This window comes from Aquabacterium sp. (assembly GCF_035476535.1).
Lineage (GTDB): Bacteria > Pseudomonadota > Gammaproteobacteria > Burkholderiales > Burkholderiaceae_C > Pseudaquabacterium.
Map to the genome: position 1 here is coordinate 1 of NZ_DATILJ010000011.1, position 49,969 is coordinate 49,969.

At 67.8% G+C, this 49,969-nt stretch carries 39 protein-coding genes, 2 pseudogenes and 1 riboswitch; of the genes and pseudogenes, 24 read left to right on the forward strand and 17 right to left on the reverse strand.

Annotated elements, in window-relative coordinates:
- Positions 1 to 246: 246 nt before the first annotated feature.
- A pseudogene (locus tag VLK61_RS00835) lies at positions 247 to 497 on the forward strand (carbohydrate ABC transporter permease); the annotation flags it as partial.
- 67 nt (positions 498 to 564) lie between these two features.
- Here the strand turns inward: VLK61_RS00835 and VLK61_RS00840 are convergent.
- The 3 genes from VLK61_RS00840 to VLK61_RS00850 form a co-directional block, all read right to left on the reverse strand.
- The gene (locus VLK61_RS00840; RefSeq protein ID WP_325417307.1) at positions 565 to 2,784 is read right to left on the reverse strand and encodes a putative bifunctional diguanylate cyclase/phosphodiesterase; all 2,220 of its coding nucleotides are present in this window, start codon (positions 2,782 to 2,784) and stop codon (positions 565 to 567) included.
- 164 nt (positions 2,785 to 2,948) lie between these two features.
- On the reverse strand, positions 2,949 to 4,679 hold the full coding sequence (locus VLK61_RS00845) for a cation acetate symporter (RefSeq protein WP_325417309.1): 1,731 nt from the start codon (positions 4,677 to 4,679) through the stop codon (positions 2,949 to 2,951).
- The gene (locus VLK61_RS00850; RefSeq protein ID WP_325417311.1) at positions 4,676 to 4,984 is read right to left on the reverse strand and encodes a DUF485 domain-containing protein; all 309 of its coding nucleotides are present in this window, start codon (positions 4,982 to 4,984) and stop codon (positions 4,676 to 4,678) included. Before VLK61_RS00850 ends, VLK61_RS00845 begins: the two co-directional genes overlap by 4 nt.
- Before the next feature lie 136 nt (positions 4,985 to 5,120).
- Between VLK61_RS00850 and VLK61_RS00855 the strand changes: the two genes are divergently transcribed.
- From VLK61_RS00855 to VLK61_RS00870, 4 genes are all read left to right on the forward strand, one after another.
- A complete protein-coding gene (locus VLK61_RS00855; protein ID WP_325417313.1) occupies positions 5,121 to 6,941 on the forward strand; it encodes a DUF294 nucleotidyltransferase-like domain-containing protein in 1,821 nt (606 codons plus the stop codon).
- Entirely contained in the window at positions 6,938 to 7,576 is a 639-nt protein-coding gene (locus tag VLK61_RS00860) for a 3'-5' exonuclease (RefSeq protein WP_325417315.1), read from the forward strand. The genes VLK61_RS00855 and VLK61_RS00860 overlap by 4 nt, the downstream gene beginning before the upstream one ends.
- Positions 7,577 to 7,701: 125 nt before the next feature.
- Complete coding sequence (locus VLK61_RS00865; protein ID WP_325417317.1) at positions 7,702 to 8,454, forward strand: hypothetical protein; 753 nt, start codon at positions 7,702 to 7,704, stop codon at positions 8,452 to 8,454.
- A 19-nt stretch (positions 8,455 to 8,473) separates the two neighbouring features.
- Positions 8,474 to 9,277: a hypothetical protein gene (locus tag VLK61_RS00870; RefSeq protein ID WP_325417319.1), complete on the forward strand. Its 804-nt coding sequence runs from the start codon at positions 8,474 to 8,476 to the stop codon at positions 9,275 to 9,277.
- On the opposite strand, the gene VLK61_RS00875 is transcribed toward VLK61_RS00870, so the two are convergent.
- Positions 9,274 to 10,569: a D-amino acid dehydrogenase gene (locus tag VLK61_RS00875; protein ID WP_325417321.1), complete on the reverse strand. Its 1,296-nt coding sequence runs from the start codon at positions 10,567 to 10,569 to the stop codon at positions 9,274 to 9,276. The genes VLK61_RS00870 and VLK61_RS00875 overlap by 4 nt on opposite strands.
- Positions 10,570 to 10,792: 223 nt before the next feature.
- Positions 10,793 to 10,879, reverse strand: a riboswitch (glycine riboswitch).
- A 12-nt stretch (positions 10,880 to 10,891) separates the two neighbouring features.
- The gene (locus tag VLK61_RS00880; RefSeq protein WP_325417323.1) at positions 10,892 to 11,101 is read right to left on the reverse strand and encodes a dodecin; all 210 of its coding nucleotides are present in this window, start codon (positions 11,099 to 11,101) and stop codon (positions 10,892 to 10,894) included.
- Between the two features lie 209 nt (positions 11,102 to 11,310).
- Here VLK61_RS00880 and VLK61_RS00885 point away from each other — a divergent pair, with 209 nt between their 5' ends.
- From VLK61_RS00885 to VLK61_RS00895, 3 genes are all read left to right on the forward strand, one after another.
- Complete coding sequence (locus tag VLK61_RS00885; RefSeq protein WP_325417325.1) at positions 11,311 to 14,853, forward strand: EAL domain-containing protein; 3,543 nt, start codon at positions 11,311 to 11,313, stop codon at positions 14,851 to 14,853.
- 65 nt (positions 14,854 to 14,918) lie between these two features.
- The gene (locus tag VLK61_RS00890) at positions 14,919 to 16,991 is read left to right on the forward strand and encodes an amidohydrolase family protein (RefSeq protein ID WP_325417327.1); all 2,073 of its coding nucleotides are present in this window, start codon (positions 14,919 to 14,921) and stop codon (positions 16,989 to 16,991) included.
- A gap of 82 nt (positions 16,992 to 17,073) precedes the next feature.
- Entirely contained in the window at positions 17,074 to 20,832 is a 3,759-nt protein-coding gene (locus VLK61_RS00895) for a hypothetical protein (RefSeq protein ID WP_325417329.1), read from the forward strand.
- On the opposite strand, the gene VLK61_RS00900 is transcribed toward VLK61_RS00895, so the two are convergent.
- From VLK61_RS00900 to VLK61_RS00945, 10 genes are all read right to left on the reverse strand, one after another.
- Entirely contained in the window at positions 20,787 to 23,762 is a 2,976-nt protein-coding gene (locus VLK61_RS00900) for an ATP-binding protein (RefSeq protein ID WP_325417331.1), read from the reverse strand. The genes VLK61_RS00895 and VLK61_RS00900 overlap by 46 nt on opposite strands.
- 185 nt (positions 23,763 to 23,947) lie before the next feature.
- A complete protein-coding gene (locus VLK61_RS00905) occupies positions 23,948 to 25,381 on the reverse strand; it encodes an FAD-binding oxidoreductase (RefSeq protein WP_325417333.1) in 1,434 nt (477 codons plus the stop codon).
- An 83-nt stretch (positions 25,382 to 25,464) separates the two neighbouring features.
- Positions 25,465 to 26,235 (reverse strand): FadR/GntR family transcriptional regulator, encoded by a 771-nt coding sequence (locus tag VLK61_RS00910; protein ID WP_325417335.1) that lies wholly within the window; start codon positions 26,233 to 26,235, stop codon positions 25,465 to 25,467.
- An 8-nt stretch (positions 26,236 to 26,243) separates the two neighbouring features.
- Entirely contained in the window at positions 26,244 to 26,627 is a 384-nt protein-coding gene (locus tag VLK61_RS00915; protein WP_325417337.1) for a hypothetical protein, read from the reverse strand.
- Complete coding sequence (locus tag VLK61_RS00920; protein WP_325417339.1) at positions 26,624 to 27,136, reverse strand: gluconokinase; 513 nt, start codon at positions 27,134 to 27,136, stop codon at positions 26,624 to 26,626. The genes VLK61_RS00915 and VLK61_RS00920 overlap by 4 nt, the downstream gene beginning before the upstream one ends.
- 1 nt (position 27,137) lies before the next feature.
- Positions 27,138 to 28,217 carry an ABC transporter ATP-binding protein gene (locus VLK61_RS00925; RefSeq protein ID WP_325417341.1) on the reverse strand — a complete coding sequence of 360 codons (1,080 nt, stop codon included), beginning with the start codon at positions 28,215 to 28,217 and terminating at the stop codon, positions 27,138 to 27,140.
- A 12-nt stretch (positions 28,218 to 28,229) separates the two neighbouring features.
- Positions 28,230 to 29,084: a carbohydrate ABC transporter permease gene (locus VLK61_RS00930; RefSeq protein WP_325417343.1), complete on the reverse strand. Its 855-nt coding sequence runs from the start codon at positions 29,082 to 29,084 to the stop codon at positions 28,230 to 28,232.
- A complete protein-coding gene (locus tag VLK61_RS00935) occupies positions 29,081 to 29,866 on the reverse strand; it encodes a carbohydrate ABC transporter permease (protein WP_414636735.1) in 786 nt (261 codons plus the stop codon). Before VLK61_RS00935 ends, VLK61_RS00930 begins: the two co-directional genes overlap by 4 nt.
- Positions 29,867 to 30,028: 162 nt before the next feature.
- The gene (locus tag VLK61_RS00940) at positions 30,029 to 31,405 is read right to left on the reverse strand and encodes an ABC transporter substrate-binding protein (protein ID WP_325417347.1); all 1,377 of its coding nucleotides are present in this window, start codon (positions 31,403 to 31,405) and stop codon (positions 30,029 to 30,031) included.
- Between the two features lie 107 nt (positions 31,406 to 31,512).
- The gene (locus VLK61_RS00945; RefSeq protein WP_325417349.1) at positions 31,513 to 32,466 is read right to left on the reverse strand and encodes a 2-hydroxyacid dehydrogenase; all 954 of its coding nucleotides are present in this window, start codon (positions 32,464 to 32,466) and stop codon (positions 31,513 to 31,515) included.
- A gap of 93 nt (positions 32,467 to 32,559) precedes the next feature.
- Between VLK61_RS00945 and VLK61_RS00950 the strand changes: the two genes are divergently transcribed.
- From VLK61_RS00950 to VLK61_RS00995, 10 genes are all read left to right on the forward strand, one after another.
- Complete coding sequence (locus VLK61_RS00950) at positions 32,560 to 34,296, forward strand: IlvD/Edd family dehydratase (RefSeq protein WP_325417351.1); 1,737 nt, start codon at positions 32,560 to 32,562, stop codon at positions 34,294 to 34,296.
- 24 nt (positions 34,297 to 34,320) lie between these two features.
- Entirely contained in the window at positions 34,321 to 35,079 is a 759-nt protein-coding gene (locus VLK61_RS00955) for an SDR family oxidoreductase (RefSeq protein ID WP_325417353.1), read from the forward strand.
- 59 nt (positions 35,080 to 35,138) lie between these two features.
- Entirely contained in the window at positions 35,139 to 35,894 is a 756-nt protein-coding gene (locus tag VLK61_RS00960) for an SDR family oxidoreductase (RefSeq protein WP_325417355.1), read from the forward strand.
- Between the two features lie 139 nt (positions 35,895 to 36,033).
- The gene (locus tag VLK61_RS00965) at positions 36,034 to 36,900 is read left to right on the forward strand and encodes a fumarylacetoacetate hydrolase family protein (RefSeq protein ID WP_325417357.1); all 867 of its coding nucleotides are present in this window, start codon (positions 36,034 to 36,036) and stop codon (positions 36,898 to 36,900) included.
- Positions 36,901 to 36,987: 87 nt separating this feature from the next.
- A complete protein-coding gene (locus tag VLK61_RS00970) occupies positions 36,988 to 37,506 on the forward strand; it encodes a hypothetical protein (protein WP_325417359.1) in 519 nt (172 codons plus the stop codon).
- 105 nt (positions 37,507 to 37,611) lie between these two features.
- Entirely contained in the window at positions 37,612 to 39,138 is a 1,527-nt protein-coding gene (locus tag VLK61_RS00975) for a UxaA family hydrolase (protein ID WP_325417361.1), read from the forward strand.
- 34 nt (positions 39,139 to 39,172) lie between these two features.
- Positions 39,173 to 39,946 (forward strand): transporter substrate-binding domain-containing protein, encoded by a 774-nt coding sequence (locus VLK61_RS00980; protein ID WP_325417363.1) that lies wholly within the window; start codon positions 39,173 to 39,175, stop codon positions 39,944 to 39,946.
- A 108-nt stretch (positions 39,947 to 40,054) separates the two neighbouring features.
- A complete protein-coding gene (locus VLK61_RS00985) occupies positions 40,055 to 40,309 on the forward strand; it encodes a DUF1272 domain-containing protein (RefSeq protein ID WP_325417365.1) in 255 nt (84 codons plus the stop codon).
- A gap of 7 nt (positions 40,310 to 40,316) precedes the next feature.
- Positions 40,317 to 40,793 (forward strand): hypothetical protein, encoded by a 477-nt coding sequence (locus VLK61_RS00990; protein WP_325417367.1) that lies wholly within the window; start codon positions 40,317 to 40,319, stop codon positions 40,791 to 40,793.
- A 51-nt stretch (positions 40,794 to 40,844) separates the two neighbouring features.
- The gene (locus VLK61_RS00995) at positions 40,845 to 41,471 is read left to right on the forward strand and encodes a LysE family translocator (RefSeq protein WP_325417368.1); all 627 of its coding nucleotides are present in this window, start codon (positions 40,845 to 40,847) and stop codon (positions 41,469 to 41,471) included.
- Positions 41,472 to 41,504: 33 nt separating this feature from the next.
- Here the strand turns inward: VLK61_RS00995 and VLK61_RS01000 are convergent, their stop codons facing one another.
- Positions 41,505 to 42,443, reverse strand: coding sequence for a LysR family transcriptional regulator (locus VLK61_RS01000; protein WP_325417378.1), 939 nt, complete (start codon positions 42,441 to 42,443; stop codon positions 41,505 to 41,507).
- A gap of 65 nt (positions 42,444 to 42,508) precedes the next feature.
- Here VLK61_RS01000 and VLK61_RS01005 point away from each other — a divergent pair, with 65 nt between their 5' ends.
- The 6 genes from VLK61_RS01005 to VLK61_RS01030 all read left to right on the forward strand — a co-directional run bounded on the left by VLK61_RS01005 (position 42,509) and on the right by VLK61_RS01030 (position 49,783).
- Positions 42,509 to 43,447 carry a LysR family transcriptional regulator gene (locus tag VLK61_RS01005; RefSeq protein ID WP_325417369.1) on the forward strand — a complete coding sequence of 313 codons (939 nt, stop codon included), beginning with the start codon at positions 42,509 to 42,511 and terminating at the stop codon, positions 43,445 to 43,447.
- Between the two features lie 235 nt (positions 43,448 to 43,682).
- Positions 43,683 to 44,222 carry a formate dehydrogenase subunit gamma gene (locus VLK61_RS01010; RefSeq protein WP_325417370.1) on the forward strand — a complete coding sequence of 180 codons (540 nt, stop codon included), beginning with the start codon at positions 43,683 to 43,685 and terminating at the stop codon, positions 44,220 to 44,222.
- Complete coding sequence (locus tag VLK61_RS01015) at positions 44,219 to 45,805, forward strand: formate dehydrogenase beta subunit (RefSeq protein WP_325417372.1); 1,587 nt, start codon at positions 44,219 to 44,221, stop codon at positions 45,803 to 45,805. The genes VLK61_RS01010 and VLK61_RS01015 overlap by 4 nt, the downstream gene beginning before the upstream one ends.
- Positions 45,806 to 45,817: 12 nt before the next feature.
- Positions 45,818 to 48,691, forward strand: a complete 2,874-nt coding sequence (gene fdhF / locus VLK61_RS01020) for a formate dehydrogenase subunit alpha (protein WP_325417374.1) — start codon at positions 45,818 to 45,820, stop codon at positions 48,689 to 48,691.
- A 20-nt stretch (positions 48,692 to 48,711) separates the two neighbouring features.
- Complete coding sequence (gene fdhD, locus VLK61_RS01025; RefSeq protein ID WP_325417380.1) at positions 48,712 to 49,569, forward strand: formate dehydrogenase accessory sulfurtransferase FdhD; 858 nt, start codon at positions 48,712 to 48,714, stop codon at positions 49,567 to 49,569.
- The gene (locus VLK61_RS01030) at positions 49,559 to 49,783 is read left to right on the forward strand and encodes a formate dehydrogenase subunit delta (protein WP_325417376.1); all 225 of its coding nucleotides are present in this window, start codon (positions 49,559 to 49,561) and stop codon (positions 49,781 to 49,783) included. The genes fdhD and VLK61_RS01030 overlap by 11 nt, the downstream gene beginning before the upstream one ends.
- Here VLK61_RS01030 and VLK61_RS01035 read toward each other — a convergent pair.
- Positions 49,784 to 49,969 (reverse strand): annotated as a pseudogene (locus VLK61_RS01035) (branched-chain amino acid ABC transporter substrate-binding protein); the annotation flags it as partial. It abuts the gene before it with no gap.

The following is a 49,969-nucleotide window of genomic DNA, read 5'->3' on the forward strand; positions in this document are numbered from 1 at the left end:
GGCCTTCTTTGGTTACTTTCTTCGGCCAGGAAGAAAGTGACCCGCCTGCCGGGGCGGAATCCCGGCGCAGTGCAACGAAGAATCACCGGCAAAGGCAAGACAGTCCAAACGTCCGCTTCCAGCAACCACCAAAGACCGCAACGGGCCGATTGCCGTCGTAGTCAAGCGCCAATCAGTTCATAGGTCATGGGCAGCGCGAAGAACGGTAGAGCAACGCACATGAAAGACGACACCGATGCCGGCGGCATGGGCGACCTGGAAACGACGCAGCGCAAGCTGGTCTTGTGTACCTGCCGCTTGGCATCTTCCTGTTCGTGCTGCTGTTCCCGTTTTACTGGATGGGCATCACCTCGTTCAAGCCGAATGCGGAGTTGCTGTCGCGCGAAGGCAATCCGTTCTGGGTCATCAACCCGACGCTGGCGCATTTCCACAAGCTGCTGTTCGAGACGGCGTACCCGGAATGGCTGTGGAACACCGTGATCGTCTCGGTCACCGCCAGGGTGTTCTCGTTCTTCGTCGAGCACTGCGTCTCGGGCCTGACTGGCTCGGTCAAGGAGTGAGGCTTCAGTCCACCGGCACCAGCGCATCCAGCAGCAGATCGCAGGCCGGCGCCTGCGCGGGGGCGCCGAGCAAGGCGACGACCTGCGACGCCGGCATCGGCCGTGCGAAGAGGAAACCTTGCACTCGGTCGCATTTCAGCGTGGCCAGGAACTGCAATTGCTCGTCGTTCTCGACGCCTTCGGCGACGGTCGCGACACCGAGCGACTGCGCCATCGCAATGATGGCGCGGATGATCGCCGACGTGTCGGCGTTGCGGCCGATGTCGGCGGTGAAGGACTTGTCGATCTTGATCGCGTCGATCGGAAACTGCCGCAGGTGGCTGAGGCTGGAATAGCCGGTGCCGAAATCGTCCAGCGCGAGGCCGACGCCCAGGTCGTGCAACTGCCGCAGCGTGGCCAACGCGCCCTCGGCGTCCTGCATCAGCGCGGTCTCGGTCAACTCCAGTTCGAGCCGGTCCGCCGGCACGGCCGTTTCCAGCAGCGCCTGCGCCACCAGCAGCGGAATGTCGTGGCCGTCGAACTGGCGCGCCGACAGGTTGATCGCCATCACCAGCTCGGTGTGGCCTGCCGTGCGCCAGGCCTGCAGCTGTCGGCAAGCGGTTTGCAGCACCCATTCGCTGATCGGCGCGATCAGGCCCAGGTCTTCGGCCAGCGGAATGAAACGGTCGGGGCTGACCAGGCCCCATTCGGGATGCGGCCAGCGGATCAGCGCCTCGACGGCGAGCACGCGGCCGGTGGCGGTGGCTAGCTGCGGCTGGTAGTGCAACTCGAACTGCTGCGTCTCCACCGCGCGCCGCAAGGCGGCCTGCAGCTCGACGCGCTCGCGGGCCTGGGCGCCCATGTCGGGCGTGTAGCGCTGGAAACCGTTGCGGCCCAGCTCCTTCGTGCGCAGCATGGCCTCGCTGGCCTGCTGCAACAGGCTGTCGCCGTCGTCGCTGTCGTCCGGGAAGGTGCTGACGCCGACGCTGGCCGTCACGTCGACCGCCTGGCCGCCGATGCGCAGCGGCAGCGCCAGCGTGCGCACGATCTCCTCGGCAACCTGGCTGGCCCGCTCGGCGCGGTCCAGGTCGACCAGCAGCACGACGAACTCGTCGCCGCCGAGGCGGGCCACCGTGTCGCCCTCGCGCACGATGTCCTGCAGCCGCGCCGCCACCGCGCGCAGCAGCCGGTCGCCGGCGGCCTGGCCCAGGCTGTCGTTGATGTACTTGAAGCCGTCGATGTCGATGACCAGCACGGCCAGCGGATGTCCGGTGCGCCGCGCCTGGGCCAGCGCCTGCGCCATGCGGTCGTTCAGCAGCGTGCGGTTCGGCAGGCCGGTCAGCAGGTCCTGGTGCGCCATGTGGCGGATGCGCTGCTCGGCGCGCTGGCGCTCGATGGCCAGGCCGGCCAGGCGCGCCACCGCTTCGATGCAGTGCAGTTCGTTCGCCTGCGGGTTGCGCGGGCGGTCGGCATACATCGCGAAGGTGCCCAGCACCGTGCCCTTGTGCGACAGGATGGGCATCGACCAGCAAGCCCGCAGGCCGTGCTTGGCGGCCAGCGCCTGGCCGGCCAGCCAGCTGGGCTCCAGCGCGATGTCCTCGACGAAGACCGCGCCGTGACGCTGAACCGCCGCGCCGCAGGAACCGAAGTTGGCGATGGCGTGCAAGCCGTCGATGGCCTTGACGAAGTGCTCCGGCAGGCGTGCCGTGGCGCCGTGCCGCAGGTGCAGGCCATCCAGCAGCAGGATGGCGCCGGTGAGGCCTTCCAACTGGGCCTCGGCCCAGCGCACCAGGCGGTCGAGCACGCGCGGCAGCGGCGCCCGCGTCGCGATCAATTCGAGGATATCGCCTTGTTCATGCAGGGCATGCCGGGCCGACGCCAACTCCGAGTTGCGCTGCGCCAGCCGTGCGCTGTCGATTGCCAGGCACTGCAGCGAACGGGCCATTTCGGCCACTTCGTCGCTGCCCGGGATCAGGGTTTCCAGCGACGGGGCCGCCCCGGTGGCCGCCTGATCCCGCAAGTGACAGCTCAGGGCCTGCAGCCGATGCAGCAGGCGATGACCGATGACGAACGCCAGCGCCGCCCAGGCGGCAGCCAGGCCGGTGGCCACCAGCAGGCGGGAGTGCAGCGCCGCGACGCCGATGCCCAGTGCCAACAAGGCGAGCAGCGCCAGGCCCAGCACAAGGCGGCCCCGCAAGGACCACGGCAGGCTCCACCAGCGGCCGCGCACGCTATCGAAGGTCATCCACATGTCGAAGGCAGGAGTCAGTGGCCATGCGGGGCACGCGCCTCGCCTGGATCAGCTCAATGGCTCTTCGGCAGATCGGGGAACAACTTGAGTAGGCCTTGCCGCAGCACTTGTTCCCCTCGCCTTTCGTCAAGGCGCTCCATCCGCGCCCGTGGGTCGCCTCAATGCCCGGACGCACCTGAAGCGCCGATGCCGGTTTCCGAACGCACCTGCTGCGCCACGAACCCAGCGCGGTCCTGCGCCGCGCGCGGGCTCTTGTCGAGGATCGAGAACAGCCAGATGCCGACGAAGCCAATGGTCATCGAGAACAGCGCCGGCGACGCGTAGGGGAACAGTGCCGAGCCCTTCGGAAAACCGAGCGTCACTTCCCACACCGCCGGCGACACCAGCGTCAGCAGCACCGACGAGGCCAGGCCGAGGAAGCCGCCGATCACCGTGCCGCGCGTGGTGCAGTCCTTCCACAGCACCGACATCAGCAGCACCGGGAAGTTGGCCGAGGCCGCGATCGCAAAGGCCAGGCTGACCATGAAGGCGATGTTCTGCTTCTCGAAGGCAATGCCCAGCGCCACGGCAACGATGCCCAGACCGACGGTGGTGATGCGCGACACCTTCAACTCCGCCGCGCTGTCGGCCTTGCCTTTCTTGATCACCGTCGAATACAGGTCGTGCGAGACGGCCGATGCGCCGGACAGCGTGAGCCCGGCGACGACGGCCAGGATGGTCGCAAACGCCACCGCCGAGATGAAGCCCAGGAAGACGTTGCCTCCCACCGCGTTGGCCAGGTGGATCGCCGCCATGTTGCCGCCGCCGAGCAGGCCGCCCTTGGCGTCGAGGAACTCCGGGTTGGTCAGCACGTAGGTGATGGCACCGAAGCCGATGATGAAGGTCAGGATGTAGAAGTAGGCGATCCAGGTCGTGGCCCACAGCACCGATTTACGCGCCTCCTTGGCGTTAGGCACGGTGAAGAATCGCATCAGGATGTGCGGCAGACCGGCGGTGCCGAACATCAGCGCCATGCCGAAGCTGATGGCCGAGATCGGGTCCTTGATGAAGCCACCCGGGCCCATGATCGAGAAGCCCTGCGCAGCGGCCTCCGCCGGCGGCTTGCCGGCCGCTGCGGCGATGCCGGTCTTGACCTCCACCGCCTTGGCAAACATCGCCTCCGGGCTGAAGCCGAAGTTGTAGAGCACCATGAAGGCCATGAACGACGCACCGGCCAGCAGCAGGCAGGCCTTGATGATCTGCACCCAGGTGGTGGCGGTCATGCCGCCGAACAGCACGTAGACCATCATCAGCGCACCGACGATGACCACCGCGATCCAGTACTCCAGCCCGAACAGCAGCTTGATCAGCTGCCCGGCGCCGACCATCTGCGCGATCAGGTAGAAGGCCACGACGACCAGCGTGCCCGAGGCCGCGAACACCCGCACCGGCGTCTGCGAGAAGCGGAACGCGGCCACGTCGGCGAAGGTGAACTTGCCCAGGTTGCGCAGGCGCTCGGCCAGCAGAAAGGTCACCACCGGCCAGCCGACCAGGAAGCCGATGGAATAGATCAGCCCGTCGAAGCCGCCGATCATCACCGCCGCCGAGATGCCCAGGAACGACGCCGCCGACATGTAGTCGCCGGCAATCGCCAGGCCGTTCTGGAAGCCGGTGATGCCGCCGCCCGCGGTGTAGAAGTCGGCCGCCGATTTGGTCTTGGCCGCCGCCCACTTGGTGATGAACAGCGTGCCGACGACGAACACCGCGAACATGCTGATCGCCGTCCAGTTGGTAGCCTGCTTCTCCGCCTGGCCCAGGTCTGCGCCGGCGGCAAACGCCTCGCTGGCACAGGCCAGTAGCGCCAGTAGCGCGCTCAGGCCCAGCGCCTTCAATGTGATGGCGCGGCTCATGTCAGCGCCCGCTTGGCGATCTGTTCGGTCAAGCTGTCGTACTCGCTGTTCGCGCGCCGCACATAGATGCCGGTGATCACCACCGTGAAGACGATGACGGCCAGGCCGATCGGCATGCCAATGGTCGTGACGCCTTCGCCCAGCCGCGTGGCCAGCAGCGGTTTGTAGAAGGCCACCAGCAGGATGAAGCCGTAGTACACCAGCATCATCGCCAGCGTCAGCCACCAGCCGAAGCGCGTGCGCTTGGTCTTCAACTCCTGGTACTTCGGGTCGCTGAGGATGCGGGAGGTCAGGTCGGGTTCCATGGTCGGCTCCTTTGGGCGAGCGGGCTGCTGGCGCCTGTTGAAGGTAGCTTGCACAGGCGTCGACCAGCTTGATGCCGATCAACCGCGCCGTCGGTGTGCCAGCGCACATGTCGCCGCCGCTGATCCATGATGCGATATGCCCAACGCCTTCGACTTCTCGGCGTCGCCCTTCGATTGTCTCGACGACGACGAGCAGCGCCTGGTGCGCGACGCCGTCGACATCGCCTACTTCCGCGAGGGCGAGACGCTGCTGGCACCGGGCATCGAGCCGGCGCACCTGTTCATCGTCATCAAGGGCCATGTCCTGCAGGTCGATGCCGACGAGACGGTTGCCACCTATGGCCCGAAGGACTGCTTCGATGGCCGCTCGCTGGTGGCCGGGCGCGCCAGCAGCCGCTTCGTCGCCGCCGAAGAGGTGCTGGCCTACGCGCTGGCGAAATCCGCGGTCCATGCGCTGATCGCCCGCAACGCCACTTTCGGCGCGCTGCTGTTCTCCGACCTGTCGAACAAGCTCGGTGCGCTGGCGCAGCGCCACAGCGAACGCGAGATGCATGCGCTGACGATGTCGCCGGTGTCCGCGGCCTTCCTGCGCCCGGCGCATGTGGTCGATGGCGACACCCACATCGTCGCCGTCGCCACGCTGATGCAGGCCCAGCGCACCACCAGCGTGCTGGTGCGCGATGGCGCGCGGCTGGGCATCTTCACCAACACCGGGCTGCAGCGCGCCGTGGTCGACGGCCGGCCGCTGAATACGCTGCCGGTGCGCGACCTGGCGAGCTTCGCGCTGGTCTCGATCGCGCCCGACGCGCCGCTGTTCGACGCGCTGGCGCTGATGATTCAGCACCAGGTGCACCGGCTGGTCGTCGCCGACGGCGAGCACATCAGCGGGCTGCTCGAACAACTCGACTTGCTGAGTTTCCTGTCGAACCACTCCTACCTGATCACGGTGCAGATCGTGCAAGCGCGCGACCTCGAGGCGCTGTGTGCGCAGGCGCTGAAGATCACCCGCTTCGTCGCACTGCTGTACCGTGGCGGCACACGCATCGCCCAGATCGGCAAGTTGGTGCAGGCGCTGAATGCCAAGCTGTTCGAACGCACCTGGCAACTGGTGGCGCCGCCTGCGTTGCTGGCCGACAGCTGCCTTTTTGTCATGGGCAGCGAAGGGCGCGGCGAACAACTGCTGAAGACCGATCAGGACAATGGCTTGATCCTGCGCGATGGCGCGGCGATCAGCGACGCGGATGTCGCCGCGGCGTGCCAGCGCTTCTCGGCCGCGCTGCGCGACTTCGGCTACCCGGATTGCCCGGGCGGCATCATGGTCAGCAACCCGGCCTGGCGGCGCAGCGCCAGCGACTTCGCCAGCACCGTGCGCAGCTGGCTGTTGCGGCCCGAGCCGCAGGGCCTGATGGCGCTGGCGATCTTCATCGATGCACACGCCGTGGCCGGCGATGCCGCACTGCTGGCCGGCGTGCGCAGCGAGGTGGATCAGCTCATCAGCACCGACGACGCACTGCTCGGCCGCTTTGCCGCGGCGATCGACTCGTTCCCCGATGTCTCGGGCGGCTGGTGGAACCGGCTGCTGCTGGTCGGCGAGCAGGACAAGCAGACGCTGGACTTGAAGAAGGCCGGCATCTTCCCGATCGTGCACGGCGTGCGCAGCCTGGCGCTGCGCGAGCATGTGCAGGCCACCGGTACCGCGTCGCGGCTCGACGCCTTGGTTGCCAGCGGCCGCCTGAGCGCCGAATTGGCGACCGACCTGGCCGACAGCCTGCAGTTCCTGATGGGATTGAAGCTGAAAGCCGGCCTGGCTGAAATGGACCTGTCAGGCACGGTGAGCGGCGGCGTGCGCACCGACCGGCTCAGCAGCCTGGAGCGCGACCTGCTGAAGGACGCGCTGGCGGTGGTCAAGCGCTTCAAGGACCTGGTGCGCCACCAGTTTCATCTGGAGTCAGGATGAAGCTGCCCGGCTGGCAAGCCTTGCGCCGCGGCTGGCTGCTGTACCACCTGGCCGAACCGCACTTCGCCTTCATGTACGACGATCCGCCTGACCAGGAGTGGGTGGCACTGGACTGCGAGACCACCGGGCTGGATGTGCGCCGCGACCAGATCATCTCGATCGGCGCGGTGCGCATCGTCGGCAACCGCCTGCTGACCAGCCAGCGGCTGGAACTGCTGGTGCGGCCCGAACGTGCGTTGAAGGTCGACAGCATGCGCGTGCACCGGCTGCGCGAACAGGATGTCGCGCAGGGGCTGGACCCCGCGCCGGCGATGCGCCAGCTGCTCGACTTCATCGGCAGCCGGCCGCTCGTCGGCTACTACCTCGAATTTGACGTGGCCATGCTCAACCGCGAGATCTGGCCGCTGCTGGGCGTGCGCCTGCCGCAGCGCAAGATCGAAGTCTCTGCCATGTACTACGACTTCAAGAACCGCCAGCTGCCGGCCCACCAGCGCGGCGGCGCGATCGACCTGCGCTTCGCGACGATGATGAACGAGCTCGCGCTGCCGCTGCGCGAGGCCCACGATGCGCTGAACGATGCGGTGATGGCGGGGCTGGCGTTCTTGAAGTTGCGACGGCTGCTGGCCGGTGCCTGAACTGCGCGTTACCGGGTTCACCGACGGCCCTGGTACAAATGACCGATGCCCCCTGTGATGCCATCTGTCCGTCACGCCATCGCCCAGGCGCTGTTGGGCGAGACTTGTTCCGAGCTCGGCTGGGCATGAACACCGACACGGGCACCGCGCACGGCGGCGCTGCACTCGCGCCGCATGCCCACCGCATGACGCTGTGGGGCGCGCCCGATGCGGCCCGTTTTCCCCCCTTGTGCCCGAACTGCGGCAAGGCTGCAGCGAACAGCCTGCGCCTGGCGAAGGCCTTTCGCCGCGCGTCCGGGTCGGATACACCTGACAGCACCGTCGTGCTCTCGGTGACCGTGCCGTTCTGCGACGCCTGCATCGCGCGCCATCGCGCCGAGGTGCGATCGCCCGGCCTGGCATCGACGCTGCTGTCGAGTTTCAGCAGCGGCGACATGTTCGGTGCCGTGGGCTGCGCGGCGGCGGCGGTTTTCACCGGCTACCACGCGCTGGACGAGTTGCTGCAGGGCCGCTGGTCGCACTTCGGCGTGTTCGCTGGCCTCACGGCGCTGTTCGGCCTGATCGCGCGCTTTCAGGGCAGGCAGGCCTGGCACGACACCGAACACGCCAGGATCCCGGCACCGACCCGCGTGGCCCAGGCCTTCGACTACGGCGACAACGCGCCCGCGCCTTTCGAATCGCCGAAGTACGATTGCACGATGCGCGACGAACGGTTTGCCGCCGCCTTCAAGGCGCTGAACCGCGAGCGTGAGTTTGTGACCGGCAGCCCCGCGGCCCTGGCCGACACGCACCAGGCCCATCGGCAGACCTGGATCATCGGCATCGTGGTGGCCGCGCTCGCCTTGTATTTTCTTGTTCGCGACCATCTGAAGTCGTGAGCGTGACGCCGTGAGCGCGATGACGCACGACAAGATCGCCCGGGCCGTTCGGCTGCTGGCCGGTGCCAGCGCGCTGCTGTGGGCCGCCCTGGGGCTGGGCTGGTACACGGGCAGCCGCTGGGCCGTGGTGCTGTGGCCCTGGCCCGAAGTGCCGATGAGCTTCGTGCTGCTGGCATCGATGGCCGCGTTCATCGCCGTGGTCTGGGCCACGGTCGCGTGGAGCGGCGAGCTGGCGGCGCTCAGCGGCGCAGGGCTGAACATCGTCGTCGCCGGTGTGGGCCTCGGCGCGCACCTGGGGTTGCAGCGTCTCATCGGGCCGGCGCTGGTGATGTGGGGCGGCGCGGTGGTGGGTGCGTGGCTGTTGGCCTGGGCGCGCCGGCAGCCGATCCGCGATGCGCGCCTGACCCCCACCGCGGTGCGCTTCGGTTTTGTCGCCTTCACGCTGGCACTGGGCTTTGCCGGCGGTGCGCTGGTGCTTCAGCAGCAGGTGTTTCCGTGGCAGCTCCACCCCGCGAGCCTGCGGCTGATCGGTGCGCTGTTTCTCGGTGCGGCCGCTTACTTTGCGTATGCGGCTGCGCAGACCCGCTGGGTTCATGCGGCGCCGCCGCTGTGGGCCTTTCTGGCCTACGACGGCGTGCTGTGCGTGCCCTACCTACGACTGCTGGGTGGCGGGGCCGCCGCTGTCGACGACTACTATGGCGACGCGGCGGCCGTCAACATGACCAGCCTGTCGGTCTACCTGGCCGTGATCGGCAGCAGCGCGGCGCTGGCGCTGTACTGCCTGTTCTTCCACCCCGCCACGCGGCTGCTGAGACGACGCTAGGCGGGCTGCAGCGAAGCGCCACCGGAGCGCATCGCCTGGGTGCCGGTGAACGCAAAGTCAAGGGCCGGCACGCGGCCGCTCACGATGTCGGCTATCGCCCGGCCGGAGCCCGCCGCATGCGTCCAGCCCAGCGTGCCATGGCCGGTGTTCAGGAACAGGTTGTGGATCTTCGAGCGGCCGATGTATGGCACGTTCGACGGTGTCGCCGGTCGCAGCCCGGTCCAGTAGCGTGCATCGCGGCCATCACTCATCTCGGGGAACAGCTGCTGCACGCGGCGCACGATGGCCTCGCAGCGCAGCAGGTTCAGGCTGGTGTCGTAGCCGTTCAGCTCGGCCGTGCCGGCGATGCGCAATCGGTTGCCCAGGCGTGAGAAGACCAGCTTGTATTCGTCGTCGGTCAGCGACACCTGAAAGGCTTTGGCGGGGTCGAGCACCGGCAGCGTCACCGAGTAGCCCTTGGCCGGGTAGATGTTCAGCGAGAGGCCCAGCTCCCGCGCGAAGCCGGCGCTGAACGAGCCCAGGCACAGCACGAAGCGATCGGCCTTCAGCTCGCGGACGATGCCCTCGCTGCTGGCGATGCGCACGGCGGACAGTGTGTCGGCCTGCCGGGCCACACCGACGATGCGCGTGTCGTACAGGAAGACCACACCCGCTTCGGCGCAGCGCTGCGCGAGCTGCTGCGTGAACTGGTGCGCGTCGCCCGATTCGTCGCTGGGCGTCATGCTGCCGCCGACGATGCGGTCGCGGCATTGCGCCAGCGCCGGCTCGATCTGCACGCACTCGTCGGCGGTCTTCATGTCCAGCTCGCAACCGAACTCGCGCATCACGCGCGCCGGGGCCTGCGCGGCGTCGAATTCGGCCTGGCTGGTGTAGAAGTGAAGAATGCCCTGGCTGCGCTGGTCGTATTGCAACTGCGCGTCCTGGCGCAGCTGCTGCAGCGTGGCCCGGCTGTAGAGACCGAGGCTGACGATCTGGCGGATGTTGTGGCGCGTGCGCGCCGGCGTGCAGTTGCGCAGGAAGCCCAGGCCCCACAGCCATTGCCGCAGGTCGGGCCGCAGGCGGAACAGCAGCGGCGAGTCTTCCTGGCCCAGCCACTTCAGCACCTTCAGCGGCGCGCCCGGGTTGGCCCAGGGTTCGGCGTGCGAGACCGAGATCTGGCCGCCGTTGGCAAAACTGGTTTCCAGCCCGGCGGCGGGCTGGCGGTCGACAACGGTGACCTCATGGCCGGCCTGGCGCAGGAACCAGGCGGTGGTGATGCCGGTGACGCCGGCGCCGAGTACAAGGATCTTCATGCAGGACCTCTGGAGGGGTTCGTGGGCAACGAACGAGAGGTCCAGGCCACCGCCGCAGGAACTTGCAGGCAAGCGGGCACGAGACGATGGGCCAAGCCCTCTCGCGCCGCTCCCGCTGTCCTTGGTACCTGAGAGATTCAGCGCCTGTCGCGTGACAGGGGCCTTGCTCCTTCGGCGGAAGCCCCCCGAGTCAACGCGGTGCTTCGCTCTCCAGTGTCGGCAAATGTCGGAACCAGTACGGGGCCTGAGCGTGTATGGGAGGTTGCGCCTTCGGCGGCATGCGGGGCATGCGCTCTCCTGGATCCGGCGTGCAGTGTAGCGCCTACTCCTCCAGGCGGAAGGCCACCTTCAGCGTCACCTGGTAGTGCGCCACCTTGCCGTCGACCAGGTGGCCGCGGGTTTCCAGCACTTCGAACCAGTCCAGGTGGCGCAGCGACTTGGACGCCATTTCCACTGCGTTGCGGATCGCATCGTCGGTGCCGGTGGTCGAGGACCCCACCAGCTCCACCATCTTGTAAACATGGTCGGCCATGACAACTCCTTGTTTGTTGGGCTTAGAGTTCCTGCTTGTTGTCGGTGCCGACCTGGAAGCGGCCGGTCGACGCTGCATGGTCCCTCGATCGTTGCCGCGCCGCAAGCTGGGCCTTGGGCAGCGCGACTCAAGCCGTTCACAAGCGGGCCGATATGCCAAGGGAGACACTCGCATGCGGCCCCCCCATCGATTCGATTGAGCAGTAGTACATGACCCGCCCGCGCGCCGCCCCAGAGCAGCGCCTGCCCCCGCTGCTGCGCGAAGCGACAACCGCAGCGCCCGCTGCTGCGCCATTCGACGCACTGGCCGCATTGCGCGACAGCGAGGCGCGCTTTCGCAGTCTTTGCGAGCTGTCGTCCGACTGGTACTGGGAACAGGACAGCGAATTCCGCTTCACCTCGCGCACCGGAGGCCAGCCGCAGCATGCGGTGCTGCTCTCTGACGCGGACAACGGCAAGACGCGCTGGGAGCTGCCGACGCTGGGGGTCAGCGAAGCCCAGTGGGCTGCCCATCGGGCCACGCTGGCGGCGCATCTGCCTTTTCGTGACTTCGTCTACCAGCGGCGCGGCGAGCAGGGGCAGATCGTGCACATCAGCGTCAGCGGCCACCCGGTGTTCGATGAGCAGGGCCGTTTCCAGGGTTATCGCGGTACCGGCAAGGACATCACCGAAGCCCGCCGCGGCGAGCAGTTGCTCGGCCTGGAGCATGCCGTGGCCCGCTGCCTGGCCGCTGCCGACGATGCATCGGCCGCGCTGCGTGCGGTGATCCAGGCCGTCTGCGAGACCGAGCGCTGGGAGCATGGCGCCTACTGGCGCGTCGACGCATCAGCCAAGGTGATGCGGCTGGACGAAGCCTGGCATGTGCCCAGCGACGACCTGGCGCAGTACACCGAAGGCGCGCGCGGCATCGAATGCGCGCCGGGCGTTGGCCTGGTGGGCACCGTGTGGCAGTCGGGCGAGCCGCTGTGGGTGGCCGATTTCGGCCTGGACCCGCGCGTGTTCCAGAAAGCGCTGGCGCGCCGCATCAGCCTGCGCGGCATGTTCCTCTTCGCCGTCACGTCGGAGGGCAGCACCCTGGGCGTGTTCGCCTTCTTCAGCCGCGTCGTGCGCGAGCCCGATCAGCGCCTGCTGGCCGCCGCGCGGGTCATCGGCAGCCAGGTCGGGCAGTTCCTGCACCGCAAGCACCGCGAAGAAGCGCTGCGCGACAGCGAAGCGCGCTTTCGCGGCCTGTGCGAGTTGTCGTCCGACTGGTACTGGGAGCAGGACGCCGAGTTGCGCTTCACCGTGATGTCCGGCGGTTTCCTGAACAAGGGCAACTTCCGCATCGACAAGGCCTTGGGCAAGCGCCGCTGGGAGCTGCCGGTGGTGGCCAGCGACGCCGATTGGGCCGCGCACCGGGCCACGCTCGAAGCCCGCCAGCCGTTCACCGACTTCGAGTACCGCGTCGTCACCGAAGACGGCAGCATCCGACACTACAGCGCGCGCGGCGAGCCGCTGTTCGACGCCCAGGGCGTCTTCCTGGGCTACCGCGGCGTGGCCAACGACATCACCAAGCGCAAGCAGCACGAGCAGGAACTGCAGCGCTTCCGTGCCGCGATGGACACCTCGGTCGATGCGATCTTCCTGGTTGAGCAGGCCAGCATGCGCTTCATCGACGTCAACACCACCGCCTGCGACATGCTGGGCTACAGCCGGCAAGAGCTGCTGGCGATGCACGCGCAGGACGTGGCCACGCTGTCGCGCGAAGCGCTGCAGCAGGGTTACGCCGCGCTGATCGAAGACGATGCCAGCGCCTTCGGCCAGTCGCAGGCGGCGATGCGCTGCCGCGATGGCAGCTGGCTGCCGGTGGAAGTGTCGCGCTGTGCCATTCGCTCGGACGACGGCTGGATCATCGTCGGCATCGCGCGGGACATCCGCGCCCGGCTGGCTGCCGACGAGACGATACGCCGGCATGCCATGCAGCAAAGCCTGATCGCGGCGTTCGGCCAGCGGGCGCTGGCCAATGTCGACCTCGACGAGCTGCTGAGCCAGGCCGCCGAGGTGGCGGCGCAGGGCCTGGCGGCAGGTTTCAGCCTGGTGCTGCAGCGCGCCTGCGACGGCCGCTCGCTGCTGCTGCGCGCCGGCGTCGGCTGGCAGCCGCAGGCTCTCGGCAGCACCGTTGCCGAAGCAGGTTGCGCGGGCCTGCCGGCGCTGATCGACTCGCTGACAGTCGACGACTGGGCCGCTGTCGCCGCATCCGGGTCGGCACCGCCCTGGCTCGCCGCGCAGGCCATCCGCAGCAGCGTCTGCGTGCCGATTCCCGGCGTCAACGGGCCCTATGGCGCGCTGGGCGCTTGCGCCACCGCACCTGGTGCCTTCACGCCCGACAGCCTGCACTTCCTGAACAGCCTGGCCAACACGCTGGCCACCGCGATCGACCGCAAGGCGGCCGAGCAGCGCCTGAGCTACCTGGCGCAGTTCGATGCGCTGACCGGCCTGGCCAACCGCAACCTGTTCCTCGACCGCTTCGCGCAGACGCTGAAGCAGGCGCAGCGCAACGGCTGGCTGGTCGGCGTGCTGTTCATCGACCTCGACCGCTTCAAGCTGGTCAACGACACGCTGGGCCACGGCAGCGGCGACCAGTTGCTGATCATGGTCGCCGCGCGGCTGCAGGAATGCCTGCGCGCCGACGATGCGGCAGGGCGGCTGGGCGGTGACGAGTTCGCCTTCGTGCTGTCCAAGCTGGCGCGGCCCGACGACGCGGCCCTGGTGGCGCAGAAGGTGGTGGCGGCGCTGGCGCGGCCGTTCATGCTGCAAGGCCGCGAAATCTACGTCTCGGCCAGCCTGGGCATCGCGGTCTTTCCGACCGACGGCGACGACGCCGACACCTTGCTGCGCAACGCCGACACCGCGATGTACCGCGCCAAGCAAGTGGGCCGCAACACCTACCAGTTTTACCTGCCGGAGATGAACGCGCGCGCGCTGGAACGCCTGCAGCTGCAAACGGAGTTGCGCGGCGCGCTGGAGCGGCGCGAGTTCCTGCTGCACTTCCAGCCCAAGGCCGAGCTGGCCGGCGGCCGCATCAGCGGTTTCGAAGCGCTGCTGCGCTGGCAGCATCCGGTGCGTGGCCTGGTGCCCCCGCTGGAGTTCATCCACATCCTCGAGGAAACCGGGCTGATCATTCCGGTCGGCGAGTGGGTGCTGCGCACGGTGTGCGGCCAGCTCGCGTCCTGGCGCGACAGCGGCGTGGCGCTGCGACCGGTGGCCATCAACCTGTCGGCGCGCCAGTTCCAGCAATGCGACCTGGACACCACCATCGCCGCGATCCTGGCCGAGACCGGCATCGACCCCGGCCTGCTGGAGCTCGAGCTCACCGAGTCGATGCTGATGAGCGACCCCGACGAAGCGGCGCGCATGCTCAACACCATGCGCAGCCATGGCGTGCGGCTGTCGGTCGACGACTTCGGCACCGGCTATTCGAGCCTGGCCTACCTGAAACGCTTTCCGCTGGATGCGCTGAAGATCGACCGCGCCTTCATCCGCGACGTGAGCACGAACGCCGACGATGCCACGATCGCGCTGGCCATCATCAGCCTGGCCCACAGCCTGAAGCTGAAAGTGGTGGCCGAAGGTGTCGAGACCGCGGAACAACTGGCCTTCCTGCGCGCCCACGGCTGCGACGAGATGCAGGGCTACTACTTCGCGAGGCCGATGTGCCTGGCCGACTGCACGCGGGCGCTGGTCGAAGACCGGCGGCTGTCGGCCGCAGCCTGAGCCGCCTGCGCCATCCGCTGCGGCCGGCCCGGATCGCGCTGCCGGTGCATGCCATCATCGCGGCCATGAACACCGCTCACCTCACACTTCGTGCGTTGTTGGCCGCTGCGGCGGCGTCGGCGCTGATGCTGGCGCTGCCGGCGCATGCCGACAGCGAGACGCGCTTCACCATCACGATCCAGACGCAGGTCGGCGGCCAGCTGCTGCGCCGGGTCGATGGCCAGAACCAGGTCCGCGTGGAGTATTCGTACCGCGACAACGGCCGCGGGCCGGACATCAGCGAGCAGTACACGCTGGGTGCCGACGGCGCGCTGCAGTCCTACCGCGTCAGCGGCAAGTCGACCTTCGGCGGCGAGATCAAGGAAAGTTTCCAGCGCCAGCCAGGCCGCGTGCAATGGACCTCGACGGTCGATCGCGGCGACCAGGCCGCCCCGCCGGAGGCGATGTACCTGCCGGTGGAGTACAGCCCGGACTGGTTTGCGCAGCTGGTGCATGGGGTCTGGGCGCAACCCGGCCATGCCGCGCCGGCGCTGCCCGGCGGGCGCTTCACGGTCGAGCGCCTCGATACGCTGGCCGTGCGTTCGGCCGCCGGCGTCCCGGCCCAGGTCGGCCTGTATGCGCTGACCGGCGCCGACCTCACGCCTTCGTATGTCTGGTTGCGTGAGGACGCAGGCCAGCCGCTGTTTGCGATGGTCTTCCCCGGCTGGCAACTGGCCGAGCAGGGCTTCGAGGCCGAAGCTCCCCGGCTGCTGGAGCGCCAGCAGCGCGCGCAGAACGAACGCCTGCGCACGCTGGCGACGAAACTCGCGCGGCCGCTGCCGGGGCTGACGCTGATCCGCAACGTGCGCTGGTTCGATGCCGCCGCCGCCCGCATGCGTGGCCCGTCCGACGTGACGCTGTTCGATGGGCGCATCGGCGCGGTGCTGCCCGCCGGCAGCGGCCCGGCCGCGGCCGAACAGACCCTCGACGGCAGCGGCAAGACACTGCTGCCGGGCCTGTTCGACATGCATGCGCATATCTACCCCGACCAGGGCCTGCTGCACCTGGCCGCTGGCGTGACCTCGGTGCGCGACATGGGCAATGTCAACCCCGCGCTGCACGCGTTGAAGGCCCGCTTCGATGCCGGCACCGAGCTGGGGCCGCACGTGGTGCCGCTGGGTTTCATCGAAGGCAAGAGCCCGTTCTCGTCGAATTTCGGCATCCTGGCCGCGACGCTGGACGAGGCCCGGCGCGCGGTCGACTGGTATGCCGTGCGCGGCTATCGCCAGCTCAAGCTCTACAACTCGATCAAGCCCGAATGGGTCAAGCCACTCACGGCTTACGCGCACCAGCGCGGCCTGCGCGTCGGCGGCCATGTGCCGGCCTTCATGCGTGCCGAGCAGGCGGTGCGGGACGGCTACGACGAGCTCAACCACATCAACCAGCTGATGCTGAACTTCTTCGTCAAGCCGCAGGACGACACGCGCACGCTGCTGCGCTTCACGCTGGTCGGCGACGAGTCCGCCAAGGTCGACCTCGACGGCCCGCGCGTCAAGGCGTTCCTCGCCTTGCTGCGCAAGAAGGGCACCGTGGTCGACCCGACACTGGACACCTTCGAGGCGATGTTCACCCAGCGCAGCGGCCAGGCCAACCCCAGCTTGTCGATGGTGGCCGAGCACCTGCCGGTGTCGGTGCGGCGCAGCATCCTGGCCAATTCGATGGATGTGAACGACGGCAATGCGGCGCGCTATCGCCAGTCCTACGCGGCCATGCTGGCCTTCGTCGGCCGCATGCATCGGGCTGGCATTCCGCTGCTCGCTGGCACCGATGACTTCGCAGGCTTTGCGCTGCATCGCGAGCTGGAGCTGTACGTCAAGGCCGGCATCCCGGCGGCCGAGGTGCTGAAGATTGCCACCTACAACGGCGCGCGCTACAGCGGCACGCTGGCCGAGACCGGCACCATCACCGCCGGCAAGCGGGCCGACCTGGTGCTGATCGATGGCGACCCCAGCGTGCGCATCCAGGACATCCGCCGCGTCAGCCTGGTGTTCAAGGGCGGCGTGGCGCTGGCGCCCGATGCGATGTTCGAGGCCATGGGCGTGCAGGCTTTCGTGCCGGCTTTGTCGATCAAGTCGAGCGCAGCGGGGGCGCATCCGTAGTTGGGCGGATGCCGCAAAACCCTGCCGGCGCTACTGTCGTGCGCTTCGCCGTCCCGCACGGTGAACCAAGACGGGGGGAAACATGCGTGCACCGGTCAAGAGCATCGAACTCGGCGGCCTCACCAACCTGGCCGTGCTGGCGCCGATCAAGCCCGGCTTCGTCGATGGCTTCGAAACCATCACCTACCTCGAGCGTCTGCGCAAGCTGCTCAATGCGATGCATGCCTCGCGCGTGAACCTGCGCGAGTCGGAAATGCACAGCCCGGTGTTCCCGGACACCGTCGGGCGCTGGGGCATCATCCGCGGCTTCCGCTACGCCATCGTGCCGCCGCGCATCGCGCAGGCGCGCACCGGCGAGCCCGGCACCTCGATGCTGTCGCTGAACGTCACCTTCGACGGCGGCTGGGAGCCGTACATGCGGGTGATCTACCGCGACATCGGCACCCTGCTCGACGCCTTGTTCTGCCACTGCGTCGGTTATCCCGGCTCGCGCAAGGGCAACTTCGACGAATACTGCCGCTGGGTGCGCGACAACGAGATGGACGCCGGCATCTTCTACGCCGACTCCTCGGTGACCATGGCCGACCAGCGCTACCTGAGCGACATCGAGCGGCTGCAGCGCGAGGGCCGCGATCCGGACGATCCCGAGAAGCGGGCCACGCCAGAACGGCTGGATGTGGCCATCGCCCGGCATGCGATGAAGCCGGCGCCGAAGCAGGCTGCGGAGTCCGTCGCCGAGGCGCTGGCGGATCCCCAGGTTCGCCTGGCGCTGCCGCTGCGTTCGCTCAAAGGCCTGTTCCGGCTGGCGACTTATTTCCCGATCGACCCGCAGGAGCCAGATGGCGGTGACGGCGGCGTGCTGGTGCGCTTTGCGCAGTCGGCGCTGCAAGAGTTCAGGCAAGCCCTGAAGGGTCTGAACGCCACCCTCCTGCCCATCTGGCCCAAGCTGCAAGAGGCGCTGGGCGATGAGCTGGCGTGGCTCGACAAGAGCTTCGAGCCGCCGCGGCCCGACCCGCACCTGACCTACGACGAGTCCGTGCTGCAGGGCGCGGTTTACGTCCAGAACGACCCGGTGACGCATGGCTGCGTGGTGATGCTGGGCGTGCGTGATGCGGCCAAGGCGGCCCGCTACATCGCCGAGCAGCTGGCCGACCGCTGCGCCGCGCCGGCCCAGGCCAGCGAGGTGCGCTACCACCTGGCCTTCAGCCATGCCGGCCTGGCGGCGCTGGAGCTGCCGGCCGAGTGGCTGGACCGCTTGCCGCAGGAGTTCGCCGAGGGCATGGAAGCACGCTGCGGGCTGCTCGGCGACGTGCGCGGCAACCATCCGGACCATTGGCTGCGGCCGCTGCGCGATGAAACCAAGCCCGAACGGGGCCGCATCGACCTGGCCACCGTGCATGCCGTGCTGGTGCTGCGCCTGATCGATGCCAAAGGCCCGAGCGCGACGCTGCACCCGACATTGGCCGGCATCGTGGCCACGCTCGCCGACGACAAGAACGACCCGGACGGCAGCGGGCTGAGCGTGCTGGCGGTGCAACCGACACGCAGCTACCGCGACGAGAAGACGGGCGAGATCCGCGGGCACTTCGGTTTTGCCGACGGCCTGAGCCAGCCCCGCTTCGTTGCGGGCACCCCGAAGCCCGGCACCGACGAAGTGCGCGCCGGCGAACTGCTGCTGGGCCATGCCAACGACCGCGGCGACGATCGCTTCGCCTGGCATGCGGCCGATGCCTTGCTCGACAACGGCAGCTTCCTGGTCATGCGCAAGCTGCAACAGCGTGTCGACCACCTGGATGACGCCTTGAAGGCGCGCGAGGACAAGGCAGCCGTGCTGGCCAAGATGATGGGCCGCGATCAGCAGGGCAAGGCCTTCGTGCCCGCGGGCAAGGGCGGACCGAACGACTTCAACTACGAGGACGACCCGCACGGCGTGGCCTGCCCCTTCCATTCCCACATCCGCCGCGCCAACCCGCGTGACGGCCGGGTGCCGATGCCGCGCATCCAGCGCCGCGGCATGTCCTACGGGCCGCTGTCGGACACCGATCGGACCACCGAGCGTGGCCTGGTCTTCATGGGCTATTGCGCCAGCATCGCCGAGCAGTACGAAACCATCCAGCGCTGGATGGCCGGCGGCAACAGCAGCGGCGTGTCCTCGTCGCAGGCCGACCCCTTCCTGGCGGTGCCGCAGCCGGGCGAACGCCGCACCTTCCGCTACCTCAAGACACGGGACGAGGTGGACCGTGTCGACCTCGGCGACAAGCCCTTCGTCGAGCTGGCCTGGGGGCTGTACCTGTTCGCGCCGTCGTTGCCGGCCCTGCGCGGGCTGCCCGGCTTCCGCCGGCCGACGGCCGCGGCGCGAGCTGCGTACGGAGCCCGCGGCCGGGCTGCCGCCGGCCCGGGCCCCGCGGCGGAGCTGCCGCTCCCCGTGGCGGCCGAAGCAGAAGCGCCGTCCACCGTCGAGTCCTGGCGCCTGCGGCTCGAGGATCCCGACCGCAACAAGGCCTTGTGGGCCGAGGTGCGCGAAGCCCACGATGGCCTGCTGAACGCCGCGCCCTATGCCACGCTGCTGGGCAGCCCGGCGCGGGTGGTGGCCGCGCTGCAGGACGAGGGCACGAACTTCTCGGTGCAGGGTTACGGCAAGCGCATGGCCGCGTCGGTCGGCCCCAACCACCTGGGCATGGACCCCTCGACCGGCCACGATGCACTGGCCTCGCTCGTGAACGAGGCCATCGAGAAGTACCCCGCCGCACGCGCCTTCGAGGAGGCGCGGCCCGTCGTGCGTGCGGTGCTGGACGGCTTCGTCAAGCTGCTGAAGCAGCCGGACCCCCCCGGCGAACCGGAACGCATCGCCATCGATCTGGTGACACTCAGCGAAAGCGTGCTGGCCGGTCTGTGCTCGGCCTGGATCGGCCTGCCCGAAGCCAGGGGACCGCGTCCGGACGGTGCGCCGAACTCCGTGGTGCCGGCCGGCAAGCAGCGGCTGATGGCGGCCGGCGGCCGGCTCGACGGCAACGTGCAGCCGCCGCGCTGCCCGGGGCATCTGCTGACGCCGTCGCGCTTCATCTTTTCGCCGCACCCGCGGCCCGAGGCCGTGAAGGATGGGCCGCTGCAGGGCCAGGCCGTGCTGAAGGCGGTGCAGCAGATGCTGGACGAGCGCCGCTGGCTGGGCCCACTGGCCGCCGACATTCAAAAGGGCCTGGCCCACCGCGGCGGCAAGATCGTCGCCGACGCCATTGCCGGTGTGCTGCTGGGCTTTCCGCCCACCGTGCATGGCAACTTCCTGCGCACGATGGAGAGCTGGATCGACGACAAGGCGCTGTGGCACTGGCAGCAGCGGCTGGCCGAAACCGAGACGGCCGTGCCGGACCCGTTCCAGCGCGCCGAACAGGTGCTGTTCGAGCCGCTGATGCAGACCATGCGCAAGCGCCCGGTGCCCGAGATGCTGTGGCGCTGCCCGGTGCGCGACGGCCAGGTGGTGTTCGACGAGAAGCAGCGCGTGGTGCTGGGCATTGCGTCGGCGCTGACTGATCCCGCCGTCGGGCACGAGCTGATGTTCGGCGGCAGCCGCGACCCGGACAGCGAGATCTGGGGCCTGCATGCCTGCCCCGGCTACGGCATGGGCGTGGGGGTGATGCTGGCGCTGATCGCCGGCCTGTTGGAGGCTGGCAGCTTGCAGCCGACCGGCTCGCCGGTGCTGCTGATGCTGACGCCGCGGCCGCCTGCTGCGGCCCCTGCCGCACCCGCTGCCGCGGCTCCTGCCGCTTCAACCGGCAGCGCGCCTCGCCGCGCTGCCGCCTACGTCGGCGGCGCGGCGAGGCGCGCGCGCAAGCGCAGCGCCTGATCCAGATGCCAGGTCATCGCCATCGCGTCGAAGGCGGCCGTCGCGGCGTCCAGCAGCGGGCCGGCGCGCTGGGCCTGGCCCTGCTGCAGCGCGATCTCGGCCTCGCACAGCTGCGTTACCGCCACCTCGTGGGCCGAGTCGCGGGCCTGGGCGGTCTTCATGGCCAGCGCGATGTAGCGCTGCGCGGCTGCCGGGCGCTGTGTCGCGGCGTCGCGGGCCAGCGCGCGGTAGCTCATCGCCACGCCGATCAGGTCGCGCTCGCGGCTGCGCTGCAGCGCGGCAGCGGCATGGCGCCGGGCTTCGCCGTGGCGGCCGGCCTGCATCAGCCCCTCGGCCAGCCAGCCATGGTTGAGCGAGCGGTACAGCCCGCTCTCCCGCGGCTCCAGCCAGGCCGTGGCCTCGACGATGGCCTGCAGCGATTGCGGCGCGCGTTCGAGCATCCAGCTGGCCTGGCCGGCCATCGCGTGGGCGATCGACAGCTGCGACAGGCTGCGCGTGGCCTCGGCAATGCGGCCGGATTCGGTCGCGGCCTCACGCGCTTCGGCCCAGCGGCCCTGCCACAGCAGCACCGCGCAGCGCCAGCCATGGGTGGTGGCGCCGATCTGGTGGGTTACTCCGACGATGCAGGCCAGCGCTTCGTCGAAACATTCATGGGCCTGCGTGAACTGCCCGCGGTCGCCCAGCGCATAGGCGCGGCAGACCAGCGAGAAGGCCAGGCCGACGTTCATGTGGCGGCCGCTGCGGTGCCGGCGCTTGATCGTGATGGCCTGATCCAGCAGCTCCAGCGCCCGGCCGTACTGCGCCGCCGCGGTATGGGCCTCGCCCAGCATTGCGACGACCTGGCTCGCCAGCCGCTCTTCGCCGGCCTGCCGCGCCTCGGTCAGCGCCCGCTCACCATGCCTGATGGCGGCACGGGTATCGCCCAGCGAATAGCAGATGTAGCCCAGCCAGTAGCGGGCGCTGGCGATGCTGGCCGCATCGCCATACTGTTCGGCCAGGCGCACCGCCCGCTCGGACAGCGCCAGCTCGCTGCGCGAGGGGTCGTACAGGCAGACCAGGCCCAGCCGATGCATGATGCTGATCCAGCGCCGGGCGTCTTCGGCCACCAGTGTCAGCCGATCCAGCGCGGCCAGCGCGGCGCGGTACTGCGCACGCGCACGGTCCAGCGACGAAGCGGCCAGCGCCTTGTCGCCGGCCAGTTCGGCATAGTGCGCGGCCTGTGCCGCATCGCCACCGGCATCGAAGTGGTAGGCCAGCGCCTCCAGTGACTCATCCTGCGGCACCATCGCGCGGTGCTCCTGCAGCGCCGCGGCAATGCGCAGGTGCAGGCGCTGCCGGGCGTGCAGGCCCACCGAGTCGTAGATCACGTCGCGGGTGATGCCGTGCTTGAAGCGCAAGGTGCCCGCACGTTCGCCGGGGAAGATGAAATCCTCGTCGGCCAGGCCTTGCACCAGCGGGCTGTCCTCGCCCTGGTCGGTGAGGCGCTCCAGCAGCCAGGCCGGGATCACATTGCCGATCACCGCGGCCACGCGCACCAGCTCGGCCTGCCCCAGCGGCAGGTGCTGCACACGCGATTCGACCAGGTGGTTCAACCAGCCCGCGCCGCCATGCAGGCGGCCGAGCCGGCTGCTGCCGCCGCGCGCGGCCGAGTGGCACAGCTCTTCGATGAACAGCGGGTTGCCGCCAGCGTGGTGGGCGATCTCGGCGGCGACAAAGGGGTCGACCGCGGGCAGCCGGGCGGCGATGGCCAGCGCGGCTTCGGCCTCGCTCAGCGGTGCCAGCGTGATCGTCTGCGCCGCGCCGGCCAGGGCCGCATCGGCGTCCGCGGTGCCGGCCAGCGCTACGCCCGCGTCTGCGCTGCGCGTGGACAGCAGGATCAGCAGCCGGCAAGCGGCCAGCCGGCGCAGTGCGCTCAATACCTGCTTGGAGCCTTCGTCGGCCCACTGCACATCGTCGACGAAGAGCAGCAGCGCCTGGTCCTGGGCCAGCCGGGTGAACAGCGCCACGAAGTCATCGGCGGTCTTGGTGGGGTGGTCGCCCGCCGGGGCCTCGTCGCCCAGCGCCTGCAGCATGTGGCGAAAGGGCTGCAGCGGCTCGGCGCCGAGGTCTCGTTCGCAGTAGCCCCGCAGCACGCGGCAGCCGCGCTGGCTGGCGCGGGCCAGCAGTTGCTCGATCAGCCGGGTTTTGCCCATGCCGGCCGCACCGGCCACGGCCACCGAGCCGGGCTGCCCGGCCAGCGCCTGGGCCAGGCGCTGCTCCAGCAGCGCCAGTTCGGCCTGGCGGCCGACGAAGGGTGTGGGCCCCTGCCGGCCGCTGGACGCCAGGCGTGCTTGCGGGCCGGCCCGGGCGTCGACGTGGTAGACCAGGATCGGCGCGTCCCGGCCCTTCACCCGCAGCGGCTGTGGCGCACTGGTGCTGAACACGCGGCTGGCCGGCCCCAGCGTTTCTTCGCTGACCAGGATTTCGTGCGGTGCGGCGGCGTCCGACAGCCGCGCGGCGATATTCGGTACCGGCCCCAGCAGCTCGAAGCGGCCGCGTTCGATGTCGCCGGCACCGATCAGCACCAGACCCGAATGGATGCCGGTGTGCAGGCTCAAGCCATGCCCGTCCGGCAGCGCAATGCGCAGTTCACGCACCCGCTGGTGCAGCGCCAGCGCGGCCTCGACGGCGCGGCGGCCATCGTCCTCACGCGTCAGCGGGTGGCCGAACATCGCCAGCAGGCCGTCGCCCTGCACCCGCACCACCATGCCGCCGTGCTGCGCAATGGTGTCCTGGTAGGCGCCGCGCAGCGCGGCCAGCAGCGCGGCGTAGTGCTCGGCTTCCATCGCCCAGGCCAGCTCGGTCGAACGTGACAGATCGGCGAACAGCAGGGTGACATAGCGCCGACCGGGATCGGCCGGTTGCGGCGCAGGATGCGGCACTTCACTCATCCGTGCTCCCAACCCGATGCCTGAGCGATGCAGGGGGTCTGCTGTTCGAAAGCACGCATGTTAGCGCTGCAACGCCGGCCTGCCAGTGACGCGCGGGTCGGGGTGTGGCGCAGATGGCAAACGCAGTGGTCGCTAACTGACCTCGATCAAGGATGCCGCTCAAGGATCCTGCGCATCGCAGGTGCTCAGCCCGACACGTTCTTGGTGTGTCGGAACAGGTTGTCCGGGTCGAACTGCTGCTTCAGGCGGGCCAGCCGCTCGAGGTTGGTCCGGCCATAGGCTGCCGTGATGCGCTCGCTGCCCTCTTCCTCGGTCAGGAAGTTGACATAGGTGCCGCCGGTCGAGAAGTTGCGCATGGCCTCGAAGGCCTCGCGGCTCCAGCGCAGGTTCTGCGCGTCGTCGCTCGCGTTGTCCGCTGTGTTTTCCCATGAGGCCGCAAGGTTCAGCACATAGGCGGCGTCGCGGTTGCCGGCGGGTGAATGCTCGGCCGGTAATTCGTTCAGCGCACCGTCGATCTGGAACAACAGGATCGCCGAGTGCGGCGAAGGCAAGCGCCGGGCATGGTCGATCAGCACGTCGATGGCTGGCGCAGGCAGGTCCGGCAGGTAGTGCGACTTCCAGTAGTAGCGCCGACCCTTGGGCTGCGTGCCGTCGAGCAGGGCCTGCATCTGCACATAGGGCCGGCGCGTGACGATGTCGGCCACCGGCCGGCCCAGGGCGCGCAGCGGCGCGACGATGCTTTCGCCGTCTTCGATGCTGCCGCCGTGGCAGACGAACACCGCGACGATGGGCTGGCCATGCACCTCCTTGGGCAGCCAGGGCGCCGGTGGCGCGATGCGCAGCACGGCCACGCAGGTGGTGTCGCGCGGCGTCGTGGCGGTGAACTCGCGGTAGAAGGCCAGCACCTCCTTGGCGTCCTCGGCACGCCAGGCGACGGCGCCGCCCAGGATCTCGGGGCCGACCGGGAACAGCCTGTATTCGAAGGAGGTGACGATGCCGAAGTTGCCGCTCCCGCCGCGCAAAGCCCAGAACAGCTCGGGGTTCTCATCGGCGGCGGCGCGCACCAGTGTCCCGTCGGCAGTGACCACTTCCATCGACACCAGCGTGTCGCAGGTCCAGCCATGCCGGCGTGTCAGGTAGCCGAATCCGCCGCCCACCGTGAGGCCGGCGATGCCGGTCATCGAGACGAAGCCCAGCACCGCGGCCAGGCCGTGCAGCTGGGTCTCACGATCCAGCTCGCCCAGCGTGCAGCCGGCCTGCGCCCGAGCCGTGCGGCCGGGGGCGTCGACCCATACGCCCTTCATCAGCGACAGGTCGATCATCAGCCCACCCTCGCACACCGCCAGCCCGGCGATGTTGTGGCCGCCGCCGCGCACCGAGACCAGCAAGCGGTGCTGACGCGCAAAACGCACGGCCATGATCACGTCCACCACGCCGGTGCAGCACACGATGAGCCCGGGGCGGCGGTCGATCATTGCGTTCCAGATCTTGCGTGTCTCCTCGTACTCCGGCGCGTCGGGGCCTAGCACCGGCCCGCGAAAGCTGGTCTTGAAGGCCTGCAGGGTCTCGGGCGACACCTGCACGGCGCCGCCATCGGCGGTTCTGAGTTCGATGGTCATGGGGCGCTCCTCGAAGTCCGGGGCCGATGCGCTGATTCGGCATGCACTGGAGGACCATTCTGCGCCGCCGACCGGCGCCGCGCTCACACGCCTACTTTGCGCACCTTCAGCTGCGCCGCCGGCGCGCTGAGCGAAGGCAGTTTCCTGCGCGAAGCCAGCACCGCCTCGATGTCTTCCTGCGCGCCGTCGATCAGCACCAGGCTGGCCTTCTCGGCGCGCTGCGGCGAGCGGGCGATCACGGCATCCAGAACCGCGCGATGCAAGGGCAGCGATAACGACGGACCGTCGGGCCGGGTGGTGGAGATCTCGAAGCTGGTGCGCAGCAGCGCGCCGAGCGCCTTGCTCATCTGCACCAGCATGCGGTTGTGGCAGGCCCGCAGCAGGCCCTGGTGAAAGCGCAGGTCGTGCGTGACGTAGTCGCCGCCCAGCTCGATGGCCGCTCTCATGCCGGCATAGGCCGATTCGATGCCGGCGATGTCTTCGGCCGTGGCACGCTCGGCCGCCAGGCGCACCGCAGCGGGCTCGACGACGCGGCGCAGCTCCTGCAGGTCGCGCAGGAACTCGCGGGTCAGGCCGATCTTGGATTTCCACACCACGACATCGGGGTCGAACCAGTTCCAGTCGTCCTCGGGCATCACCCGTGTGCCCAGTTTCGGGCCGGTGATCAGCAGGCCCTTGGCGACCAGCGACTTCACGGTTTCGCGCACCACCGTGCGACTGACCCCGAATTCTTCGCACAACAGGGGCTCGGGCGGAATCGAGGCGCCGGGCGGATAACGTCCGGAGACGATGGCCTCGCCCAGGCGATCCAGCGTGTTGCCGTGCACGTTCTTGATCGGTGCGTGGGCAACCACGGTGGGTTTCATCCGCGGACGAACACGGTGACCAGCGGCTCGGGCCCGAGCTGGCGGCTCCAGTGGCCGTGCACGCCGGCGTCGAAACGAGCGTCGGCCGGCAGCACATCGGCCGAGTAGAAGTGGTCGCCGGGCTGGAAGATGCGCGAGCTGCCGTCCTGCAGGCCGATCTCCATCTGGCCGTTCAGGATGAACACCCACTGCGGGTTGTCGGTGCAATGGAACTCGCTGCGAAAGCCCACCGGGCTCATGCGTAGCTGGTAGCCGCCGCTGGGCATCAGCGGCGACAGCATGGCCATCGGCTTGCCTTCGGGCAAGGGCAGCGCTTCTTCGCGGAAACGCGCGCGGCCGTCGGTGTCGGTGAACAGGATGATCTTGGTGAAGGTGCTCATGGCGCAGGCATCGTGAAGGCGGCGGCGGTCTGCTCGACGATCTCGGCCGCGGGGGAGTGGATGTCGAAGCGCAGCGCGTGCTCGTCGGATTGCGGTGGCTCCAGCGCTTGCAGCTGGCTGGGCAGCAGCGAGGCCGGCATGTAGTGCCCGGTGCGGCTTTCCAGGCGCTGGGTCAGCAGCTGCGCGTCGCCGTGCAGGTACACCAGCCGCAGGTCCGGGCAGCCGGCGCGCAGCTGGTCGCGGTAGCGGCGTTTCAGCGCTGAACAGGTGACCACCAGGCCACGCTGTTGCGCATGCGCATCGGCCAGGCGTGCGGCAATGGCGGCCAGCCAGCCCTCGCGGTCTTCATCGGTCAGCGCAATGCCGGCGGCCATGCGCTGCACGTTGGCTGGCGGATGCAGCTCGTCACCTTCGACGTAGTCGGCCCCCAGCCGCTCGGCCAGCGCGCGGCCGATGGTGGACTTGCCGCAGCCGCTGACGCCCATCACGACGATCCTCGGTGCGTTCACGTCAGCCCAGGCGTTGCCCGCTGGCACCATCGAAGACATGGGTCTTGGCCGCGTCGACGGCGAGGTAGACGGTGTCGTCGGGCTGGGCGCTGGTGCGGCCGTGCATCACCAACGTCACTTGCTGGTCGGCCACTTGCAGCAGCAGCTCGGTCTCGGCGCCGGTGGGCTCCACCACCACCACCTTGGCGGCGATGGCGCCCGCCGTGCCGGCATCGGCCAGGTTGATGTCGGTGGGGCGGATGCCGTAATGCACGCCCTTGCCGGTGGCGCCGTTCGCGGCAATGGCCAGCGGCCACTGCGCACCCAGCGCCTGGACCCAGCTGCGCTGGCCATCGCCCTGCAGCGTGCCGGCGATCACGTTCATCGCCGGCGAGCCGATGAACTGCGCGACGAACAGGTTGCCCGGCCGGTCGAACAACTCCAGCGGCGTGCCGATCTGCTCGACGATGCCGTCGTGCATCACGACGATGCGGTCGGCCATCGTCATCGCCTCGATCTGGTCGTGGGTGACGTAGACGGTGGTGGTCTTCAGGCGCTGGTGCAGCGCCTTGATCTCGGCGCGCATGGCCACGCGCAGCTTGGCGTCCAGGTTAGACAGCGGCTCGTCGAACAGGAAGACTTTCGGGTCGCGCACGATGGCGCGGCCCATGGCCACGCGCTGGCGCTGGCCGCCGGAGAGTTCCCGCGGGAAGCGGTCGAGCAGCGGACCGAGGTTCAGGATGCGGGCGGCGTTGTCCACGCGCTCTGCGGTGAGCTTGAGGTCGGCCTTGCGCAGCTTCAGGCTGAAGCCCATGTTGTCGCGCACGGTCATGTGCGGGTAGAGCGCGTAGCTCTGGAACACCATCGCGATGTCGCGGTCCTTGGATTCGAGCTCGTTGACGACCTTGCCGTCGATCATGATCTCTCCGCCGGAGATTTCCTCCAGTCCGGCCAGCATTCGCAGCAGCGTCGATTTGCCGCAGCCCGAAGGCCCGACCAGCACGACGAATTCACCGTCGGCTATATCGAAGCCGATGCCATGAATGACCTTGACGGAGCTGCCGTAGGTCTTCTGAATATTGCGAAAGGAAACGGCTGCCATGTTTTTTGGGGATTAGGATTTCACCGCACCGGCGGTGAGGCCGGCGACCATGTAGCGCTTGAAGGCGTAGTAGATCGCCGCCGGCGGTAACGCGTAGATCAGGCCGGTGGCCATCAGCAGCTCCCACGGCGAGTCATCGGCAGCGAGGAAGTTGCCGAGCGCGACGGCCAGCGTCAGATCGGTCTCGTTGGACAGCAGCAGGAAGCCGTACAAGTACTCGTTCCAGGCCAGCAGCAGGGCGTACGTGCCCACTGCTACCAGCGAGGGCAGCATCAACGGGATGTAGACCAGGCGGAACAGCTGCAGCGGCGTGGCGCCGTCGATGCGCGCGGCTTCGTCCAGCTCCCAGGGCAGTTTGTCCGAGGCCTGCTTCAAGACCCAGATGCAATACGGCGAGGCGATCGTCACCATCGCCAGGATCAGCGACCAGCGGTTGTTCAGCAGGCCGTAGTTGGCCATGGTCTTGTACATCGGCACGGCCAGGAAGGCGGCTGGGATGAAGTAGGTGAACAGCGCCAGGTTCATCACCGTGCGGCCGCCGCGCACCTTGAGCCGGCTGATCGCAAACGCCGCGGTGGTGGCGACGAACAGCGTGAGCAAGCCCACCGCGAAGGCGACCATCAGCGAGTTGCCCAGCTGCTGCCAGAAGTGGGTGAGGTAGAAGTGCTTCTGCTGCAGCACGGTGTCGAAGTTCTGCAGCGTCGGGTTCTTCGGCCACAGCCGGCCGGAAGTGGCCGAATCACGCTCCGAGATCGCGAAGACGAGCAGGTGGTAGACCGGAATCAGGGTCCAGAAGAAGACCGGAATGCCGATCAGCAGCAACTGCACTTCGGCGGCGATCTTCTTCGCCGTGAACGGGCGACTCATTTGGACAACCTCTTCATCATCACGTACACCAGTGGCAGCACCAGCGGCAGCGCCACGACAATCGAGGCCATCGCCAGCTCGATCTGGTCCAGCCGCAGGTAGCGGATGCCGAGCGTGGCCAGCACATGCGTCAGGTCGGCCGGGCCGCCGCCGGTCAGCAGATAGACCGAATTGAAGTCGCCCAGGGTCCAGATCATCGACAGGATCGTCGAGGTGAAGAACAGGCTGCGCATCGCCGGCCAGCTGATGAAGCGAAACTTCTGCCAGCGTGTGGCCCCATCGACGCTGGCCGCTTCGTACTGCTCGGCAGGAATCGCCATGCGCCCGGCGATCAGGATCAGCGTCCAGAACGGCAGCGACTTCCAGATGTGCATCAGCATCGAGAAGCTCAGCGCCAAGGTCGGGTCGTTGAGCCAGTTCGGGCCGTCGAGGCCGGTCAGCTTGAAGATCGTCGAGTTGATGACGCCCCACTCGGGGTTCAGCATGAAGCGCACCGACAGGATGGTCGGGATCGACGGCACCGCCCAGGGCAGGATGAACAGCATCGACAGGATCTTGATCCACCAGCGCTGCTGCACGAAAAAGCCCGACAGACCGAGCGCGATGATCATCTTCACGTTCACCGCGACGACGACGAACACGATGGTGTTGATCGCCGTGCGGAAGAAGATCGGGTCGTCGAACAGCTTGCTGTAGCTCTCCGGATGCCGCGCCAGCCACAGCCCGTAGCCCACCGGATACAGCACGAAGATCGCGAACACCAGCAGGTAGGGCACGACCATCAGCCGGCCCCAGAGAGCGAACGGGCTCAATGCCTTGTGCGAACCAGCAGTAGGAGTGCTAACAGCGAGGGTGCTCATGATGAACGTGACATAAAGCGTGACAGGCGAGGCAGAGCCAGTCCCCAGGGGGACAGGCCGCCATCAGGCGGCCGAGGGCTCGATCTAGTTCGCTACCGCCTTGATGCGGGCGATCATTTCATCGGTGGCTTTGTCCACCGGCACCTTCTCGCTGAGGATGCGGTTCATCGCCTTTGCCCAGACGTTCTCGTTGTTCAGCACGGTGAACTTGTAGTTCTTGGTGAATTCGAACGGCGTGGTGCCGGCCATGAACTGGTTGTAGACCACCAGGCGGTGCGGGTCGGATTTCCAGAACGCGCTTTGCTGTGCGGCCTTGGTGACGGGGAACCAGCGGCCGAGCGAGCCTTCGACATAGGGCGTCAGGTTCGCGTCGTCGAGCATGAAGGCGACGAACTGCTTGGCCAGTGCCTTGTTCTTGGCCTCCTTGAAGATCACACCGGTCTTCACCGCGGCGCGGTAGGTCATCTTGCTGCCGTCGGGCTTGTTCGGAAAGCCGGCGGTGGCAATCAGCTCGGTGTAGTTCTTCTTCGCGGTGGCGCGCTGTGCTTCGGTCAGGGTCGCATTGTTCGAATCGTCCAGCCACTTCGCGGCGATCGAGATCGTCGCGTTGTGCGTCAGGATGATGGTCTTGTTGTGGAAGGCGACGTTGTTGTCGGGGTCCTTCCAGTTGGTGGCCGAGGGCGGCGTGCAGCCCTTGCCATAGACCGCGGTGTAGTCGGTCAGCGCGTTGATCAGGCCCTGGCGCACGGCGGGATCGTCGACCAGCAGCTTGCCGGAGTCGCTGACCAGCTTGACGTTGTAGGCGTCCATGAAGGTCAGGAAAGAGTAGAACGAGTCACTCGAATCCACGCCCATCGGGAAACCGGTGGCGAAGCCGCGGTTGCCGGTCTTCTGGCGGTAACAGGCCTGCACCTTGTCGCACCAGAAGCTCCAGTAGCCCTTCCAGTCTTTCGGAATGTCGCTGTCCTTGAACCCGGCATCGGCGAGCATGTCCTTCCAGTACTGGATGTGCATGGTCTGCTGCTTGATCGGGAAGGCGTAGTAGGCCCGGCTCTGGTTGGCGTTGTTGTACAGGAAGGTGGTCGACAGCGCCGAGGCTTCGAACTTGCTGCGCAACGGGTCGATGATGCTGGAGATGTCTTCCAGCTTGCCTTCATAGGCCCACTTGGCGGTGACCTGGAAGTCGTAGACGTCGCCGTAGGCCACGTCCGGCGGGTTGCCGGAATCCATAGCGGCCACCGACTTCGGGATCATTTCCTGCGGCGCGTACAACGAGAGTTCGACCTTGACCTTGGGGTACTTGGTTTCGAACTTCTTGATCGCCGCGTAAAGCGCGTCGTCCTCGGCCTTGTAGAAGCCCTTGCCCCACCAGACGGTGAGTTTTTCCTGGGCGGCAACGGGGCCTGCGGCCACCACTGCAGCGCCGACCAGGGCGCCGGTGATCCAAGTCTTGAAGTGCATCTGGCTGTCTCCTGAAGATGGGCCGGTCGGTGCCGGTGGTGTTATCGTATGATGATTGAGCAAACGCCAAGACCGGACTTACCCGGGGTGTGCGCCGGCAGCCACGATCAACGGCACTCCGGCACCGGCGTGAGCAAGGGCTCACCTGCAAAGTGGGCGCGCAGGTTGCCGTAGGCCAGATCGGCCATGGCCTGGCGGGTCTGGTTCGTTGCGCTGCCGATGTGCGGCGTCAGCACCACCTGTGGCAGCGCGCGCAGGCGCTCGGGCACGTTGGGCTCGTCCTCGAACACGTCGAGCCCGGCGCCGGCGATCACGCCGCGTTCCAGCGCATCGATCAGCGCGGCTTCATCCACCACCGAGCCGCGCGCCACGTTGACCAGAATGCCCTGGGGCCCCAGCGCGGCCAGCACCTCGGCGTTGATCAGCTTGCGGGTGCCGGCACCGCCGGGTGTGATCAGCACCAGGTAATCACTCTCGGCGGCCAGCGACTTCGCATCGGGCCAGTAGCGGTAGGGCAGCGCGTCCCTGGCGTTGCGTGCGGTGTAGGCGACGCTCATGCCGAAGGCCAGCGCGCGCTGCGCAATGGCCTGGCCGATGCGGCCCATGCCGACGATGCCGATCCGTGCGCCGGACATCTTGCGCGCCAGCGGCATCGCGCCGCCGGGCCAGCGGCCTTCGCGCACGTAGCGGTCGGCGGCGGGCAGTTGGCGCGCGGCGCTGAGCATCAGGCCGATGGCCAGGTCGGCCACATCGTCATTCAGCACGTCGGGCGTGTGCGTGACCTTCACGCCTTGGCCGATGGCCGCGGCCACATCGACACCGTCGTAACCGACACCCATCACCGAGATCAGCTCCAGCGCTGGCAATTGCCGGATCAGCGCGGCACTGACCTTCGATTCACCGCTGGCCGCGATGGCGCGGATGCGCGGTGCCGCGGCGGCCAGCGCGGCTGGGTCCAGCTCGTGCAGCCGGTCGTGCAATGTCACGGCGGGCTGCAAATTTGCCGCATAGAGCGGCGAGAGTTTGGAGACCGCCAGCACTTCGGGTTTGCTCAAATCCATCTCCTTCGGGTTCCACCGCAGACGCGCGGCTCAATCGTCATACCATAATATGCCTGACACCTTGCACCGACCCTCCGGGAAAGCCAGCACGCCATGAGTTCCAAGCCCAGAAAGAAGCCCGAGGACCTGAGAAGCCAGCAGTGGTTCGGCCGCCAGGACCGCGACGGTTTTGCCTACCGCAGCTGGGTCAAGGGCAAGGGCGTGCCGCACGACCAGTTCGACGGCCGGCCGGTGATCGGCATTTGCAACACCTTCAGCGAGCTGACGCCGTGCAACTCGCATTTCCGCACGCTGGCCGAGCAGGTCAAGATCGGCGTCTATGAGGCGGGCGGTTTTCCGCTGGAATTCCCGGTGATGTCGCTGGGCGAAACGCTGCTGCGGCCCACGGCCATGCTGTACCGCAACCTGGCCAGCATGGATGTCGAAGAAAGCATCCGCGGCAACCCGATCGACGGCGTGGTGCTGTTGATGGGTTGCGACAAGACCACGCCGGCATTGTTGATGGGCGCGGCCAGCGCCAACCTGCCGACCATCGGTGTTTCCGGCGGGCCGATGCTCAATGGCAAGTGGCGCGGCCAGGAACTCGGTTCGGGCACCGGCGTCTGGAGCATGAGCGAACAGGTGCGCGCCGGCACGCTGAAGCTGGCCGACTTCTTCGAGGCCGAGAGCTGCATGCACCGCAGCCACGGCCATTGCATGACGATGGGCACGGCCAGCACGATGGCTTCGATGGTCGAAGCGCTGGGCATCGGCCTGCCCGGCAATGCCGCCTATCCGGCGGTGGACGGTCGGCGCAACGTGATCGCCCGCAGCGCCGGCCGGCGCATCGTCGAACTGGTGCATGAAGACACCACCATCGGCGACATCATCACCCGCCAGGCTTTCGAGAACGCCATCCGCACGCTGGCGGCCATCGGCGGCAGCACGAATGCGGTGATCCACCTGGTGGCCATTGCCGGCCGGCTGGGCGTGCCGCTGGCCATCGACGATTTCGATCGCCTGGCCAGCGAGTTGCCCTGCCTGGTGAACCTGCAGCCCTCGGGCGAGCACCTGATGGAAGACTTCTGCTACGCCGGCGGCCTGCCGGCGGTGATGAAGGAGATCGAATCCGTGCTGCACCGTGACGCGCTGACGGTGAGCGGCCGCACGGTCGGCGAGAACATCGCCGATGCGCAGAACTTCGACAGCCGCGTGATCAAGACCATGGCCGCGCCGTTCAAGGACAAGGCCGGCATCGCCGTGCTGCGCGGCAACCTGGCGCCGCGCGGCGCAGTGATCAAGCCGAGTGCCGCGACGCCGGCGCTGATGGTGCACACCGGCCGTGCGGTGGTGTTCGAGAGTTCCGACGATTTCCATGCCCGCATCGACGACGAAGCGCTGGACATCGACGAAACCTGCGTGATGGTGCTGAAGAACTGCGGCCCGAAGGGCTACCCCGGCATGGCCGAGGTCGGCAACATGCCGCTACCGCCCAAGGTGTTGAGGAAAGGCATCACCGACATGGTCCGCATCAGCGATGCGCGCATGAGCGGCACGGCCTACGGCACCGTCGTGCTGCACACCGCGCCGGAAGCGGCGGCCGGCGGACCGCTGGCGCTGGTGCAGAACGGCGACCTGATCACGCTGGACGTGCCGCAGCGGCAGCTGCACCTGCATGTCGATGACGCCGAACTCGAACGCCGCCGCGCGGGCTGGCAGCCGCCGGTGCCGCCATTGCAGAGCGGCTACTGGAAGCTCTACATCGACCATGTGCTGCAGGCCGACGAGGGCGCCGATCTCGATTTCCTGCGCGGCCAGCGGGGCGCTTTTGTCCCCAAAGACAACCACTGACTCCGTCTTCCTGAAGGGATCCTGATGACAGCGAACAACCGCATTGCCCTCGTCACTGGCGCCGGCTCCGGCATCGGCCAGACCTGCGCCACCGCCTTGTTGAAGGACGGCTGGCAGGTCGTCTTCGTCGGCCGCCGCGCCGATGCGCTGGAGGCGGCGATCGCCGCGGCCGGCGAGCAGCCGGGCCGTGGCTTTGCGATGCCCTGCGATGTCGGCGACGAAGCGGCGGTCAAGGCCTTGTTCGACAGCGTGCAGCAGCGCTTCGGCCGGCTGGACCTGCTGTTCAACAACGCCGGCATGGGCTCGGCGGTCAAGACACCGGACGAGGTGGACGGCGAGGTCTGGCGCCAGGTCGTCAACGTCAACCTGAACGGCGCCTTCTACTGCCTGGCCGCCGCGTTCCGCCTGATGCGGACGCAAACGCCGATGGGCGGGCGCATTATCAACAACGGCTCGATCTCGGCGCATGCGCCGAGGCCGGGCTCGATCGCCTACACCGCCACCAAGCACGCCGTGTCGGGGTTGACCAAGACCGCCGCGCTCGACGGCCGGCCGTTCGACATTGCCGTGGGCCAGATCGACATCGGCAATGTCGCCAGCGACATGACCGCGCGCATGGTCAGCGGCGTGCCGCAGGCCGACGGCAGCATCAAGCCCGAGCCGCGCATGGACCTGTCGGCGGTGGCGGACACCTTCATGGCGATGGTGCGGCTGCCGCTGTCGGCCAACATGCTCTTCACCACGGTGATGGCGACCAAGATGCCCTTCGTCGGCAGAGGCTGATCCGAGCTGCCGGCCCAGCGCACCCGCCCAGACCATCGTTTCCTGAAAGGACACCCTCCATGGCTTCCCGACTGGCCGGCAAGACGGCCTTCCTCACCGCCGCAGGGCAGGGCATCGGCCGCGCCGTGGCACTCGCTTTCGTGCGCGAAGGCGCCACGGTGCTGGCCACCGACATCAACGCCGCGGCGCTGGAGTCACTGCAAGCCGAATGCGGCTGCAGCGTGCAGCGGCTCGACGTCACCGATGCCGATGCCGTGAGGGCTGCCGCGGCAACAGCCGGCCCGATGGATGTGCTGTTCAACGGCGCCGGCTTCGTGCACGCCGGCACGGTGCTGGACTGCACCGAGGACGAATGGGCCTTTGCCTTCGACCTGAACGTGCGCTCGCAATACCGGCTGATCAAGGCCTTGCTGCCGGGCATGCTGAGCCGCGGCGGCGGCTCGATCATCAACATCGCCTCGGTGGCCAGCAGCATCAAGGGCGCGCCGAACCGCTTTGTCTACGGCACCACCAAGGCAGCGGTGCTGGGGCTGACCAAGTCGGTGGCGGCCGACTTCATCACCCGCGGCGTGCGCTGCAATGCGATCTGCCCGGGCACGGTGGAGTCGCCCTCGCTGCGCGATCGCATCAGCGCGCAAGCCCAGGCCAGCGGCCAGACGCTGGAACAGGTCGAGGCCGCCTTCGTCGCCCGTCAGCCGATGGGCCGCATCGGCCGCACGGAAGAAATCGCCGCGCTGGCCGTCTACCTGGCCAGCGACGAATCCGCCTTCACGACCGGTACCGCGCAAGTCATCGACGGCGGTTGGAGCAATTAGCCCACCCCCGGAGCGCCTGCGGCGCTTCCCCCTCAAGGGGGCAACGCCAGCGGCCCGGCAAAGCCGGTTCCGCGGCGTTCGCTGGAAGGGGTCGGCGAGTCATGTAATTCTGTACTTTTTGCAAGAAAGAGAGCGATCCATGAAACTGCTTCGTCATGGCCCCAAGGGTCAGGAAAAACCCGCGATGCTTGACAGCAACGGCCAGGTGCGTGACCTGTCCGGCGTCGTGTCCGACATCACCGCCGCGATGCTGACGCCCGAGGGCCTGGCGCCGCTGCGCGACATCGACCCCACCACGCTGCCGCTGGTGGCCCAACCCGGTCGCATCGCGCCGCCATGGTCGGGCATGGGCAAGTTCGTCTGCGTCGGCCTGAACTACGCCGACCACGCGGCCGAATCGAACCTGCCAGTGCCGGCCGAGCCGGTGCTGTTCACCAAGCACACCAGCACGGTGATCGGCTGCAACGACCCGGTGGTGCTGCCGCAGGGCTCGGTGAAGACCGACTGGGAGGTGGAACTCGGCGTGGTGATCGGCCGCATGGCGCGCTACGTGTCGCAGGCTGATGCACTGCAGCATGTGGCCGGCTATTGCGTCGTCAACGACGTGTCGGAACGCGAATACCAGATCGAACGCGGCGGCACCTGGGACAAGGGCAAGGGCTGCGACACCTTCGGGCCGGTCGGGCCCTGGCTGGTGACGGCCGACGAAGTGGCTGATCCGCAACAGTTGGACATGTGGCTTGAAGTGAACGGCCGCCGCATGCAGAACGGCAGCACCCGGACGATGGTGTTCGGGGTGGCCGAACTGGTCAGCTACATCAGCCGTTTCACGACGCTGTACCCGGGAGATCTGATCAGCACCGGCACGCCGCCGGGCGTGGGCATGGGCCAGAAACCGGTGCCGATCTACCTGCGCGCCGGCGACACGATGCGCCTGGGCATCGCCGGTCTGGGCGAGCAGCAGCAACACGTGAATGGGTGGAACCCCGTTCTCATCGACGGTTAGGTGTTGTACGATGGTTCCCCACAACGTGCTACCGGCGATGGTGATCGGCAGCCTCAGGGACTGGACACCCGTTGGGGAACACTGGTCATGCAATTCAGAACCATCACCTTACCTTATGGCGCCCGCTGTCGTGTCCCTGAACACGTTCAGCGCATCGATTCGCACAGCACGCACGGCTGGCAACTGCGCTACGGCATGCCGACGCGCTTCTTCTCGGACCAATCGCACGACAACAAAGGCGCTCGCGCCGCGTTGGCGTCGGCTGTCGTCGAGTTGCGCGCCCGCGTGCGCAAGCTGCCGGCGCCCACCGGCCTGCAGCGCAAGGCCAGCGCCCACAAGCAGAACGATCTGCCGGTGGGCATCAGCGGCCCGATCCTGCGCCAGCGCCGCGGCAGCACGGTCGAAGAGTGCAGCTTCTCGGTCAACCTGCCGCGTTTCGGCGACAAGCCGCTGCGCCGCAGCGTCTACATCGCCAGCAAGAACACCTACACCAAGGAACGCTACGAAGCGGCCCTGGCCACGGCGATCGCGCTGCGCAAGGAAGCTGAAGAGGAATACCAGAAAGCTGCAACGACAGCCAAACGGAAAGCCGTCGCGAAACTTTGACGGCGCGGGTGCGTCCGCGCCCGGCGCTTTGTTCAATCCAATGGGCTCGATCCGGGGCCCAGCCGGTCGCTTTACTCTGGCGACCTCCACCCCAGGAGGTCGCTCATGAGCAGCGCCGTCATCCGCATCCATCCGTCGGACAACGTGGTGATCGCGCGGCGGCAGCTGCTGGGCGGCGCGGCGATCGAGGCCGAGCACTTTGTCGTGCAGGGATTGGTGCCGCCGGGCCACAAGGTGGCCACCTGCGCCATCGCGGCGGGTGCGCCTGTCGTGCGCTATGGCCAGATCATCGGCACGGCCACGCAGGCCATTGCTGCAGGGCAGCATGTGCACACGCACAACCTGGCCTTCAGCGATTTTTCGCGCCAGCACCAACCCGGCACCGGCCAGCGGCCGACGGCGTTCGTCGACCGCCCCGCCAGCTTCGACGGCATCGTGCGGGCCGATGGCCGCGTCGCCACGCGCAACTACATCGGCGTGCTGACCTCGGTGAACTGCTCGGCCACCGCGGCACGGGCCATCGCCGACCACTTCCGCCGCGACATCCATCCCGAGGCGCTGGCCGCCTACCCGAACGTCGACGGCATCGTCGCGCTGACGCATGGCGCAGGCTGCGCCACCGACAGCGAGGGCGAAGAGCTGCGCGTGCTGCGCCGCACCCTCGGCGGCTACGCGCGCCACCCGAACTTCGCCGCGGTGCTGGTGGTGGGCCTGGGCTGCGAGACCAACCAGATCCAGGGCCTGATCGCGCAGGAAGGCTTGAGCGAGGGCGCGAGGCTGATCACCTTCAGCATCCAGGACACGGGCGGCACCGCCAAGACGGTGGCCCGCGGCATCGAGGTGATCCAGGGCCTGCTGCCCGAGGCCAACCGCGTGCAGCGCCAGCCGGTGCCAGCCAGTCACCTGACGGTTGGCCTGCAATGCGGCGGCAGCGATGGTTATTCCGGCATCAGCGCCAACCCGGCGCTGGGCGCCGCGGTGGACCTGCTGGTGCGCCATGGCGGCAGCGCAATCCTCAGCGAAACGCCGGAGATCTATGGCGGCGAACACCTGCTGACGCGGCGTGCCGTGTCACCCGCGGTGGCCGACAAGCTGCTGGCCCGCATCGCCTGGTGGGAGCAGTACACCGCGCGCCACGGCATGCAGATGGACAACAACCCCTCGGCCGGCAACAAGGCCGGTGGGCTGACGACCATCCTTGAAAAATCCCTCGGCGCCATCGCCAAGAGCGGCACCAGCAACCTGGTCGACGTGCTGGAGTTCGCCGAACCCGCCACCACGCGCGGCCTGCTGTTCATGGACACGCCGGGCTACGACCCGGTGTCGGCCACTGGCCAGGTGGCGGGCGGCGCGAACCTGATCTGCTTCACCACCGGCCGCGGTTCGGCCTATGGCTGCGCCCCATCGCCGTCGCTGAAGCTGTCGACCAACACCGCGCTGTGGCTGAAGCAGCAGGAAGACATCGACATCGATTGCGGCGGCATCGTCGAAGGCCAGGACACGGTCGACGCGGTGGGCGAGCGCATCTTCCGGCTGATGCTCGACACGGCGTCCGGCCGCGCCACCAAGAGCGAGCTGCATGGCTACGGCCAGAATGAATTCGTGCCCTGGCAGCTCGGCGCGGTGATGTAGCGCACTGCCCCTCACCTGACCCATCGGAGATCCCATGTTGTCCCGTGCCATCCTTGTCCTGTCATCCCTGCTGACCGCCACCGCCCTGTCTGCGCAGGAGGCGCCGGCCTCGCGGCTGGACCTGGTGCAGAAGAACGGCACGCTGCGCGTGTGCACACCGGGCGACTACAAGCCCTTCAGCCTGCTGCGCCCGGACGGCGGCTTCGAAGGCCTGGATGTCGACCTGGTGCAGGCCGCAGGCAAGGCGCTCGGCGTCGAAGCCAAGATGGTCAAGTCTTCCTGGCCGACGCTGATGAAGGACTTCCTGGAAAAGTGCGATGTCGGCATCGGCGGCATCTCGGTGACGCTGGACCGCCAGAAGAGTGCGTTCTTCACCGCGGCCTACATGGTCAACGGCAAGGCGCCGATCACCAAGTGCGAAAACGCCGCCAAGTTCCAGACCGTGGCCGACATCGACAAGCCCGGCGTCACGGTGATCGAGAACCCGGGCGGCAGCAATGAGCGCTTTGCCCGCGCCAACTTCAAGCAGGCGAAGATCGTGATCTTCAACGACAACACGACGATCTTCGACGAGATCCTGAAGGGCAACGCGGACGTGATGATTTCCGAATCGGTCGAAACCATCGTGCAGCAGAAACTGCGGCCTGGCCTGTGCGCGGTGAACCCGGACAAGCCGCTGCAGTACGGCGAGATGGCTTGGCTGCTGCCGCGTGGCGACGTGGTGTTCAAGGCCTGGTTCGACCAATGGCTGCACCTGGCCAAGGCCACCGGCGAGTACGATCGCGTCGTGGCGCGCTGGCTGCGCTGAGGGCCACCGGCCGGGCGATGTCCGGAATCGTCCGCAGCCTGTCCGGCCCGGGCCTCGCGCTTGCGGTGGCTGGCGATTAAGGTCCTTGTTCCCAAGCCAGGAGACTTCATGCTACAGCTGCGACCCAACTGCGAATGCTGCAACACCGACCTGTCGCCGGAATCGACAAGGGCCAGGATCTGCACCTTCGAATGCACCTTCTGCGCCGACTGCACCGAGGGCGTGCTGGCCGGCGTCTGTCCGAATTGCGGCGGCGAGTTGCTGCCGCGGCCGCGCCGGCCGGCGGCCAAGCTGGCCACCTATCCGGGGTCGACCCAGCGGGTCTTCAAGCCGCAGGGCTGTCAGAGCCCAGCCGGCGCGTGAAGGCCGCATGATCCCGTTTCGCCTGAAGCCGGCGCAGTTTCGCGAACGCTACCAGCGCTGCCTGGAGCGCTTGTCGCGCCCCGCCATTGCCGCCGTGGCGGCGCAGCTGGCCTTGCCGCTGCACGCCGACATTCGCAGCGCGGAGGTGCAGATCTTCGTCGGCGAAGACGACCCGCACCAGAGCGCGGTGTGGATCTACTACCAGGGAGCGAACAACCGCGTGGATTCGAGCGATACCAGCCTGTTCCCCGGCCGCTCGATGGAATTGCCGCTGGGCCTGGACGGCCTCGACGAGTTCGACGAGCGCTACTACACCGATGAGGACTTCGGCGGCCTGGATCTCATCGCCCAGGCCTTGAGCGCCTGGTTCGCCGAATGCTGGTGGAAGGCCGGCGGCTGGCGCTACCCGCTGCCCACGCTGCTGCAGGTGCACGACGGCTTCGGCGGCGGCAAGGCCATCCAGCTCAGCGAGGCGGCGGCATGAGGCCGTTCGCTGCCGCGCATTTCGGGCGCTAGGCTCACAAGGACGCTTCTGATGTCTTTTTCACTCTGGCTGGCCTTTGTTGCCGCGTCGGCGGTGCTGCTGATCATTCCCGGGCCGACCATCCTGACGGTCATCAGCTACTCGATGGCCCACGGCCGGCGTGCCAACGTGCCGCTGATCGCGGCTGTCGCACTGGGCGACTCGACGGCCCTGGTGCTATCGCTGCTGGGGCTGGGCGCGCTGCTGGCCACATCGGCCTTCTGGTTCACCGCGGTCAAGTGGGCTGGTGGGCTGTACCTGATCTACCTGGGCATCAAGCTGCTGCGTGCGGGCGTGTCGCGCAGTGATCTGGCGGCACCGAAGGTGCCGGGTTCGCGCTGGCGCCTGTTCGCCAACACCTGGCTGGTGACGGCGCTCAACCCCAAGGGCATCATCTTCTTCGTCGCCTTCCTGCCGCAGTTCATCCAGCCCGATGCGGCTGTCGCTCCGCAGCTGTGGCTGCTGGCCAGCACCTTCGTCGTGATGGCCACGCTGAACGCCACGCTGTATGCAGTGTTCGCGGCCTCGGCGAGCCGGCTGCTGGCCTCGCCGCGCGCGCAACGGCGCTTCAATTTGGCCGGGGGCTCGCTGCTGTCGGTGGCCGGCGTCTGGGCGCTGCTGGCCAAGCGCGCGGCGTGATCGGCTGACGCAGCGTGTGTGTCCGCGTTGCGCTCAGGCGCCTTGACCGGGCGGATTGAACGGCACGATCTGCGCGATCAGCGCCGCGCCGTCGGCGAGCAGGAAGTCCTTGAAGGCCTGCGCCACCGGCGGCAGGCGCTTGGTGCGGCGGTGCACCACGTACCAGTTCAGCATCAGCGGAAAGCCCTGCACGTCCAGCACCTGCAGCGCGCCGGCCCGCAGTTCCTGGCTGATGGTGTGGGCCGACAGGAAGCTCACGCCCATGCCGGCGATCACTGCCTGCTTGATGGTTTCGGTGCTGCGGATTTCCATCGCGATGCGCATGTCGCCCAGGTCGCCGCCGAAGCCTTCTTCCATCGAGTTGGACGTGTCCGAGCCGCGTTCGCGCACGACAAAGGGCTCGCGCATCAGCCGGCTCATGCTGATCTGGCGTTCGACGCACAGCGGATGATTCGCCGCCGCGACGATCACGTAGGGGTGGGGCGCAAACGGCTGATTCGTCGTGTCCAGGTCCGAGGGTGGCCGCACCATGATCGCCAGGTCGGTCAGGTTCTCGGCAATGTGCGTCAGCAGGCCTTCGCGGTTGTGCACCGTGAAGTTCAGGCTGACGCCGGGATGGCGGCTGGCGAACTCCACCAGCAGGCGCGGAAAGAAGTAGTCGCCAGCGCTGATCACGCCGACATTGAGCTTGCCGCCCGAGATGCCCTGGAACTGCGCCATCGCGGCCTCCGCCGCTTCGAACTGCTGGATGATCGTGCGGCTGATCTGCAGCAGTTCACTGCCGGCCGGCGTGAGGTAGACCTTCTTGCCGAACTGCTCGAACAGCACGTTGCCGGCGTGTTCTTCGAGCTTGCGCACCTGAGTCGACACGGCCGGCTGCGTCAGGTGCAATTCTTCAGCGGCGCGCGAAAAACTCAGGTGCCGGGCGACGGCTTCGAAAACCTTCAACTGGCGCAGCGTCGCGTTCTTCATCGGGGGTTGGAGCACCGGGGTAACGCGTCATCGTACAGTGCCGCTCTCACTGCACATCACCGCCGATGAACCTGTTCGTCTCGCTCAAGTACCTGGTCGCACTCGACGACCACCGGCATTTCGGCCGCGCGGCACTGGCCTGCCATGTCACGCAGCCGGCCTTGTCGAATGCCTTGCGGGCGCTGGAAGAGAGTTACGGCACGGCCATCGTCAATCGCGGCCGCAGCTTCGGTGGATTCACGGCTGAAGGGGAGCGCATCCTGGCCAGCGCGCGGCGCATGCTGCGCGAACAGGAACTGCTGGAGCAGGACCTGCGCAGCCGCGCCGATGAGCCGGTCGGCCACTTGCTGATCGGCGCGGTGCCCACCGCCGTGCCGATCGCCGCTCGCTTTGCCGCACGCCTGCAGGCCCGCCACCCCGGTATCCGGCCTTCCGTGCGATCGATGAGCTCGGTCGAACTGGAAGCGCGGCTGGAAGAACTGGCGCTGGACATGGGCCTGGGTTATGCCGAGCGCAGTGAAGGCAGCCGTGCGCCGCTGAAGCTGGTACCGCAGTACGACGAACATTACTTCCTGCTGCGCAAGGCGGCCGACCCGCAGGTCCCTGGCCTGCGGATGGCGCTGCCGATGCGCTGGAGCGATGCCGCCGAGTTGCCGCTGTGCCTGCTGAGCCCGGAGATGCACAACCGCAGCATCGTCGATCGGGCCTTCAAGGCAGCCGGCGCCAGCGCCACCGCGGCGATCGAAACCAATTCGATCCTGACGCTGGGGCTCAGTGTGCTGGCTGGCAATGTCTGCAGCATCATGCCCGGCACGCTCGTCGGTGCCGTGCAGGGTTATGCCGGCCTGGAAGCCGTGCCGCTGATGGCGCCGCAGGTGCAGGTGCCGGTGGCCTTCATGGTGCATGACAGCAACCTGCCGTCGCGCACGCTGGCCGCGGCGCTGGTCATGGCGCAAGAGGCCGACTGGCTGCAGCAGGCGCGGCAGCACGCCTGCGCGGGGTGAAATAGGCCCACCCCCGAGGCGCTGGCGCGGCCTCCCCCTCAAGGGGGCCACGCCTGCGGACCAGGCGGAGCCGGATCCGCGGCGTGCGCTGGGTTGCACCGGTTCATGCGTCGTGCGCGCCGTTTCATTTCCCGATCGCATTGCCCGATTCATCGAAGAAATTGGACCGGTTGGGTCTCGTTGCTGACACTGCGGCTCGCATCACGCGAGTGCTGCGTCAACGAAGGAGACCCGCATGTCAGCGCTTCAGGGCATCACGATCAAGGCGGCCGGCCCGGCTGTGAACAAGTTGCCTTCGCCGGAGCTGCTGGCAACAGTGCGCACGGTGATCGCGCAGCATGCCGACGAACCCGGTGCCCTGCTGCCGATCCTGCACGGTGTGCAGGACGCGCTGGGCCACGTGCCGGCCGAGGTGGTGCCCGAGATCGCCTTTGCGCTGAACCTCTCGCGCGCCGAAGTGCATGGCGTGATCACCTACTACCACCACTTCCGCAGCCAGCCTGCCGCGCAGCATGTGCTGCAGATCTGCCGCGCCGAGGCCTGCCAGGCGATGGGCGCCGAGGCCTTGCTGGCGCATGCAAAAGATCAACTGGGTTGCGGGCTACACGGCACGTCGCGTGATGGGCAGGTGACGCTGGAAGCGGCGTACTGCCTGGGCCTGTGCGCGTCCTCACCGGCCATCGCGATCGATGACGAATTGCATGCGCGGGTGACACCCGAGTTGTTCGATGAACTGATGGCCGAAGCCTGCGGCGCGCAACGGAGGGCCGCATGAGCATCACGGTCTACGTCCCCCGCGATTCGGCCGCGCTGGCCGCCGGCGCCGAACGCGTCGCGCGCCGCATCGCACAGGAAGCGTCGGCGCGCGGCGCCGACATCCAGCTGGTGCGCAACGGCTCCCGCGGTCTGTTCTGGCTGGAGCCGCTGGTGGAGGTGGCCACGCCCACCGGCCGCATCGCGTATGGCCCGGTGACGGTGGCCGATGTGGCCAGCCTCTTCGATGCGGATTTCCTGCACGGCGGTGCCCACGCGCTGAACCTGGGCCTGACCGAGGAGATCCCGTACCTGAAGAACCAGCAGCGGCTGACCTTCGCCCGCATGGGCATCACCGATCCGGTGTCGATCCCCGACTATGAAGCGCATGAAGGCTTCGCCGGCCTGCGCCGCGCGCTGGCGATGGCGCCGGCCGACATCGTGCAGCAGGTGCTGGATTCCGGCCTGCGCGGCCGCGGCGGTGCAGCCTTTCCGGCGGGCATCAAGTGGAAGACGGTGGCCGGCACGCAAGCTGCGCAGAAGTACATCGTCTGCAATGCCGACGAAGGCGATTCGGGCACCTTCTCCGACCGCATGACGATGGAGGGCGACCCGTTCATGCTGATCGAGGGCATGACCATCGCCGGCCTGGGCTGCGGCGCGACGCAGGGCTATGTCTATGTGCGCTCGGAGTACCCGCATGCGATCGCCACGCTGAACGAGGCGATTCAACGCGCTGAGCTGGCCGGCTTCCTCGGCGACAACATCCTGGGCAGTGGCCAGCGCTTTTCGCTGCAAGTGCGCAAGGGCGCGGGCTCCTACGTCTGCGGTGAAGAAACCGCGCTGCTCGAAAGCCTGGAAGGCAAGCGCGGCATCGTGCGCGCGAAGCCGCCGCTGCCAGCCATCACCGGCCTGTTCGGCCAGCCGACGCTGATCAACAACGTCATCACGCTGGCCAGCGTGCCCATCATCCTGGCCCAGGGGGCCGCTTACTATAAGGACTACGGCATGGGCCGCTCGCGCGGCACGCTGCCGATGCAGTTGGCCGGCAATATCAAGCACGGTGGCCTGGTGGAGCGCGCCTTCGGTGTGACCCTGCGTGAACTGCTGTACGACTACGGCGGCGGCACACGCACGGGCCGGCCGATCAAGGCGGTGCAGGTCGGCGGGCCGCTCGGCGCCTATGTGCCCGAGTCGCAGTTCGACCTGCCGCTGGACTACGAGGCCTTCGCCGCGGTGGGCGCGACGGTGGGCCATGGCGGCATCGTCGTGCACGACGACACGGCCGATCTGTCGCAGCTGGCGCGCTACGCGATGGAGTTCTGCGCGCTCGAATCCTGCGGCAAGTGCACGCCCTGCCGCATCGGCTCGACCCGCGGTGTCGAGGTGATCGACAGGATCCGCGCGAACCACAACCGGCCGCAGCAGGTGATTCTGCTGCGCGACCTCTGCGACACGATGGTGCACGGCTCGCTGTGCGCGATGGGCGGCATGACGCCGTTCCCGGTGCTGTCCGCCCTGAACCATTTCCCGCAGGACTTCGGTCTTGCTCCCGGGCGCGAAGCGTCCGGTGCGGACGCTGTGCCCGACCCAGCGGCCGCCTGAACGGAGAACACCATGCTCGACCACCTCAAAGAAACCGACTACGGCACGCCACGGCGTGAATCCGACCAGGAAGTCACGCTGGAGATCGACGGCGAAATGGTCACCGTGCCCAAGGGCACCTCGCTGATGCGCGCGGCCGTGGATGCCGGCATCAAGGTGCCCAAGCTCTGCGCCACCGACAGCCTGGAACCCTTCGGCTCCTGCCGGCTGTGCCTGGTGGAGATCGAAGGTCGCCGTGGCTACCCCGCGTCCTGCACCACGCCGGCCGAAGCCGGCATGAAGGTGCGCACGCAAAGCCCCAAGCTGCAGGACTTGCGCAAGGGCGTGATGGAGCTCTACATCAGCGACCATCCGCTGGATTGCCTGACCTGCAGCGCCAACGGCAACTGCGAATTGCAGGACATGGCCGGCGTCACTGGATTGCGCAACGTGCGCTACGGTGTCGGCGCGGCGGCCGGCGCGCACCACTGCGATTCGAAGAAGGATGAATCGAACCCGTACTTCACCTACGACCCGAGCAAGTGCATCGTCTGCAACCGCTGCGTGCGCGCCTGCGAAGAAACCCAGGGCACGTTTGCGCTGACGATCAGCGGGCGCGGTTTCGAGTCCCGCGTGTCGCCGGGGCAGGACCAGCCGTTCATGGAATCGGAGTGCGTCAGCTGCGGCGCCTGCGTCGAAGCCTGCCCGACCGCGACGCTGCAAGAGAAGTCGGTCATCTGGCTGGGCCAGCCCGAGCACAGCGTGATCACCACCTGCGCCTATTGCGGCGTGGGTTGCGGCTTCAAGGCCGAGATGAAGGGCAACGAAGTCGTGCGCATGGTGCCGTGGAAGGACGGCGCGGCCAATGAAGGCCACTCGTGTGTCAAGGGCCGCTTCGCCTGGGGCTATGCCACTCATACCGACCGCATGTTGAAGCCGATGATCCGCGCCAAGATCACCGATCCGTGGCAGGAAGTCAGCTGGGACGAAGCGATCAACTACGCGGCCGGCGAGTTCAAGCGCCTGCAAGCCAAGTACGGCCGGGATTCAATCGGTGGCATCACCTCGTCGCGTTGCACGAATGAAGAAACCTACCTGGTGCAGAAGCTCGTGCGCGCCGGCTTCGGCAACAACAACGTCGACACCTGCGCCCGGGTCTGCCATTCACCCACCGGCTATGGACTGAAGCAGACGCTGGGCGAGTCGGCCGGCACGCAGACCTTCAAGTCGGTGGAGAAGGCTGACGTGATCGTGGTCATCGGCGCGAACCCGACCGATGGCCACCCGGTGTTTGCGTCGCGCATGAAGAAGCGCTTGCGTGAAGGGGCGAAACTGATCGTCGTCGACCCGCGGCGCATCGACATCGTCAACTCGCCGCACATCCGCGCCGAGCACCATCTGCAGCTGAAGCCCGGCACCAATGTCGCGGTGATCACCGCGATGGCGCATGTCATCGCCACCGAAAGCTTGATCCGCGAAGACTACGTGGCCGAGCGTTGCGAGGCCAAGTCCTTCGGCGAATGGCGCGAGTTCGTCTCGCGTGCCGAGAACTCCCCCGAAGCCATGGCCGCCTACACGGGTGTGCCGGCGGACCAGTTGCGCGCCGCCGCACGGCTGTACGCCACGGCCGGCAACGGCGCCATCTACTACGGCCTGGGCGTCACCGAACACAGCCAGGGCTCGACGATGGTGATGGGCATCGCCAACCTGGCGATGGCCACCGGCAACGTCGGCCGTGAAGGCGTGGGTGTGAACCCGCTGCGCGGCCAGAACAATGTGCAGGGCTCCTGCGACATGGGCTCGTTCCCGCATGAGTTGCCGGGCTACCGTCACGTGTCCGACGCCACGGCACGGGCTTCATTCGAAGCCGCCTGGGGCGTGCAGATCAACCCCGAGCCGGGCCTGCGCATCCCGAACATGTTCGACGCGGCGCTGGGCGGCAGCTTCAAGGGCCTGTATTGCGAGGGCGAGGACATCGTGCAGTCCGACCCCAACACCCAGCATGTGGCCGCCGCGATGATGGCGATGGAATGCGTGGTGGTGCAGGACCTGTTCCTCAACGAGACCGCGAAGTACGCGCATGTCTTCCTGCCGGGCTCGTCGTTCCTGGAAAAGGACGGCACCTTCACGAATGCCGAGCGCCGCATCTCGCGGGTGCGCAAGGTCATGCCGCCGAAGGCCGGACTCGCCGATTGGGAAGTGACCGTCAAGCTCGCCAATGCGCTGGGCTACCCGATGAACTACAAGAATCCCGAAGCGATCATGGCCGAGATCGCCGCGCTGACGCCCAGCTTCCACAGTGTCAGCTACAAGAAGATCGAGAAGCTGGGCAGCATCCAGTGGCCCTGCAACGACGAAGCGCCCGAAGGCACGCCGACGATGCACATCGATACCTTCGTGCGCGGCAAGGGCAAGTTCATCATCACCCAGTACGTGCCCACCGACGAGAAGGTGACGCGCAAGTTCCCGCTGCTGCTGACGACAGGGCGCATCCTGTCGCAGTACAACGTCGGCGCTCAGACGCGGCGCACGCCGAACAACGAATGGCACAGCGAGGACCGGCTGGAGATCCACCCGCACGATGCCGAGGAACGTGGCATCAAGACGGACGATTGGGTCGGCATCCACAGCCGCGCCGGCGAGACGGTGCTGCGCGCAGTGGTGTCCGATCGCATGCAGCCGGGGGTTGTCTATACGACCTTCCACTTCCCGGAATCGGGCGCCAACGTCATCACCACCGACAACTCCGACTGGGCCACCAACTGCCCCGAATACAAGGTGACGGCGGTGCAGGTGATGCCGGTGATGCAGCCGTCTGCCTGGCAGCAGGAGTACAGCCGCTTCAACAGGGTGCAGCAGGATTTGCTGGATGCGGCGCAGGCCGGTGAAGCGGTGCCGGCCAAATGAACACGACGATGGTGCTGACCATGGACGAGAAGGGTCCGCCCGACTTCTGCGAAGGCGCGATGTCGCTGCCGGTGCGCGGCGTGCGCGCCGGCCAGCGCTATGCGGCGCAGGACTGGGTGGCCGAAGAGGTGCCGGTGGCGCTGGAATACAACGGCATCTCGCATGCGGTGATGCTGGCGACGCCGCTGGACCTGGAAGAGTTCGCGCTGGGCTTTTCACTCAGCGAAGGCATCCTGGACAGTGCGCAGCAGCTGTATGCGGTGGACGAAGAGCCCAGCGAACTGGGCATCACGCTGCACCTGCGTGTGGCCAGCTCGGCCTTCGCGCGGCTGAAGGAGCGCCGCCGTTCGATGACCGGCCGCACCGGCTGTGGCTTGTGCGGCACGGAAAGCCTGGCGCATGTCAGCCGTGATCTGCCGCAGCTGAGCTCCGCCGGCGAACCCTTCAGCCGCCAGGGGATTGCTGATGCGATGGGCCAGTTCCGCGAACTGCAGACCTTGCAGCAAGCCACCGGCGCGGTGCACGCCGCGGCCTGGTGTTCGGCGCAGGGTGAGGTGAAGTGGCTGCGTGAAGACGTGGGCCGCCACAACGCGCTGGACAAGCTGATCGGCGCATTGGCCGGCAACGGCGTGGATGCGGCCAGCGGCTTCATCGCGGTGACCAGCCGCGCGAGTTTCGAGATGGTGCAGAAAACCGCGATGGCCGGTGTGCCGCTGCTCGCCGCGGTGTCGGCCCCAACCTCGTTCGCGGTGGCCACCGCGCAGCGCGCCAAGCTCACGCTGATCGGCTTCGCACGCCAGCAGGACCTGGCCGTGTACTGCCACGCCGAACGCCTGGCACTCGACCCGTCCAACCCCGAGGCACGACATGCACATTGAATCGCTGGTCCGCATGGCCAACCAGATCGGCGCGTTCTTCGAAGCGATGCCCGATCGCCCCGAGGCGCTGGAAAACGCCGCGATGCACCTGAAGCGCTTCTGGGAGCCGCGCATGCGCCGACAGCTGCTCGAGCATGTCGACGCCGGCGGCGAAGACGATCTCAACGGTCTCGTTGCCGAGGCGATCCGCCAGCACCGCGCCTTGCTGAACTGATCACCACTTATCCGAACGCATCTGCGGTTCCCAGTCGCCGCTGCGGCGCTTGTACACCGTCACCGTGCCATAGGCCTGTTCACCCGCGGCATTGAAGCGCATGTGGCTGGTCACCGGCGCATTGCCGTCGATCGTGCGCAGCTTGTCGCGCAGCAGCTTGGCGTCGACCGAGTCGATCGCGCGCAG

Coding starts and splice junctions, on each gene's coding strand:
- VLK61_RS00965 (WP_325417357.1), top strand. CDS start 36,034: ATGAAACTGCTTCGTCATGGCCCCAAGGGTCAGGAAAAACCCGCGATG.
- VLK61_RS00995 (WP_325417368.1), top strand. CDS start 40,845: ATGTCTTTTTCACTCTGGCTGGCCTTTGTTGCCGCGTCGGCGGTGCTG.
- fdhD (WP_325417380.1), top strand. CDS start 48,712: ATGGACGAGAAGGGTCCGCCCGACTTCTGCGAAGGCGCGATGTCGCTG.
- VLK61_RS00940 (WP_325417347.1), bottom strand. CDS start 31,405: ATGCACTTCAAGACTTGGATCACCGGCGCCCTGGTCGGCGCTGCAGTG.
- VLK61_RS00880 (WP_325417323.1), bottom strand. CDS start 11,101: ATGGCCGACCATGTTTACAAGATGGTGGAGCTGGTGGGGTCCTCGACC.
- VLK61_RS00905 (WP_325417333.1), bottom strand. CDS start 25,381: ATGACCATCGAACTCAGAACCGCCGATGGCGGCGCCGTGCAGGTGTCG.
- VLK61_RS00935 (WP_414636735.1), bottom strand. CDS start 29,866: ATGGTCGTGCCCTACCTGCTGGTGTTCGCGATCTTCGTGCTGTATCCG.
- VLK61_RS01010 (WP_325417370.1), top strand. CDS start 43,683: ATGTCAGCGCTTCAGGGCATCACGATCAAGGCGGCCGGCCCGGCTGTG.
- VLK61_RS00985 (WP_325417365.1), top strand. CDS start 40,055: ATGCTACAGCTGCGACCCAACTGCGAATGCTGCAACACCGACCTGTCG.
- VLK61_RS00950 (WP_325417351.1), top strand. CDS start 32,560: ATGAGTTCCAAGCCCAGAAAGAAGCCCGAGGACCTGAGAAGCCAGCAG.
- VLK61_RS00945 (WP_325417349.1), bottom strand. CDS start 32,466: ATGGATTTGAGCAAACCCGAAGTGCTGGCGGTCTCCAAACTCTCGCCG.
- fdhF (WP_325417374.1), top strand. CDS start 45,818: ATGCTCGACCACCTCAAAGAAACCGACTACGGCACGCCACGGCGTGAA.
- VLK61_RS00840 (WP_325417307.1), bottom strand. CDS start 2,784: ATGACCTTCGATAGCGTGCGCGGCCGCTGGTGGAGCCTGCCGTGGTCC.
- VLK61_RS00975 (WP_325417361.1), top strand. CDS start 37,612: ATGAGCAGCGCCGTCATCCGCATCCATCCGTCGGACAACGTGGTGATC.
- VLK61_RS01005 (WP_325417369.1), top strand. CDS start 42,509: ATGAACCTGTTCGTCTCGCTCAAGTACCTGGTCGCACTCGACGACCAC.
- VLK61_RS00865 (WP_325417317.1), top strand. CDS start 7,702: ATGAACACCGACACGGGCACCGCGCACGGCGGCGCTGCACTCGCGCCG.
- VLK61_RS00875 (WP_325417321.1), bottom strand. CDS start 10,569: ATGAAGATCCTTGTACTCGGCGCCGGCGTCACCGGCATCACCACCGCC.
- VLK61_RS00915 (WP_325417337.1), bottom strand. CDS start 26,627: ATGAGCACCTTCACCAAGATCATCCTGTTCACCGACACCGACGGCCGC.
- VLK61_RS00885 (WP_325417325.1), top strand. CDS start 11,311: ATGACCCGCCCGCGCGCCGCCCCAGAGCAGCGCCTGCCCCCGCTGCTG.
- VLK61_RS01000 (WP_325417378.1), bottom strand. CDS start 42,443: ATGAAGAACGCGACGCTGCGCCAGTTGAAGGTTTTCGAAGCCGTCGCC.
- VLK61_RS00855 (WP_325417313.1), top strand. CDS start 5,121: ATGCCCAACGCCTTCGACTTCTCGGCGTCGCCCTTCGATTGTCTCGAC.
- VLK61_RS00870 (WP_325417319.1), top strand. CDS start 8,474: ATGACGCACGACAAGATCGCCCGGGCCGTTCGGCTGCTGGCCGGTGCC.
- VLK61_RS00980 (WP_325417363.1), top strand. CDS start 39,173: ATGTTGTCCCGTGCCATCCTTGTCCTGTCATCCCTGCTGACCGCCACC.
- VLK61_RS01015 (WP_325417372.1), top strand. CDS start 44,219: ATGAGCATCACGGTCTACGTCCCCCGCGATTCGGCCGCGCTGGCCGCC.
- VLK61_RS00990 (WP_325417367.1), top strand. CDS start 40,317: ATGATCCCGTTTCGCCTGAAGCCGGCGCAGTTTCGCGAACGCTACCAG.
- VLK61_RS00860 (WP_325417315.1), top strand. CDS start 6,938: ATGAAGCTGCCCGGCTGGCAAGCCTTGCGCCGCGGCTGGCTGCTGTAC.
- VLK61_RS00845 (WP_325417309.1), bottom strand. CDS start 4,679: ATGAGCCGCGCCATCACATTGAAGGCGCTGGGCCTGAGCGCGCTACTG.
- VLK61_RS00960 (WP_325417355.1), top strand. CDS start 35,139: ATGGCTTCCCGACTGGCCGGCAAGACGGCCTTCCTCACCGCCGCAGGG.
- VLK61_RS00955 (WP_325417353.1), top strand. CDS start 34,321: ATGACAGCGAACAACCGCATTGCCCTCGTCACTGGCGCCGGCTCCGGC.
- VLK61_RS00850 (WP_325417311.1), bottom strand. CDS start 4,984: ATGGAACCCGACCTGACCTCCCGCATCCTCAGCGACCCGAAGTACCAG.
- VLK61_RS00930 (WP_325417343.1), bottom strand. CDS start 29,084: ATGAGTCGCCCGTTCACGGCGAAGAAGATCGCCGCCGAAGTGCAGTTG.
- VLK61_RS01030 (WP_325417376.1), top strand. CDS start 49,559: ATGCACATTGAATCGCTGGTCCGCATGGCCAACCAGATCGGCGCGTTC.
- VLK61_RS00890 (WP_325417327.1), top strand. CDS start 14,919: ATGAACACCGCTCACCTCACACTTCGTGCGTTGTTGGCCGCTGCGGCG.
- VLK61_RS00895 (WP_325417329.1), top strand. CDS start 17,074: ATGCGTGCACCGGTCAAGAGCATCGAACTCGGCGGCCTCACCAACCTG.
- VLK61_RS00970 (WP_325417359.1), top strand. CDS start 36,988: ATGCAATTCAGAACCATCACCTTACCTTATGGCGCCCGCTGTCGTGTC.
- VLK61_RS00900 (WP_325417331.1), bottom strand. CDS start 23,762: ATGAGTGAAGTGCCGCATCCTGCGCCGCAACCGGCCGATCCCGGTCGG.
- VLK61_RS00925 (WP_325417341.1), bottom strand. CDS start 28,217: ATGGCAGCCGTTTCCTTTCGCAATATTCAGAAGACCTACGGCAGCTCC.